A 56,192-nucleotide genomic window follows, 5' to 3' on the forward strand; every position below is an offset into this window, starting at 1 on the left:
GACCCCGAAGGATCCGACGTGCGCGATACTGGGATTGAACCAGTGACCCCTACCGTGTCAAGGTAGTGCTCTCCCGCTGAGCTAATCGCGCGGGGAGGTCTTCCGGTCGGAACCGGTCGAACCTCTCGGAGGTGGAGACGGGATTTGAACCCGTGTACACGGCTTTGCAGGCCGTTGCCTCGCCTCTCGGCCACTCCACCAGGCAACACACGAAGAACGATCTTACACTGTTCTCCATCGAGCGGACGACGAGATTCGAACTCGCGACCCTCACCTTGGCAAGGTGATGCTCTACCAACTGAGCCACGTCCGCCTGTCTCCCGGGACCTTCACCGCTTTTCTTCGGCTGCGCTCCCTGGCGACGTGTTGAACTCTAGCGGATTCCCGGGCCAGCTAAAAATCCGTTCCCGCAGCGTGCCGATGGGATGCCCACCGAGCGCCTCCCCGCCGACCCCTCGGCCCGGCCACCGGCCGCCACCTGCGGCGCTTCCGGACGATCATCCGCAGGCCACCCGGCGCACACCCGCGCGATGCCGAGCAGTGCTCACGCCCCCGCGTCACACCCCCGCGCCGGGCCCGCACCCCCGACCTACACTTCAGGCACCGCCGCCCAGCACCACCGCGCAGGAGAACCGTGTCCGGCCCCACCGAACCCAGCACCCCGCTCGCCCGCTTCGGCGGCCGCCTGGCCACCGGGCTGCGCGACGTCACCTCGGACCCGGCCGCCCTGGACTCCACCGGCTACTGGGCCGTCGCCTACGACTTCGAGGGCCGGCTGACCTGCGCCCGCTTCGACGACGTCCGCCCCGCCCCCGCGCCGCCCTCGGGCGCCGGCTGGCGCGGACCGGGGGCCGGCGACTGGCACAGCTCCCTGGACCGCTCCGCCTACACCGCGGGCGTACGCCGCATCCGTGAACACATAGCCGCCGGCGAGGTCTACCAGGCGAACCTCTGCCGCGTGCTGTCCGCACCGCTGCCCGACCCGGCCCGCAGCGACGTCGACGCCCTCACCGGCCTCCTCGCCCACGGCAACCCCGCCCCCTACGCCGGCACCATCCGCCTGCCCGCGCACGGTGTCGAGATCGCCACCGCCTCGCCCGAGCTGTACCTGCGCCGCGCCGGCCGCACCGTCTCCTCCGGCCCGATCAAGGGCACCGGCCGCACCGAGGACGACCTCCTCGACAAGGACCACGCCGAGAACGTGATGATCGTGGACCTGGTCCGCAACGACCTCGGGCAGGTCTGCGCGACCGGCAGCGTCACCGTCCCCGACCTGTGCGCCGTCGAGAAGCATCCCGGCCTGGTCCACCTGGTGTCCACCGTCGAGGGCACCCTGCGCGAGGGCGCCGGCTGGCCCGAGCTGCTCGCCGCCACCTTCCCGCCCGGCTCCGTCACCGGCGCCCCCAAGTCCAGCGCCCTGCGGATCATCGACGCCCTGGAGACCGCCCCGCGCGGCCCGTACTGCGGCGCCGTCGGCTGGGTCGACGCCGACCGCGGCGAGGGCGAACTCGCCGTCGGCATCCGCACCTTCTGGCTCGACCGGACCGACCCCGAGGCGCCCGTGCTGCGCTTCGGCACCGGCGCCGGCATCACCTGGGGCTCCGACCCCGACCGCGAGTGGGCGGAAACCGAACTGAAGGCCGCCCGCCTGGTCGCGATAGCGTCGGGCAGCGATATCGACCCGACGGGCGCATGAACCGCCCCGCCCCCACCTCGTCCTAGGAGCAGCCCTCGATGCAGAACCCGACCACGAGCTGGGTCAACGGGGCGCTCGTCGACTCCGCCGACGCCGCCGTCTCGGTCCTCGACCACGGACTCACCACCGGCGACGGGGTGTTCGAGACCATGAAGGCCACCGACGGCCGGGCCTTCGCGGTCACCCGGCACCTCGACCGGCTCACCCGCTCCGCCCGCGGCCTCGGCCTGCCCGACCCGGACCACGACCTGGTCCGCGAGGCCTGCGCCCAGGTCCTCGCCGCCAACCCGGCCCCGCTCGGCCGCCTGCGCGTCACCTACACCGGCGGCACCTCACCGCTCGGCTCCGAGCGCGGCACCGCAGGCCCCACCCTCGTCGTCGCCCTCGGCGCGATCAACCGCCGCCCCGACGAGACCGCCGCCGCCGTCGTCCCGTGGCGCCGCAACGAGCACAGCGCTGTCGCAGGCCTCAAGACCACCTCGTACGCCGAGAACGTCGTCGCCCTGGCCGCCGCCCACCGCGCCGGCGCCTCGGAGGCCCTGCTCGCCAACACCGCCGGCCTGCTCTGCGAGGGCACCGGCTCCAACGTCTTCGTCGTCCTCGGCGGTCGCCTGCTCACCCCCACCCTCGGCTCCGGCTGCCTGGCCGGCATCACCCGTCAGCTGGTCGTCGACTGGTGCGGTGCCGAGGAGACCGACCTGCCGCTCAGCGCCCTCCGGGACGCCGACGAGGTCTTCCTCACCTCCACCACCCGTGACGTCCAGGCCGTGACCCGGGTGGACGACCGCGAGCTGCCCGGCATCGGCCCCGTCACCGCCAAGGCCATGGCCGTCTTCGCCGAACGCAGCGGCGACGACCTCGACCCGTGATCCCCGAAGCGGCAACCAGGGCATAGGGGCCCGGGCGCGGGGAAGGGACCACCACATGACCACGACGCTGCGCCCCGAGGGCCCGGAGACACCCACCGACGCCGGCGGCCGCACCAGGCGCTGGCAGATCTGCGCCAACGGCCGCCAGGTCGGCGCGCTGCGCACCACCGCCATCCCGCACGGCAGCCAACTCTGGGGCGAGATATCGGAGTTGGAGGTCAGAGAAGGCCGCGGTCGGGGCCGCGGCACGTTCGGCGCGCTGGCCGCGGAGGAGGTGCTGCGCAACTGGGACTGCACCCGGGTGGACGCCAACATCCCCGAGACGGCGCGGATCGCCCGGGGGCTCGCCACCACCCTCGGCTACACCGAGCGGATGCGGAACCTGGCCAAGCGGCTGACCACCGCCCCCGCCCTGCCCGCCGGCATCACCGCCGACCGGATCGAGCCCCCGGAGTTCCAGGCCTGGCTCGACCGGGCCGCCCGGGGTTACCTCCGCTCGCTCGTGGAGTCCGGACTCAGCGAGGAGCAGGCCCGCGCCAGGTCCCACCTGGACCACCAGCGCCAGCTCCCGCAGGGCGCCGACAGCCCGGGCGTCGCTCTGCGCCGCCTGCGCGCGGACGGTGAAGCCGAGCCGCTCGGCTCGCTCTGGGTGGACTTCCACCGGCGCGACCTGCCGAACGGCGGGCCGCTCGCCTGGGTGATGACCGTCGAGGTGTCCCCGGCCCACCGGGGCCGGGGCCACGGCCGCACGCTGATGCTGCTCGCCGAGCGCGAGTGCCTGGCCGCCGGCGTGCGCGACCTCGGCCTCAACGTGTTCGCCGGGAACGAGGTCGCGATCCGCCTCTACGCCTCGCTCGGTTACCGGGTCACCAACCGCATCTACGGAAAGCCGCTGTGACCCGACATGACGTCAGGAAGCCGCCGCCGCCTCGATGGCGGCCACGATGCGGTCCCGCAGGCCGTCCTGGCTCTGCCCGCCGTCCAGCCGCTGACCGCCGATCACGTACGTCGGCGTACCGGTGACCCCGATCGCCCGGCCCTCGGCCTGGTCGGCGTCCACGGTGAGCATGTGCCGGCCGTCGATCAGCGCGGTGTCGACCTCCTCGACGTCCACCCCGACCGCCCGGGCCACCTCCAGCAGCACCTGCTGCCCGCGGGCGTCCAACTCCTCGACCCGGGCCAGCAGCGCCTCCACGAACGGCCAGCCCAGCCCCTGCGCGAACGCCTCCTCGGCGGCCTCCGCGGCCGCGTAGGCGTGCTTGTGCTTCTCCAACGGGAAGTGGCGGACCTCGACGGGCAGCGCGTCGCCGTACCGCGCGCGCAGCGCCCGTACGTCGTCCAGCGCGGTGCGGCAGTCCGGACACTGGAGGTCGCACCAGAACTCGAGCCGGGGGAGGGAACCATCGATCATTCCCCCAGTGTTTCACTAGTGGGCGCCCGCTCCGGCCGACGGTGCGCCCCTGCGAAGGCCGACAGGGAGGCAGTGATGACCAGGACGACCGGAAGCGAAGGAGTACTGCCGTGCTGACGGCGGCGACCAGCTTCGCGCTCACGGCGGGCGGGGTGGCCGTGGCCGGCCTGCGGGCCTACCGGCGGCGGTTCCTGTCCGCGACCCGCTGGTTCGCGGTGGCCCTGGTGCCCGCCGGGCTCTACCTGACCGGCCTGTTCCCGGTGGCCCGGACGATCGGCAGCGAGTTCGCCGACTGGGCGACGAGGCTGGTGTTCGACCCCCGGGTCTGGACCGGCATCGTGCTGCTCGGCCTCTCCGCGCTCCTGCTGGTGACGACGCGCTGGGTGGGCCGCCGGGGCGCCGTGGACGCCGCCCCGGACCGCCCGGCGGCCGCCGGTGCCGCGCCCGAGCGCCCGGCGGTGGCGGCCACCCCGCCGAAGAAGCCGGCGACGGGCAAACCCGCGGCGGGCAAGCGGGACGACGGCCTCGGCGACTTCTCCGACATCGAGGAGATCCTCCGCAAGCGCGGCATCTGAGCGGCATCCGAACGCGGCATCCGAACCCCCGCGGGGGTCGGCGTCAGGCGGAGGGCACGGCCTCCGCCGAGCGCTGCCGTGCTCGGTAGGCGGCGACGTGCAGCCGGTTGCCGCAGGTGCGGCTGTCGCAGTAGCGCCGGGAGCGGTTGCGGGAGAGGTCCACGAAAACCCGGGCACAGTCCGGTGCCTCGCACCGGCGCAACCGCTCCCGCTCGCCCGCCATCAGGATGAAGGCCAGCGCCATGCCCAGCTCGGCGGCGAGGTGGTCGCCGAGCGCGGCGTGCGGCGCGAAGTAGTGGATGTGCCAGTCGTGGTGGTCGTGGTTGGTCAGCCGCGGCGTCGTACCGGCGGCCGCGACGATCCGGTTGACCAGTTCGGCGGCCTCGGCGGTGGACTCCGTCCCGAACACCTCCCGCAGCCGGGTGCGCAGGTCGTGCACCTTGCGCAGGTCGTTCTCGGTGAGCGAGTCGATCTCGCTGATCTCCTGGCCGACCACGAAGGCGTCCAGTGCGGCCACGTCCGGCAGCCGCTCGGTGCCGCACACCTCGGGCGCGGTGTTGAGCAGCTCGACGAGGATGCTCAGCGCGCACTCGGTGTCATGGGTGATCAGCACGTTGGGGACTCCTCGCGCAGGGGGACTCCGGAACCCCGCGTCCACGGTTACCCCAGACCATACCGGGCCGTGCGGCGGAAGGGCGGCGGGTTCTTTCGAAGGCGTGTACGGATTCCGTCAGAGTGCCGTGAAGCGGACGGCGTCCGGGCGGCCGGGCCCGCGAAGGACCCCCCGAAATGCCGAGGGCGCCCGGCAGCGAGGCCGGCCACCCGTATGGATGGCCGGCCTCGTTGCCGGGCGCCTGCGGTGTCGCGGACCCGATCCGGTGGGATCGGGCCGTCCACCGGCCCCGAGGCCGCGTCGCGCGCGGCTGAGTTGCTGCCGTGCCCCCGAGTAGGACGGCAGCGGTGACGGCAGGAGGTACCACCCCGCCGATGGCGGGGCGTGACCGCCTCCGGGCGGGATCAGCTTTCGGCGAGGATGTGGGACAGCTCCCGGTCGAGGTCGAAGTGGCGGTGTTCGGTGCCGGGGGGCACCGCGGCGTCCGTCCGCTTGAGAAATGACTCAAGCGCCCGGGCCGGGGCTTCGAGCAGGGCTTCTCCTTCCGGAGAGCTCAGCGCGATGCAGACCACCCCTTGCCCGTGGCTGCGGGACGGCCAGACCCGGACGTCGCCGGTACCGGTCGGTCGGTGCAGCCCCTCCGCGAGGAGATCTCGGGCGAACACCCACTCCACGGTCTCGTCGGCGCCCGTGTGGAACGTGGCGTGCACGGCGTAGGGGTCGGCGGTGTCGTAGCGCAGGCCCGCGGGGACGGGCAGTGAGGACTCGCTGGACACGATGAGGCGCAGGTGCAGCTCGCAGCTGACCGTGGTGTTCATAAGCGCCATGGCCTTTCGCTCAGTGTGCGCTCGGGGAATCGCACGTCGGCGAACGGACCATCCCACCCCCAAGCCCGATGTAAACCCCTCTGTCCCGATTCGGGCGCGAGTCGTACCCCTTACGGCGCATTGCGGAATCATCCCGGAGTGGCCCGGTCGGGCATTACCGGGCCGCTTCTTGGTTAGTTTCCTGGCATGACTGTGCGAAACGACAAGACGGCCAAGAACACGGGATCGGGTGAACCGGTCACGGCGGATGACGCGGCCGGCTCCCGCGCCCCGGCGTTCGTCCGCCGCTCGCGGCCGCTGCACCTCACCTGGCAGGTGGCGATCTTCCTGGCCGGCCTCGCCGTGGTCGTCCTCGGCGTGATCATGCTGCCGCTGCCCGGCCCCGGCTGGGTGGTGATCTTCCTGGGCATGGGGGTCTGGGCCGCCGAGTTCGACTGGGCCCGGCTGGTGCTGCGGTGGAGCCGCCGCAAGGTCGCCGAGGCCGCCCACCGCGCCCTGGACCCGCGGGTGCGCCGCCGCAACCTCACCGTCACCGCCATCGGCCTCGCCGCGGTCGTCGGGATCGGCGGCTGGTACTTCACCCGCTACGGCCTGGCCGTCCCCTGGACGGCGGGCGAGAGCTGAGCGGCCCGGGGCCGGGGGCTGCCGTGACCAGGGTGTTCGGACCACCCTCCGGGATGCGGTAATGTTTTCCCTGCACCCGGGCGATTAGCTCAGCGGGAGAGCACTTCGTTCACACCGAAGGGGTCACTGGTTCGATCCCAGTATCGCCCACCGGAATGCATTGTGATACGTGAGGCCCAGCCGATTATCGGCTGGGCCTCACGTGTATTTCCGGAATCCATCCGAAGAACCATCCGGAATGCGACTGAGGCTCAGTCATCTTCCGCGTGGAGCGCGAGTTCTGCGGATGCGCCAGCAGTACCCGGAAGGGACGAGTTGTACGACGACCGCCAAATGGTGCTACAGTTCTTCTCGTTGCCCGGGCGATTAGCTCAGCGGGAGAGCACTTCGTTCACACCGAAGGGGTCACTGGTTCGATCCCAGTATCGCCCACCGGACAGCACGCAGGCCCTGACCAGGAAACCGGTCAGGGCCTGCGGCGCGTTCGGGACCGGCGCCTGCCGGCCGCCGCTACGCCGCCGCCTCGCAGCCGTGCTCGGGCTCCAGCCGGCGGCCGCAGCCGCACCGGGCCGGCCGCAGCGGCCAGGAGGGGTCCACCCGCTCCGGCGTCCCCGACCGGTCGAACCAGTTCTGCAGCCCCCGCGCCTGCGCCGCGTGCCAGACCGCCTGCCGCAGGTGTAGCTCCGCCGCCGTCAGTTCGCCCAGCGCCGCCGGGTAGCGGGCGCCTATCCGCCGGGTCAGCGCCAGCGCCGCCGTCGCGTCCGCCGCCGCGTCGTGCGCCCCGGCCAGCTCCACGCCGTAGTGCGCGCACAGGTCGGTCAGCGTTCGACGGCCCTTGCGGTAGCGGTCCACGTGCTTGTCCAGCACCCGCGGATCCAGCACCACCAGCCCGGCCGTGCCCACCCCGCCGGTCAGCGTCAGCCCGTGATGGCGGCGCAGCTCCCGGTCCAGCAGCGTCAGGTCGTACGGCGCGTTCATCACCACCACCGGGCGCCCGGCCCGCGCCTGGTCCGCCAGCGCGCGGGTGACCTCCGCCACCACCGCGCCGACCGGGCGGCCGTGCGTCCGGGCGTGCTCGTCGGTGATGCCGTGCACCGCCCGGGCGCCGTCCGGGATCGGGACGCCCGGATCGGCGAGCCAGGTGGTGGTCTGCACCGGCCGACCCGGGGCGAGTTGGACGACCAGGGCGGCCGAGACGATCCGATCGGACTCGACGTCCACGCCGGTGGTCTCGGTGTCGAAGGAGGCGAGTGGGCCGGTGTACCAGTGCTGCTGCATGACTGCCCCTCAGGCGAGCGTTCCGCGCGCCCGGTTGATACCCGGTTCTGACACCCGTTCAACCGTTTGGCGCAAGCCCGACCGGGGATCCTGCCCGTGGGCCCGCCGTTCCGATCCGGACGGGCCCGGAGCAGGGGGAGGCCACGGGGCGATGGCACTGACGCAGCCGCAGCCCGAGGAGGCGGCGGCCGTTCTACGGGGAAACCTGGCGGTCACCGCCTGCATGGAGACGCTGCAGGTCGGCTACCTGCACGCGGTCGCCGCCGCGGCCGGCTGCTCGCTCTCCCAGCCGTTCCCGGACAACGGGATCGACTGGCAGGTCAGCCACGGCTCCCGGGCGCACGAGGTGGACGACGAGGTCACCATCAAGATCCAGCTGAAGGCCACCCAGCAGATCGCGGCCGATCCGACCGGGCCGTTCTTCAGCTTCACCCTCGACAACGACCACCTGCGCAAGCTCGCCCGGGCGAGGGTCGCCGTGCCGCGCATCCTGGTCGTGATGCTGTTGCCGCGGCGGGTCGACCGCTGGCTGCACGCCCGCCCGGACGCGCTGGAACTGCGGCACTGCTGTTACTGGGTCAACCTGGCCGGCCACCCGGTCACCGGACAGCGGCGCACCAACGTGCGGGTCCCCACCGGCAAGGTCTTCGACGACCGCGCGCTCTGCGACATCATGGCCCGGGTCGGCGCGGGTGGCAGCCCGTGACCGCCCGCCCCGGTCCCGGCCCCCGGCAGCGAGGAGCAGCACCCATGACACCGCCGCACGCACCCGGCGAGCCGGTCCAGGCCCTGCCCGACCCCGCCGCCGTCGACCCGGCGGTGCTCGCCACCCTGCTCGCCCGGCACGGCTGGGTCCGGCGAGGCGGCCCCGCCGCCCGCTACGGCCGCTGGACGCCGCCCGACGACGAGTCCGGCACCAGCGTCCTCGTCCCCGCCGGGGACGGCTTCGACGACGCCGTCGACCTCCTCGCCGACGCCGTCACCGCGCTGTCCCGCTCCTCCACCCCGTCCGCCCGAGCCATCCTGCTCGCACTGGCCGTCCCCGGCGACGAACTGCGTTGGCACCGGGAACCGGCCGGCCCCGCCGAGGCCGCCACCTGGGACGACGCCGAGCGGCTCCAGCGGGCGGCCCGCGCGATGCTCGCCGCCGGGGCCAAGGCCGGCCGGGCCACGGCCGCCTACTTCGGCGCCCGGCTGGACGCCCACGCCGGGGACTTCCTGGACCGCGTCCTGGTCGTCGAGCAGGGCGCCGCCCTCACCGCCTACACCCCCGCGCCCGAGGGCCGGGCCGCCGTCACCACCCTGGTCCGCGCCCTGGAGGCACTGCGCGACGCCGTCGACTACCGCCGGGTCAGCGGGGGGCCCGAGGCCTTCGAGAACGCCGTCCAGGCCGGAGTCAGCCGGGAACTCGTCCAGTCCGTGGAGGACCTGGTCCGCGGCGCGACGGCGGCCCGGTTGACCGTCGCCTGGTCCGCCGCCGCGGGGACCCCGGGCGGCTTCGGGGACCGCCGGGTCGTCCTCGACTTCTCGCCCGGCGACCTGCCCGCCCTGACCGAGGCCGCCGAACTGCTCGAACGGATCGAGCCCGCCGTCGCCGTCACCGTCGTCGGCGTGGTCGTCCGGCTCAAGCGCGCCGACCCGGCCGGACCGGGCGCGGTACGGCTGCGCGTCCTCGGCGGCGCCGAAGTCCGCGAACTCAAGCTCCGCCTGCCCGACCCCGACTACCGGCTCGCCGCCGAGGCCCACCTCGCGGGCCTGCCGGTCCGGGTCGCCGGCCGGCTGGAGAGCCGCGGCGGCTTCCGTCGGCTCACCCGGCCGCAGGGCCTGGAACTGTGCGGCTGGGAGGACGCCGACCGCGAGCGGCTGCTGAAGTCCCTCGGCGAGGGACTCGGGGAAGAGGTCGGCGAAGAGCTCGACGGAGGCCTCGGGGAAGGGGGAGAGGGGGCGTAGGTGCGCGGCCGGGTCGGCGCGCTCGGTACCATCGTCACGCGCAGCGCAGTGTTGCGTCCTCTGAATCCAGCACGTCAGGAGAGACCGGTGACGGACGTCCGGGTAATCATCAACCGCGAACCCGATCGGGAAGAGCGCGTGGTGACCACGGGCACTACGGCCGCCGAGCTCTTCGCCGACGACCGCTCGATCATCGCCGCCCGCGTCGGCGGCCAGCTCAAGGACCTCGCGTACGCCGTCCAGGACGGCGACGAGGTCGAGCCGGTCGCGATCGGCAGCAAGGACGGCCTGGACATCCTGCGCCACTCCACCGCGCACGTCATGGCGCAGGCCGTGCAGCAGCTCTACCCCGAGGCCAAGCTCGGCATCGGCCCGCCGGTCAAGGACGGCTTCTACTACGACTTCGACGTCGAGAAGCCCTTCCACCCCGATGACCTCAAGGCCATCGAGAAGCGGATGCAGGAGATCATCAAGCGCGGGCAGAAGTTCTCCCGCCGCGTGGTCACCGACGAGTCCGCCCGCGAGGAGCTGGCCGCCGAGCCGTACAAGCTGGAGCTGATCGGCCTCAAGGGCTCCGCCGCCACCGCCGGCGAGGGCGCCGACGTCGAGGTCGGCGCCGGCGAGCTCACCATCTACGACAACCTGGACGCCAAGACCGGCGAGCACTGCTGGGGCGACCTCTGCCGCGGCCCGCACCTGCCCAGCACCCGGTACATCCCGGCGTTCAAGCTGATGCGCAACGCGGCCGCCTACTGGCGCGGCAGCGAGAAGAACCCGATGCTGCAGCGCATCTACGGGACCGCCTGGCCCACCAAGGACGAGCTCAAGGCCCACCTCGACTTCCTGGTCGAGGCCGAGAAGCGCGACCACCGCAAGCTCGGCAACGAGCTCGACCTCTTCTCCATCCCCGAGGAGATCGGCTCCGGCCTCGCCGTCTTCCACCCCAAGGGCGGCATCATCCGCCGGGCGATGGAGGACTACTCGCGCAAGCGGCACGAGGAGGAGGGCTACGAGTTCGTCTACACCCCGCACGCCACCAAGGGGAAGCTCTTCGAGAAGAGCGGCCACCTCGACTGGTACGCGGACGGTATGTACCCGCCCATGCAGCTCGACGAGGGCGTGGACTACTACCTCAAGCCGATGAACTGCCCGATGCACAACCTGATCTTCGACGCGCGCGGCCGCTCGTACCGTGAACTGCCGCTGCGCCTCTTCGAGTTCGGGACGGTGTACCGGTACGAGAAGTCCGGCGTGGTGCACGGCCTGACCCGCGCCCGCGGCTTCACGCAGGACGACGCGCACATCTACTGCACCCGCGAGCAGATGGCGGAGGAGCTCGACTCGACGCTGACCTTCGTGCTCAACCTGCTGCGCGACTACGGTCTGACCGACTTCTACCTGGAGCTGTCGACCAAGGACCCGGTCAAGTACGTCGGCTCGGACGAGACCTGGGAGGAGGCCACCGCCGTCCTCGCCAGCGTGGCCGAGAAGCAGGGGCTGCCGCTGGTGCCGGACCCGGGCGGCGCGGCCTTCTACGGCCCGAAGATCTCGGTCCAGGCGCGCGACGCGATCGGCCGGACCTGGCAGATGTCGACGATTCAGCTCGACTTCAACCTCCCCGAGCGTTTCGATCTCGAGTACACGGCGGCGGACGGCTCGCGCCAGCGGCCGGTCATGATCCACCGCGCGCTGTTCGGCAGCATCGAGCGGTTCTTCGCGGTGCTGCTGGAGCACTACGCCGGCGCCATGCCGCCGTGGCTGGCCCCGGTCACCGTGACGGGCATCCCGATCACCGACGAGCACGTGCCGTACCTGCTGGAGGTCGCGGCCGGGCTGAAGAAGCACGGGATCCGGGTCGAGGTGGACACCTCGGACGACCGCATGCAGAAGAAGATCAGGAACGCTCAGAAGAGCAAGGTTCCGTACATGCTGATCGCCGGCAACGACGACGTCGAGGCGGGCGCGGTGTCCTTCCGGTACCGCAACGGCGAGCAGAAGAACGGCGTGCCGGTGGCGGACGCCGTCGCCGAGATCGTGGACGCGGTGAGGAACCGCGTCCAGGTGTGACGCCTTCGGACCACCACGCGCGGGGCGGGCTCTCGATGAGTCCGCCCCGCGCGGCTTTGCAAGCAGCGTTGGGCGAATATGCTGATCAGCATGACGACTGAGCCGGAACTGCAGCGGGGCGTCGGGGAGCCGGACGGCTTCCGCCGCCTGTGGACCCCCCATCGGATGGCCTACATCCAGGGTGAGAACAAGCCCACTGGTCCGGCTCCGGACGACGGTTGTCCATTCTGCTCGATCCCCGCGCTGAGCGACGAGGACGGGCTGGTCATCGCCCGGGGCGCCGCCGTGTTCGCGGTGCTGAACCTGTACCCGTACAACGGCGGCCACTTGATGGTGGTCCCGTACCGGCACGTCGCGGACTACACCGACCTGGACGAGGCGGAGACGGCCGAGCTGGCCGACTTCACCAAGCGGGCGATGACCGCGCTGCGGGCGGCCTCGGGGGCGCACGGGTTCAACATCGGGATGAACCAGGGCGCGGCGGCCGGTGCCGGGATCGCGGCGCACCTGCACCAGCACGTGGTGCCGCGCTGGGGCGGGGACACCAACTTCATGCCGGTGGTCGGCCACACCAAGGTGCTGCCGCAACTGCTGGCGGACACCCGGAAGATGCTGGCCGAGGCCTGGCCGCAGGACTGATCGGGAACGCCGGAGGGGCCCGTCACCGCTGAGTCGGTGGCGGGCCCCTCCGGCGTGCGCGGGCCGTGGTCACTCGAACTGGTCGACCTTGTACGGGCGGGTGCCCTGGGCCTCGGACTTGATGATCGAGGCGCGGTTCTTGAAGCGGTCGGTGTCCAGGTCGTGCTCCTCCAGGAACTCCAGGGTGGCGGCGTGCACGGCGCCGAGGACCGGGACGGAGGCGTTGAGCGCGTTGTCGGTCATGAACCGGCTGCCCCACGGCGGGCTCGCCCAGGCGTGCCGGAAGCCGAACGGCTCGGGCAGGCCCAGGCCGCCGCCGAGCCAGGAGAGCAGCCCGGGGGCGCGGGTGAGCGGCGCGCGCAGGGCCTGGCGGACCACCTCGTCGTTGTCGATCAGGGGGAGCTTGACGGTGCGCTCCTCCCAGAACTTGCCGGTCTTCTGGACGGTCTTCTCCTTGGCCGAGGGCTTGTCGGAGAAGACGCCGTTGACCGGGCCGAGCGCGTAGCCGGCGACGGTGACGGTGAGGGTGTTGGCGAGCAGGGTGACGGTGACGGTGAAGGTGATGATCAGCTTGCCGTCGAAGGTGATGAACTGGGTGGCGAGGTAGTGCCGGGGGCCGCCGCCGGCGAAGGTCTGCTTGTCGGCGATGGTCTGGAGGGCGAAGTCGCGCATCCGGTCGCCGTCCATGTCGGCGTTGCCGGGGCGGGAGATCTCGTCGGCGTTCTCGCCGATTTCGAGGACCGCCCACTGCTTGACCGTGATGTTGGTCATCCCGCTGTTGGCGACCTCGCTGACGGCGAGCCCCTTGAGGTGCGAGGAGATCTTCCGGACGAGGTCCCAGGGGTGGAAGGCGCGGAAGTCGGAGTGGCCCGCGGCGGGGCGCATCACGTCGACCAGGCGCCATTCGCCCCAGCGCTTGCCGACGCCGAGGATGCCCTTGGGACCGGCGTAGTGCTGGACGTTGGTCTCCTGCTCGGCCTCCATGCGGGCGAGCTTGTCGCGCAGGTCGACGGCCTTCTTGTCGAGGTCGTCGCGGGGGACGGCCTTGGAGACGGTGGCGGCGACGGAGCTGCCCTCGGCGAGGGCGAGCCAGCGCTCGCGGAGCTCCTTGGTGGAGCGCAGCACGATGCGTCGGGCGAGGATCCCGCCGATGATGGGCGGGATCATGGCGACGCGCAGGTAGACGCCGAGCGGGCCGTGGGCGGGGGGCTTGACGAGGAACAGGACGGAGACCACGGCTGCGGCCAGGAGCGCGAGGGCGCCGTAGAGCTCGTCCTGGAGGGCCTTGCCCTTCATGAGGTAGATGCGCAGGTAGAACGCACCGATCCAGATCAGGGTGCCGGGCAGGGCGAGCAGGCCGAAGAGCACGGTGACCACGGTGAGCTTGCGGTCCCGCGCGGCCCGCAACTCCTGTGCGGCCAGGCAGTGTTCGACGATCTGGCGGGTGTCGGTGCCGAACGAGGGCACGATCGGCTTGCGCCCGGCACCGACGGTGCGGGAGATGACGGCGGCGCTGAACGCCTCGCCGAGGTTCGCCTCGAAGAGCTTGAACCGGGGCTTCTTGTGGGTCGCGGCGGTGACCTTGCCGACGAAGTCCTCGATCTTGCCGTCGCGGTACGCGACCGAGGAGAGCGCCGGGGTGACTCCGGTTTGCGGCCCGGCGTCGGTGCGGGGTATCTGCGCACCCGGAGTCATGTCGAGTGTGGTCACGGTGGCGTCCCCTCCTCCCCTTGTCAGCGGCAGGTTATCGTGCCGCGGTGTCGCCGCGCGCATGATCGTCTGAAGTGCCGTCACGATCGGGCCGCGCCTGGGCTTGAGAGGCATGATGCCCAGCTTCGGGCTGGTCGATACCCGGTCGGCGGCGGTCGTCGGGGTGGTGCAGGATGGCCGTGACGGCCAGGAAGGGAGCCCGGGCGATGGATCCGGTGTTGGTGTTCGACGGGGACTGTTCGTTCTGTTCGTCCTGCGTGCGGTGGGCGGAGCGCTATCTGCGGCAGACGCTGGCCTCGGGGGGCTGGGACGCGGTGCCGTTCCAGTTCGAGGACCTGGCGGCGCTGGACGCGCGCGCGGGCGGGCTGGGCGAGGTGACCGCGGAGCGGGCGGAGCGCGAGGTGCTGTGGGTGACGCCGGCGGGCCGGGTGTACGGGGGTGCGCAGGCGGTGGCGCGGCTGCTGATGCGTTCGGGCGGCGCGTGGGCGTACCTGGGGGCGGTGCTGGCGTCGGCGCCGGTGCGGCCGGTGGCGGGCCTGGCGTACCGCTGGGTGGCGCGCAACCGGCACCGGATGCCGGGGGGTACGGCGGCGTGCGCGCTGCCGCGGCGGTAGGGCGCTCAGCCGGTGTAGCGGGTGGCCAGGGCGGTCGGCATGGGTTCGTGGCGCAGGTAGGCGCGGGAGAACTCGGCGGTGCCGTGGGTGAGTGAGCGCAGGTCGACCGGGTAGCGGACGAGTTCGAGTTCGGGGACCTCGGCGCGCAGCAGGGTCAGGCCGGGGCCGCCGGTCTCGGTGCCGAGGACGCGGCCGCGGCGGGCGGAGAGGTCGCCGAGTACGGCGCCGAGGTAGTCGTCGGGCAGCAGGACGGCGACGGCGGCGACGGGTTCGAGCAGCCGGATGACGGCGTGTTCGGCGGCGTCGCGCAGGGCGAGGGCGGCGGCGGCCTGGAAGGACGCGTCGGAGGAGTCCACGGAGTGGGCCTTGCCGTCGGTGAGGGTGACCCGGACGTCGACGAGCGGGTGGCCGGTGGCGACGCCCTTGGCGAGCTGGGCGCGCAGGCCCTTCTCGACGGAGGGGATGAAGTGCTTGGGGACGGCGCCGCCGACGACGTGCTCCTGGAACTCGAAGCCGGAGCCGGCCGGGAGGGGTTCGACCTCCAGGTCGCAGATGGCGTACTGGCCGTGGCCGCCGGACTGCTTGACGAGCCGGCCGTGGCCGGCGGCGGCGGTGCCGAAGGTCTCGCGGAGGGCGACCTGGGGTTCGACGGTGTCGACGTGGACGCCGTGCCGGGTGCGCAGACGGTCGAGGACGACCTCGGCGTGGGCCTCGCCGGTGCACCAGAGGACGAGCTGGTGGGTGTCGGGGTTCTGTTCGAGGCGTAGGGCCGGGTCCTCGGCGGTGAGGCGGGTGAGGGCCTGGGAGAGCTTGTCGTCGTCGGCCTTGCTGTGGGCTTCGACGGCGATCGGGAGCAGGGGCTCGGGGAGGGCCCAGCCGGCGAGGTCGACGGGGTGGCCGGGGTCGTGGACGGTGTCGCCGGCGCGGGCGGTGGTGAGCTTGGCGATGCAGACGAGGTCGCCGGCGACGGCGTGCGGGACGGGCCGCTGGAGCTTGCCGAAGGGGCTGCTGAGGGCGGTGACGCGTTCGTCGCCGTTCTGGTCGGCGCTGTGGGCGGGGCCGGCGAGGTGGATGCGGGTGTCGGGACGCAGGGTGCCGGCGTACAGGCGCAGCAGGCTGATCCGGCCGACGTAGGTGTCGCCGGTGACGCGGACGACCTGGGCGGCGAGCGGGGCGTCGGGGTCGCAGTCGGGGGCGGGGCGGGAGCGTTCGCCGGGGTCGGGGAAGGTGTGGACGATCAGGTCGAGGAGTTCGGTGGCGCCGAGGCCGTTCTCGCTGGTGGGGACGGCGGGGTGGAGGGCGCAGCTGAGGACTTCGCGGCGCAGGCCGGCTTCGAGGGCGTCGGTGTCGAGGGTGTCGCCGGAGAGGTAGCGCTCCATGAGCGTGTCGTCCTGGCCGGAGATGGCCTCGACGAGGCTGTCGTGGGCCGGCCCGGTGTCGGGCAGCGGGGCGGCCCGGCCGTAGGTGTCGCCGGTGAGCAGGTCGACGCTGCCGTCGGGGCGGCCGTCGTGGAGGACGGGCAGGAAGAGCGGGCGGAGGGTGTCGGGGCCCAGGTCGAAGGCGTCGTGGCAGGCGGTGAGGATGTCGTCGAAGCCGGTGCGGGCGAGGTCGAGTTTGGCGACGGCGATGGCGCGCGGGATGCCTTCGGCGGCGCACTCGCGCCAGAGTGCGCGGGTGGGGGCGGTGACGGGGTCGGTGGCGGAGACGACGAAGACGGCGGCGTCGGCGGCGTGCAGGGCGGCGCGCAGGTCGGCGGTGAAGTCGGGGTGGCCGGGCGGGTCGATCAGGTTGATCTTGACGCCCTTCCATTCGAGCGGGAGCAGCGAGAGCTGGACGGAGCGCTGCTGGTGGTGCTCGATGTCCTCGTGGTCGGAGACGGTGGTGCCGTCGGTGACGCGACCGGCCCGGCCGGTGGCGCCGGCGGCGAGGGCGAGGGATTCGGCGAGCGTGGTCTTGCCCACACCGCTGGAGCCGATGAGGACGACGTTGCGCAGGTCCCGGGGGGCGGTGACGGCGGGTGCCTGGGCGGCTCGTGCCGTGCTGCGGTCGGGCATCGGGGTCTCCTCCCGTCGCGCCGGGGCTGTCCTTCGAAAGTGTAGGTGCGGGTGCTGCGGCGGCGCGTGTCGTACGGGTGGGCGGTGACCGTCCGTGTGTGGGACGTGGCCGGGGTGTCGTCGGGCGGTGCGTGCGACGGAGCGTGCCTCCGGCCTGGCTACGATGGGTGGGCCGGACGGGCTGATCCGTCCGGCCGTCTGCCGCGCGTGTTGCGCCAGGCGGGTACCAGGGAGATCGGAGCGGTCGGGAAGGCCATGCTCAACAAATACGCGCGTGCCTTCTTCACACGTGTTCTGACCCCGTTCGCCGCGTTCCTGATCCGGCTGGGCGTGAGCCCGGACGCCGTGACGCTGATCGGCACGGCCGGTTCGGTGGCCGGTGCGCTGGTGTTCTTCCCCCGCGGGGAGTTCTTCTGGGGCACCATCACGATCACGCTGTTCATCTTCTCGGACCTGGTGGACGGGAACATGGCCCGCCAGCTGGGCCGGAGCACCAGGTGGGGGGCGTTCCTGGACTCCACGCTGGACCGGGTCGCGGATGCGGCGATCTTCGGTGGTCTGGCGATGTGGTACGCGGGCAAGGGTGACGACAACCTGCTGTGCGCGGTGGCGATCTGCTGCCTGGCGAGCGGGCTGGTGGTGTCGTACACCAAGGCGCGGGCGCAGAGCCAGGGGCTGCCGTGCGACGTGTCGGGGCTGGTGGAGCGGGCCGAGCGGCTGGTGGCCAGCCTGGTGGCGGCCGGGGTCGCGGGTCTGCACAAGTTCGGGGTGCCGTACGTGGAGTGGCTGCTGCCGGTGGCGCTGTGGCTGGTGGCGGTGGGCAGTCTGGTGACGGTGTTCCAGCGCATGCTGACCGTGCGCCGGGAGGCGTTCGAGGCCGACCGAGCGGCGGCCGGGAGCTGATGGGGGGCGTCCTGCGGTGACGGACCGACTGGTGTACTGGGCGTACGCGCTGGGCTGGGCGGTGCTGAAGCACCTGCCGGAGCGGGTGGCGCGGGGCCTGTTCGACCGGCTGGCGGACCACGCCTGGCGCCGGCGGGGCAAGCGGGTGCTCCAGTTGGAGGCGAACCTGCGCCGGGTCCGTCCGGGACTGGACGAGGCGGGCCTGCGGGCGCTGTCCCGGGCCGGGATGCGTTCGTACCTGCGGTACTGGATGGAGTCGTTCCGGCTGCCGGTCTGGAGCAGGGAGCGGGTGGCCCGGGATGTCCGGTCGGAAGGCCTGGAGAACCTGCGCGCGCCGATCGAGGCCGGTCGGGGCGCGGTGATCGCGCTGCCGCACATGGGCAACTGGGACCTGGCGGGCACCTGGGTGGCGCAGCTGGGCTTCCCGTTCACCACGGTCGCGGAGCGGTTGAAGCCGGAGCGGCTGTTCGACCGGTTCGTGGAGTTCCGGGAGGGCCAGGGCATGGAGGTCCTGGCGTTGACCGGGGGCGGGATGAACGTGATCGGCACGCTGGCGCGACGGCTGCGCGAGGGCCGGCTGGTCTGCCTGGTGGGGGACCGGGACCTCTCGGAGGCGGGCGTGGAGGTGTCGTTCTTCGGGGAGGCGACCCGGATGCCGGCCGGTCCGGCGGCGCTGTGCCAGCGCACCGGGGCGGCGCTGCTGCCGGTGACGCTCTGGTACGACGGCCCGGTGATGCGGGCGCGGATCCACCCCGAGGTGCCGGTGCCGCAGGAGGGCGACCGCAAGGAGCGGACGCAGGTGATGACGCAGGCGCTGGCGCAGGTGTGGGAGGAGGCGATCCGCGAGCACCCCGAGGACTGGCACATGCTGCAGCGGTTCTGGCTGGCCGACCTCCCGGTCCGTGAGACGGTGGAGGAGGCGGCCGCGCCGCACTCCGAGGCGGCCCGGGCGGCCGCGCCGGAGCCGGCCGGCGAGCCGGCGGCCGAGGCCTCCGGGTCCTGATCCCGGCCAGCAGGAGTACCCGAAGGAGCATGAGGAACCCGTGAAGATCGGCATCGTCTGCCCGTACGACTGGGACGTCCCCGGTGGGGTGCAGTTCCACATCCGGGACCTGGCCGAGCACCTGATCGGTCTGGGCCACGAGGTCTCGGTGCTGTCGCCGGCCGAGGACGAGGAGGCGCTGCCGCCGTACGTGGTCGGCGCCGGGCGGGCGGTGGCGGTGCCGTACAACGGGTCGGTGGCGCGGCTGAGCTTCGGCGTCCTGTCGGCGGCGCGGACGCGGCGGTGGTTGCACGAGGGCCGGTTCGACATCCTGCACGTGCACGAGCCGGCCGCGCCGAGCGTGTCGATGCTGGCCGCCTGGTCGGCGTCCGGGCCGATGGTGGGGACGTTCCACACCTCCAACCCGCGCTCGCGGGCGATGATCGCGGCCTCGCCGATCCTGCAGCCCGGCCTGGAGAAGATGCGGGCCCGGATCGCGGTGTCGGAGTACGCCCGGCGGACGCTGGTGGAGCACCTGGGCGGCGACGCGGTGGTGATCCCGAACGGCGTGGACGTCGGCTTCTTCGCGGACGCCGAGCCGGATGAGCGCTGGTGCGGCGGTGCGGCGGCCGGGGAGCCGGGCACGATCGGCTTCGTCGGCCGCATCAACGAGCCGCGCAAGGGCCTGCCGACGCTGCTGGCGGCGCTGCCGAAGATCCTGGCCGAGCGGCCGGGCGTGCGGCTGCTGGTGGCGGGCAAGGGGGACGAGGAGGAGGCCGTCGCCGGCCTGGCGCCGGAGGTCCGCCGTCAGGTGGAGTTCCTCGGCATGGTGAGCGACCGCGACAAGGCCCGGCTGCTGCGCAGCGTGGACCTGTACGTGGCGCCGAACACCGGTGGCGAGAGCTTCGGGATCATCCTGGTCGAGGCGATGTCGGCGGGCGCCCCGGTGCTGGCCAGCGACCTGGACGCGTTCAAGCAGGTGCTGGACGGCGGGGACGCGGGCGAGCTGTTCCCGGTGGAGGACGCGGACGCGCTGGCCGCTGCGGCGCTGCGGCTGCTGGGCGATCCGGGGCGGCTGGGGGAGCTGAGCAAGGCCGCCTCGCGGTACGTGCGGCGGTTCGACTGGTCGACGGTCGGCGCGGACATCCTGGCGGTGTACGAGACGGTGGCGGCGGGGGCCGCGGCGGTGGTCGAGGAGGACGTGCGCGGCGGCCGGCGCGGCCGGTTCGGGCTGGCCCGGGACTGAGGCCGGCGGGCCCGGGACTTTTCCGGGGTGTCGGCGGCGTTAGGGTCGGTCGACCGTATTCGGGCACGACGCATGGGGGCACCGATGCCGCAGATCTCCGTCGACTACTCGCCGAGCCTGGCCGGCTCCTTCGACCGCCGGGCGCTGGGCGTGGCGATCAACCGGCTCGCGGTGGGGACGATCGACGCGAAGCCGGAGGCGTGCAAGACGCTGTTCCGGCAGAACGACGACTTCGTGGTGGGGGAGGGCGAGGGGGCCGCCGCGCAGGTGTACGTCGAGTTCCAGATCTTCCCGGGCCGTACGCCGGAGGCGAAGGCGGCGCTCAGCGAGGGCGTGCTGGCGCTGCTGGCGGAGCACGTCGCGCCGGCGCCGGGCACCCGGCTGCACACCGCGGTGAACGTCTCCGACATCGACCGCGGGTCCTACCGGAGCGCGAGCGCGGAGGGCTGAGCCGGTGACACCCGGTAGCGTTGCGCCCCGTGACTACCTGGATCTGGGCCGGCGTGGCCGTGGTGCTCTTCGGCATGTACCTGAGTTGGACGGCCGGTCGGTTGGACCGGCTGCACGCCAGGATCGACGCGGCGCGGGCCGCGTTGGACGCGCAGCTGGTCCGTCGGGCCTCGGTGGCGATGGAGCTGGCCACGTCCTCGCTGCTGGACCCGGCGGCCTCGCTGCTGCTGCTGGACGCGGCGCACGCGGCCCGGCAGGCCGAGGACGACCAGCGTGAGGTGGCGGAGAGCCAGCTGAGCCTGGCGCTGCGGGCGGTCTTCGCCGAGCCGGAGCAGGTGGCGGCGCTGGTGGCGGAGCCGGGCGGGGAGGACGCGGTGCGCGACCTGACGGCGGCGGTGCGCCGGGCGCCGATGGCGCGCCGGTTCCACAACGACGCGGTGCGGGCGGCGCGGGCGGTGCGCGAACACCGTCTGGTGCGGTACTTCCGGCTGGCGGGGAAGGCCCCGTTCCCGCTGGCGTTCGAGATGGACGATGCCCCGCCGCCCGCGCTCACGCCCGAAGGGGCACCCGCCTAGGCTGTGCTCGGATACGGCCCGTTTGTCGCATCCCGTCGTCCGGGCTGGACTTGGTGGCGCATGGTTGCGTCACCCGTTCCGCCTACCATAGGGCGATAGCACTGGTTCATCTTCGAGTGAGGTCTCACGTGTCCACCACCCCCACCACCGCAGACCAGCCGCAGATCGGTACCGCCCGGGTGAAGCGCGGCATGGCCGAGCAGCTCAAGGGCGGTGTGATCATGGACGTGGTCAACGCCGAGCAGGCCAAGATCGCCGAGGACGCCGGCGCGGTGGCCGTCATGGCGCTGGAGCGGGTTCCGGCCGACATCCGCAAGGACGGCGGCGTGGCCCGGATGTCCGACCCGAACATGATCGAGGAGATCATCGAGGCGGTCTCCATCCCGGTGATGGCCAAGTCGCGGATCGGTCACTTCGTCGAGGCCCAGGTCCTCCAGTCGCTCGGCGTCGACTACATCGACGAGTCCGAGGTGCTGACCCCGGCCGACGAGGTCAACCACTCCGACAAGTGGGCCTTCACCACCCCCTTCGTCTGTGGCGCCACCAACCTGGGCGAGGCCCTGCGCCGCATCGCCGAGGGCGCGGCCATGATCCGCTCGAAGGGCGAGGCCGGCACCGGCAACGTCGTCGAGGCCGTCCGCCACCTGCGCCAGATCAAGAACGAGATCGCCAAGCTGCGCGGCTTCGACAACAACGAGCTGTACGCCGCCGCCAAGGAGCTGCGCGCCCCGTACGAGCTCGTCAAGGAGGTCGCCGAGCTCGGCAAGCTGCCGGTCGTGCTGTTCTCCGCCGGTGGCGTGGCCACCCCGGCCGACGCCGCGCTGATGCGCCAGCTCGGCGCCGAGGGCGTCTTCGTCGGTTCGGGCATCTTCAAGTCGGGCGACCCGGCCAAGCGCGCCGCCGCCATCGTGAAGGCCACCACCTTCTTCGACGACCCGAAGATCATCGCGGACGCCTCCCGCAACCTCGGCGAGGCAATGGTCGGCATCAACTGCGACACCCTGCCGGAGACCGAGCGCTACGCCAACCGCGGCTGGTAGTCGCCCCTTGTGCCGGCCCGTCGCAGCGCCTCGGCGCGCGGCGGGCCGCGTCACGTACATCCGTAGAACGATCTAACGAGGTTGAAGACCGTGAGCACACCAGTCATCGGCGTCCTCGCCCTCCAGGGTGACGTCCGCGAGCACCTGGTCGCGCTGGCCGAGGCCGACGCGCTCGCCCGCCCGGTGCGCCGTGCCGAGGAGCTGGCCGAGGTCGACGCGCTGGTGATCCCCGGCGGGGAGTCCACCACCATGTCCAAGCTGGCGCTGCTGTTCGGCGTGATGGACCCGCTGCGCGAGCGGGTCGCCGCCGGGATGCCGGTGTACGGCACCTGCGCGGGAATGATCATGCTGGCCGACAAGATCCTGGACGGCCGGGACGACCAGGAGACCGTCGGCGGCATCGACATGACCGTGCGCCGCAACGCCTTCGGCCGCCAGAACGAGTCCTTCGAGTCCGGTGTCGCCTTCGAGGGCCTGGGCGACGCGCCGGTGCACGGCGTCTTCATCCGGGCCCCCTGGGTCGAGGGCGTCGGCGCGGGTGTCGAGGTGCTGGCCGAGCTGCCCGCCGCGGACGGTCCGGAGAGCCGGATCGTGGCCGTGCGCCAGGGCAACCTGCTGGCGACCTCCTTCCACCCGGAGCTCACCGGCGACCACCGCGTGCACGCCTACTTCGTCGCGATGGTCGAGGAGCACCTGGGGCGGCGCTGACCGTGTGCGCCTTTCCGGTGACGACACCGGTAAGATCTCATCTGTTTCATTTCCCTTTGGCGACGTAAAGGAGCTGGCGAATGTCCGGCCACTCTAAGTGGGCTACCACCAAGCACAAGAAGGCCGTGATCGACGCCAAGCGCGGCAAGCTCTTCGCCAAGATGATCAAGAACATCGAGGTGGCGGCGCGCACCGGCGGTCCCGACCCGGCCGGCAACCCGACCCTCTACGACGCCATCCAGAAGGCGAAGAAGAGCTCGGTCCCGATCGACAACATCAACCGCGCCGTCAAGCGCGGTGGCGGTCTGGAGGCCGGCGGCGCCGACTACCAGACCATCATGTACGAGGGCTACGGCCCGAACGGCGTCGCCGTCCTGATCGAGTGCCTCACCGACAACCGCAACCGCGCCGCCTCCGACGTGCGCGTCGCGATGACCCGCAACGGCGGCTCGATGGCCGACCCGGGCTCGGTGTCGTACCTGTTCACCCGCAAGGGCGTCGTGATCGTCCCCAAGGCTGACGGCGTGGACGAGGACAAGCTCTTCGAGGTCGTCCTCGACCAGGAGCCCGAGGAGATCAACGACCTCGGCGACTCGTTCGAGATCGTCTCCGAGGCCGCCAAGATGGTCGCCGTGCGCACCGCGCTGGTGGACGCCGGCGTCGACTACGACTCGGCCGAGGCCAACTTCCTCCCGAGCATGCAGGTCGAGCTGGACGTCGACGGCGCCCGCAAGATCCTCAAGCTGATCGACGTGCTGGAGGACAGCGACGACGTGCAGAACGTCTTCGCCAACTTCGACATCTCCGACGAGGTCGGTGCGCAGCTCGACGCCGAGTGATCGTTCTCACTCCCCGGCCCGGCGGTCTTCCGACCGCCGGGCCGGTGTCTTTGCGGGCGCTGTCGGACCCGGACGGTAGCCTTCGCAGGTCGCCCGCCGTGGGCCGGAGGGCGTGCCCGGGCCGGAGCGCCCGGAGGCGGGCGGCGACCAACGAGAGGCGGGGCTGTGGTACGGGTACTGGGCGTGGACCCGGGGCTGACCAGGTGCGGGATCGGCGTGGTCGAGGGTGCGCCGGGGCGGCCGCTGCGGATGGTCGGGGTCGGCGTGGTGCGCACCCCCGCCGAGGACGAGATCGGGCGGCGGCTGCTGCTGGTGGAGCAGGGCATGGAGGCCTGGCTCGACGAGCACGAGCCGGAGCTGGTCGCCGTCGAGCGGGTGTTCGCCCAGCACAACGTCCGGACGGTGATGGGCACCGCCCAGGCCAGCGCGGTCGCGATGCTCTGCGCCACCCGGCGCGGCATCCCGGTCACCCTGCACACCCCGAGCGAGGTCAAGGCCGCCGTCACCGGCTCCGGCCGGGCCGACAAGGCGCAGGTCACGGCCATGGTGCAGCGCCTGCTGCGGCTGGACGCCCCGCCCAAGCCCGCCGACGCCGCCGACGCGCTGGCGCTGGCCATCTGCCACATCTGGCGCGGCGGGGCGGTCAACCGCCTGGAGGCCGCGGTACGGGCGGCCCGCGCCACCCCCCTGAAAGGAAGCAGCCGGTGATCGCCTTCGTGCAAGGGCCCGTGGCGGCCATCTCCTCCGGACTCGCCGTGGTCGAGGTCGGCGGGGTCGGCATGGCCGTGCAGTGCACGCCGAACACGCTGGCCGGGCTCCGGCTGGGTGAGCCCGCCCGGCTCGCGACCTCGCTGGTGGTCCGGGAGGACTCGCTGACCCTGTTCGGCTTCGCGGACGACGACGAGCGCGCCGTCTTCGAGATCCTCCAGGCCGCGCCGGGCGTCGGCCCGAAGCTGGCGCAGGCGATCCTCGGGGTGCACAGCCCCGACGCGCTGCGGGCCGCGGTGGCCGGCGGCGACGAGAAGGCGCTGGTGGCCGTGCCCGGCATCGGGAAGGCGAAGGCCGCCAAGCTGCTGCTGGAGTACAAGGACAAGCTGGGAGCCCCGCACGGCGCGGTGCCGGCGCAGAAGCCGATCGCGAGCGGTCCGGCCCCCTGGAGCGAGCAGCTGCACTCGGCGCTGACCGGTCTCGGCTACGCTCCGCGCGAGGCGGACGAGGCGGTCGTGGCCGTCACCTCCGAGGCGGAGGCCCAGCAGACGCCGGACGTCGGCGCACTGCTCCGGCTCGCCCTGCGCGGCCTCAACCGATCCCGCTAAAGCCATCTGGCGATCTGTCCTCTTGTCGACTTTGGAGCATGTGCTGATGAGTCCGTACGACTCGGACCCGGGCGACCGGCTGGTGACGGCCGCCGCCGACGGGGAGGACCAGGCGGTCGAGGCGGCGCTGCGCCCCAAGGCGCTGGACGAGTTCATCGGTCAGGAGCGGGTGCGCGAGCAGCTGTCCCTGGTGCTCCAGGCGGCCCGCAAGCGCGGCAGCGCGCCCGACCACGTGCTGCTCAGCGGGCCGCCCGGGCTGGGCAAGACCACCCTGTCCATGATCATCGCCGCCGAGCTGGGCGCCCCGATCCGGATCACCTCCGGTCCGGCGATCCAGCACGCGGGGGACCTCGCGGCGATCCTCTCCTCGCTCGCCGAGGGCGAGGTGCTCTTCCTCGACGAGATCCATCGGATGTCCCGTCCGGCCGAGGAGATGCTCTACATGGCGATGGAGGACTTCCGGGTCGACGTGATCGTCGGCAAGGGCCCGGGCGCCACCGCCATCCCGCTGGAACTGCCGCCCTTCACCCTGGTCGGCGCCACCACCCGGGCCGGCCTGCTGCCGCCCCCGCTGCGCGACCGCTTCGGCTTCACCGGGCACATGGAGTTCTACGCCCCGGCCGAGCTCGAACGGGTGGTGCGCCGCTCGGCCACCCTGCTGGACGTGGAGATCGACCCGGCCGGCGCCGCCGAGATCGCCGGCCGCTCGCGGGGGACGCCGCGCATCGCCAACCGGCTGCTGCGCCGGGTCCGCGACTTCGCGCAGGTGCGGCACGACGGCCAGGTCACGGCGGAGATCGCCGCCCGGGCGCTGGACGTCTACGAGGTGGACGCCCGCGGTCTGGACCGGCTGGACCGCGCGGTGCTGACCGCGCTGCTGCGGCTGTTCGGCGGCGGGCCGGTCGGTTTGTCGACTCTCGCGGTCGCGGTGGGGGAGGAGTCCGAGACGGTCGAGGAGGTGGCGGAGCCCTTCCTGGTCCGCGAGGGCCTGCTCGCCCGGACCCCGCGCGGCCGGATCGCCACCGCGGCGGCCTGGCAGCACCTCGGGCTGACCCCGCCGGTCCAGGCCAACCGGGGCGCCGTGCCCGCGCAATCCGAACTCCTCCGGGCCGACGAGGGCTGAACGGGTGATCGCCGCCCGCCGGTTCCCGGGAGGCGTCCGATGCGCCACCCCGGTGAGTGGCCCGCGTGCGAGCCGGGGGCGAAGTCCGGGGAAACTGTGCAGGCGGAGGGTCGCCACTTTTGGCGGCAGGATGCGATGCTTGGCGTTGTCCGATCAGTTCGGGGTCGCCTAGACTCCGCCGGACCGCCCCGCTCACCTGACGGGCCGACCAATACCACACAGGCCGCCGGTCGGCGGCCCGTAAAGGACCCTGGCTGCAGTGAACTTCATCATCCTTCTCCTCCCGATCATCGCGATCGTGCTCATGTTCCGGTCGCAGAAGAAGCGCCAGTCGCAGATGCAGCAGATGCAGACCTCGCTGGAGCCAGGGGCGGGGGTGCGCACCATCGGCGGCCTGTACGCCCAGGTGAAGGCGGTCAACGAGGAGACCATCGAGCTGGAGATCGCGCCCGGCGTGGTCACCCACTTCACCAAGAGCGCGATCGCCGCTGTCCTGGACCCCCAGGAGTACGACGCGATCATCAACGGCCGCCCCGCCGATGACGAGCTGGCCGAGCCGGAGGCCGAGGACGCCGACGCCGAGCCGGTCGAGGACAAGCCGCTGACGCTCACCAAGGACGGCGGCGCCAAGGGCGACGTCGAGGGCGGGGCTCCCGCGAGCAAGTAGTACGGTCGGGCACCAGCCCGGCCGCGCGGCCCAGTGCCGCGAGCCCACAGGACCTCAGGGCCGCAGAACCGCCATGCCCCCGTCCCGCCACAAGCCGGACGGGGGTCCGGTTGGGGGAGTGGCATGGACAGGGAGAAACGAGCAAGGTGGCAACACCCAAGTCGCGCCCGCGCGACGGCTACCCAGGGCGGGCGCTGGCCCTCATCCTGGTCGTCACCGTCGGACTGGTCGCCCTCATGTTCGGGACGGGCCACACCAAGCCCCGGCTCGGAATCGACCTCGCCGGTGGCACCAGCATCACGCTGACCGCGAAGTCGACAGACCCCAAGGCGATCACCAAGTCCAACATGGACATCGCCACCGGGATCATCGAGCGCCGCGTCAACGGCATGGGTGTCTCCGAGGCGGAGGTGCAGACCCAGGGCGACAACACGATCATCGTGAACATCCCCAAGGGCGGCAACCAGCAGAACGCGGCGGACCAGGTGGGTACCACCGCCAAGCTGTTCTTCCGCCCGGTCCTGGCGGTGGCGCCCAGCGGCTTCACGCCGCCGGCGCCCACCGGCTCCCCCTCGGCCACCGGCACTCCGAGCGCGGCCCCGTCCGCCGGGTCCACCGCCTCGGCCGGCGCGAGCGCGTCCGGCACGCCCAGCGCGAGCGGCAGCAAGCAGGGCCGCCCGGCCGGTGAGGCGCTGGCCGCCGACGCCAGCCCGAGCGCCGCCGCGACGGGCGCGAGCACCGCCCCGAGCGCCGCCACCACGCCGTCCGCGCCCGCCACCCCGCCCAGCGCCGCGGACGTCAGCGCCGCGATGACCCAGGGCACCGTGCCGCCGGAGCTGGCCACGGCCTTCACCAACCTCGACTGCACCAAGCCGGAGGCCCGCGCGGCCCAGACCGGCCCCGAGGACAAGGCCGTCGTCGCCTGCTCGCAGAAGCCCGAGAACGGCTACTACGAGAAGCTCGTCCTCGGCCCCGTCGCCGTGAAGGGCTCGGACGTCTCCAAGGCCCAGCCGAGCCTCGACACCCAGACGGGTGCCGGCTGGCAGGTCCAGCTGCAGTTCAACGGCGCCGGCACCGACGCCTTCACCAAGGTCACCGGCCAGCTCGCCACCCAGGCCCCGCCGAACAACCAGTTCGCGATCGTGCTGGACAACCAGGTCGTCTCGCACCCCGAGGTCAAGAACGTGATCCCCGGCGGCAGTGCCGTGATCACCGGCCGCTTCAGCCAGGCCGAGGCGCAGGACCTGTCCAACGTGCTGGGCTACGGCGCCCTGCCGCTGGAATTCAGCAAGGGCGAGATCACCACCGTCTCCCCGGCGCTCGGCGGCGACCAGCTCATGGCCGGTCTGGTCGCAGGCGTGATCGGCATGCTGCTGGTGGTGCTCTACTCGCTGGTCTACTACCGCGGCCTCGGCCTGGTCTCGATCGCCGGTCTGCTCGTCTCGGCGGCCCTGACCTACTCGATCATGAGCCTGCTCGGCGCCGGGATCGGCTTCGCGCTGAACCTGCCCGCGGTCTGCGGTGCGATCGTCGCGATCGGCATCACCGCCGACTCCTTCATCGTCTACTTCGAGCGCATCCGCGACGAGGTCCGCGAGGGCGCCCCGCTGCGCCCGGCGGTCCAGCGGGCCTGGCCGCGCGCCCGGCGCACCATCCTGGTGTCGGACTTCGTGTCCTTCCTCTGTGCCGCCGTGCTCTACGTGGTCTCGGTCGGCAAGGTCCAGGGCTTCGCGTTCACCCTGGGGCTGACCACCGCGCTGGACGTCGTGGTGATCTTCCTCTTCACCAAGCCGGTGATCACGCTGCTGGCCCGGCGCAAGTTCTTCGCCAACGGTCACCCGTGGTCCGGCCTGGACCCGAAGCGGCTGGGCGCCCGCCCGCCGCTGCGCAGCAGCCGTCGCCGTAGCCCCTCCTCTGCCGCCGTGAAGGAGGCCTGACACCGTGTCACGCTTCTCCAATCTGGGACACCGGCTCTACCAGGGCGAGGTCAGCTTCGACTTCGTCGGGCGCCGTAAGCTCTGGTACTCCATCTCCGGCGTGATCGTGCTGATCGCGGCGATCGGTCTGGCGATGGGCCTGCACCTGGGCATCGAGTTCAAGGGCGGCTCGGTCTACACCGTGACCAAGCCGGGGCTGACCGTCTCGCAGGCGCAGGAGACGTCCGACAAGATCGTCTCCTCGCACCCGCTGGTGCAGTCGACCGACAACGGCAAGATCCGCATCCAGGTCAGCACCGAGGAGCCGAAGAGCTCGGACGAGATCCGCGCTCAGCTCTCCGAGAAGCTGGCCGTGCCGCTGGACACCGTCGAGGCCCAGGTGATCGGCCCCAGCTGGGGCAAGCAGATCTCCTCGAAGGCGCTCACCGGCCTGATCATCTTCATGGTCCTGGTGACGGTCTACCTGGCGATCGCCTTCGAGTGGCGGATGGCGGTGGCGGCCCTGGTCGCCCTCATCCACGACCTCCTGATCACCATCGGCGTGTACGCCCTGGTGGGCTTCGAGGTCACCCCCGGTACGGTGATCGGCTTCCTGACCATCCTCGGGTACTCGCTCTACGACACGGTCGTCGTCTTCGACACCGTGAAGGAGAACACCAAGGACCTCACCAAGCAGAACAAGCTCACCTACAGCGAGGCGGCCAACGCGGGCCTCAACCAGACCCTGGTGCGTTCGCTCAACACCACCGTGGTCGCCCTGCTCCCGGTCGCCGCGCTGCTGTTCATCGGCGGTGGCCTCCTGGGTGCCGGCACGCTGAACGACATCTCGCTGGCGCTGTTCATCGGCCTCGCGGCCGGTGCCTACTCGTCGATCTGCGTCGCCACTCCGCTGCTGGCGCAGCTCAAGGAGGAGCAGCCGGAGATGAAGGCGCTGCGCAAGCGGGTCCTGCAGCACCGGGCCGCGGCCGCTGCCAAGGCCGCCGGCGAGGTGCCGGCGGACGAGGAGATCGCGGACGAGGACCTGCCTGCGGGTATGGTCGGTCAGCGCGGCCGGGCGGCCGGCACCACGCGTGCCAAGGGCCGTCCGTCCACCAAGCGCTGAACCGACCCGATCGTAAGGACACGCCGTGACCACCGCCGACACCGCACTGGCCGATCTGTTGAACAGCCGGATCCGGGACGTCCCGGACTACCCGAAGCCGGGTGTGCTGTTCAAGGACATCGCGCCGCTGCTGGCCGACGCCGAGGCCTTCGGCGCCCTCACCAGGGCGCTGGCGGACCGGGCGCGGGAGCTCGGGGCGACCAAGGTGGTGGGCCTGGAGGCGCGCGGCTTCGTGCTGGCGGCTCCGGCGGCCTTCGCGGCCGGGCTCGGCTTCGTGCCGATCCGCAAGCAGGGCAAGCTGCCCGGTGAGGTGTTCCGGCGCTCGTACGAGCTGGAGTACGGCTCGGCGACGCTGGAGGTGCAGTGCGACGCCTTCGCGCCCGGTGAGCGGGTGCTGGTGGTGGACGACGTGCTGGCCACCGGTGGCACCATCGGCGCCTCGCTGGACCTGGTGAAGGAGGCCGGCGCCGAGCTGGTGGGCGTCGTGGTGCTGATGGAGCTGGGCTTCCTGGACGGCCGGGAACGGCTGTCCGGGCACCTGAACGGCGCCCCGCTGGAGACGCTGGTCACGGTCTGAGGGACCTGAACGAAGGGCGGCGGTCGGATCATCCGACCGCCGCCCTTCCGTTTCCGGCCCGGGTGGATGAACGCCGGGGCGCCCGGCTCGGTACCATGAAGATTCACCCCCTCCCGGTTGCGTCCGACCGTACGGGCCGCGGCAGGGGTCGGCCCCGGTGCCCCGAGGAGAGTCCTTGCCCGACGAGGTTGTGCCCACGGCCGAAGCGGCCGCCCCCGACAACCGTCCCACGCCCTCGGGGGCCACCCCGGCACGCCCGGCGCCGACCTCCTCGCGACCGACCGGCCCCACCGGGCGAGGCTCCTCCTCGGGTGGCATGCGTGCCCGCTTGGCCCGCCTCGGCGGCCAGCGCTCCAGCGTGCTCAACCCCGTGCTGGAGCCGCTGTTCCGGTCGATCCGGGCGAACGACCCGAAGGCCGACCCGGCGCTGCTGCGGGACATCGAGCGGGCCTACGCCGTCGCCGAGAAGTGGCACCGCGGGCAGAAGCGCAAGAGCGGCGACCCGTACATCACCCACCCGCTGGCGGTGGCCACCATCCTGGCCGAGCTGGGGATGGACGCCCCGACCCTGATGGCCGGGCTGCTGCACGACACCGTCGAGGACACCGACTACGGCCTGGAGACCCTGCGCAAGGACTTCGGCGACTCGGTGGCGCTGCTGGTGGACGGCGTCACCAAGCTGGACCGGGTCAAGTTCGGCGAAGCCGCGCAGGCCGAGACCGTCCGCAAGATGGTCGTCGCGATGGCCAAGGACCCGCGGGTCCTGGTGATCAAGCTGGCCGACCGCCTGCACAACATGCGCACGATGCGCTACCTCAAGCGGGAGAAGCAGGAGAAGAAGGCCCGCGAGACGCTGGAGATCTACGCCCCGCTGGCGCACCGGCTGGGCATGAACACCATCAAGTGGGAGCTGGAGGACCTCGCCTTCGCGATCCTCTACCCCAAGATGTACGACGAGATCGTCCGGCTGGTCGCCGAGCGCGCCCCCAAGCGGGACGAGTACCTGGCGACCGTCATCGACCAGGTCCAGGGGGACCTGCGCGGCGCCCGGATCACCGCCTCCGTCACCGGCCGGCCGAAGCACTACTACTCGGTCTACCAGAAGATGATCGTCCGGGGCCGGGACTTCGCCGAGATCTACGACCTGGTGGGCATCCGGGTCCTGGTCGACACCGTCCGCGACTGCTACGCGGCGCTGGGCACCATCCACGCGCGGTGGAACCCGGTGCCGGGGCGGTTCAAGGACTACATCGCGATGCCCAAGTTCAACATGTACCAGTCGCTGCACACGACGGTGATCGGCCCCGGCGGCAAGCCCGTCGAACTCCAGATCCGCACCTTCGACATGCACCGCCGGGCCGAGTACGGCATCGCCGCGCACTGGAAGTACAAGCAGCGCGCCGTGGCCGGCGCGTCCAAGGTCCGCACCGACACCCCGACCCAGGTCCGCAAGGACGACAAGGCCGGCGCCGTCAACGAGATGGCCTGGCTGCGGCAGCTGCTGGACTGGCAGAAGGAGACCGCCGACCCGGGCGAGTTCCTGGAGTCGCTGCGCTTCGACCTGGCCAGCAACGAGGTCTTCGTCTTCACGCCCAAGGGCGACGTGATAGCCCTGCCGGCCGGCGCGACCCCGGTCGACTTCGCCTTCGCGGTGCACACCGAGGTGGGCTACCGGACGATAGGGGCCCGGGTCAACGGGCGGCTGGTGCCGCTGGAGTCGACGCTGGAGAACGGCGACGCCGTCGAGGTGTTCACCTCCAAGGCGGAGAACGCCGGACCGTCCCGGGACTGGCTGGGCTTCGTCAAGTCGCCGCGCGCCCGCAACAAGATCCGCGCCTGGTTCTCCAAGGAGCGCCGCGAGGAGGCGATCGAGCACGGCAAGGAGGCGATCGTCCGGGCGATGCGCAAGCAGGGCCTGCCGATCCAGCGGATCCTGACCGGCGACTCGCTGGTCACCCTGGCCCACGAGATGCGCTACCCCGACATCTCCTCGCTCTACGCCGCGATCGGCGAGGGCCACGTCACCGCGCAGAACATCGTGCAGAAGCTGGTCCAGGCGCTCGGCGGCGAGGAGGGCGCCACCGAGGACCTCGCCGAGACCGCGACCCCGACGCACGACAACCGCCGGGCGGCGCGCCGCCGGGCCAAGGGCGACCCGGGCGTGATCGTCAAGGGCGTCGAGGACGTCTGGGTCAAGCTGTCCCGCTGCTGCACCCCGGTGCCGGGCGACCCGATCGTCGGCTTCGTGACCCGCGGCAACGGCGTCTCGGTGCACCGCGCCGACTGCGTCAACGTCGAGTCGCTGAGCCAGCAGCCCGAGCGGATGATCGACGTCGAGTGGGCCGCCACCCAGTCCTCGGTGTTCCTGGTGGCCATCCAGGTCGAGGCGCTGGACCGCTCCCGGCTGCTCTCGGACGTCACCCGGGTGCTCTCAGACCAGCACGTCAACATCCTGTCGGCGGCGGTGCAGACCTCCCGCGACCGGGTCGCGATGAGCCGCTTCACCTTCGAGATGGGCGACCCGAAGCACCTCGGCCACGTGCTCAAGGCCGTGCGCGGTGTCGAGGGCGTCTACGACGTCTACCGCGTCACCTCGGCCCGCAAGTAGCGCCCCGAGCGCGAGAGAGGGCCCCGGGAGATCCCGGGGCCCTCTCTCGCGCGTTCGGCGGATCAGCCGCTGAACTCCTCCTGGCTGCGGTGCGCCTGCTCCAGCAGGGTCTGCACGCCGGCCAGCTCGTTCTCCAGCTTGGCGATCCGGCCGGCGTTGCCAGCGGCGCGGGCCTTGTCCAGATCGGCCCGGATCTTGTCGGCCTTCGCCTCGAACAGGCCGACCATGCCGGCGGCGCGCGCCTTGGCCTCCGGGTTGGAGCGCCTCCACTCGGCGTCCTCGGCCTCGCGGATGGCCCGCTCGACCGTGTTCAGCCGGCCGTCCAGCTTCGGACGGGCGTCGCGCGGCACGTGCCCGATCGCCTCCCAGCGCTCGTTGACCTCGCGCAGCGCCGCCTTGGCGGCCTTCAGGTCGGTGATCGGCAGGATCGCCTCGGCCTCGGTGGCCAGTGCCTCCTTGAGCTTCTGGTTGGCCACCTGCTCGGCGTCCCGCTCGCTGAACACCGCGGAACGGGCCTGGAAGAAGACGTCCTGCGCGCCGCGGAACCGCGCCCACAGCTCGTCCTCGATGTCCCGCTGGGCCCGGCCGGCGGACTTCCAGCGCGCCATCAGGTCGCGGTAGGCGGCCGCGGTGTCGCCCCACTCGGTGGACGAGGACAGCGCCTCGGCCTCGGCGACCAGCGCCTCCTTGGTCTGCCGGGCCTGCTCGCGCTCGGCGTCCAGGGTCGCGAAGTGCGCCTTGCGGTGCTTGGAGAAGACCGAGCGGGCGTGCGAGAAGCGGTGCCACAGCTCGTCGTCGCTCTTGCGGTCCAGCCGGGGCAGGCCCTTCCAGGTGTCCACCAGGGCGCGCAGCCGGTCCCCGGCCTCCCGCCACTGGGTGGACTCGGCGAGCTGCTCGGCCTCGGAGACCAGCGCCTCCTTGGCGGCGCGGGTCTCGTCCTGGGCCTTGGCGCGGGCGGCCTTGCGCTCCTCGCGCCGGCTCTCGATCTCGCCGGCGAGCGTGTCCAGCCGCTTGGCCAGGGCGGCCAGGTCGCCGACCGCGTGCCCCTCGGTCACCTGGGCGCGCAGGTGGTCCAGCGCGGCCTGGGCGTCCTTGGCGGCCAGGTCGGTGGTGCGCACCCGCTTCTCCAGCAGGCCGATCTCCACCTCGATGCCCTGGTACTTGCGCTCGAAGTAGGCGAGGGCCTCCTCGGGCGAGCCGGCCTGCCAGGAACCCACGACGTGTTCGCCGTCGGCCGTCCTGACGTAGACCGTGCCCTGCTCGTCGACACGGCCCCACGGGTCGCTGCTCATAGCGCGTCCTCCACATGACGTCGCGCCCGCGCCGGGGCGGCGCGCGTCCGTCGTCCACAGTTGATGTGCGGCGGACCGATGAGTCCGCCGTCCCCGTCCGCCGTGACTTGCTGCCGAGGGTGACGGCCAGGCGGGTGCGGGCACCCTGATACAACGCCAACATAGGCGACCAGCCCCGGTGCTGTCCGCATCCGGGCCGGGCGATTTCGGGCCGGGGCCGCGCCGAGGCGCTTCGGGCGCCCCTTGCGGGCGGCCCCGGGAGATGTCAACTCTTCGCGGTGGTCACCGAGTTGAAGGTGACGTCGGCCATCGGGTGGCCGTCCGGGGCACCCTCCAGGGTGCCCGCGGCGGCGATCTTCTGCACCGCGTCCAGGCCCCCGGTGATCTTGCCGAAGGGGGTGTAGTTCGGGGGCAGCTGGGTGTCCTTGTAGACCAGGAAGAACTGGCTCCCGTTCGTGCCGGGGCCGGAGTTGGCCATCGCCACGGTGCCCGCCGGGTAGGTCGCGCCGGTCAGGTTCTCGTCCGCGAACTTGTAACCGGGGCCGCCGGTGCCGCCCGGGACGGTCGCGCTGGCGGTCGGGTCGCCGCACTGGAGCACGAAGATGCCGTCGGTGGTGAGGCGGTGGCACTTGGTGTGGTCGAAGTACTTCTCCCCGGCCAGGAAGACGAAGGAGTTCACCGTGTGCGGGGCCTTGGCCGCGTCGAGCGCGAGCGTCACCTTGCCGCAGTTGGTGTCCAGCGTCGCGGTGTACGAGCCGCCCGCGTCGATCGCCATGGCCGGCTCGGCCTGCCACTGCTTGCCGTTCGGCGCGCCCGGCGCCGGATCGGCGCAGCCCTCGACCGGCTTGCGGGTCGGGGTGGTCGGCTCGGCGCTCTGGCTCGGCGCGGCCTGGGCGGAGGAGGCGGCCGAAGCCGACTTGTCCTTGTCCGAGCCGAACGCGCCGGTGCCGACCAGCGCACCGCCGCCGGCCAGCACCACGACGGCGAGCGCGGCGCCCAGGATCGTGTTGCGGCGCCTGCGCGCGGACCGCGCGGCGACCCGCCGCTCCATCTGGCGCTCGTACTTCTCTCGGGCGAGCTGCCGCCGCCGCTGTTCGCTGCTGACCACCGGCCGTGTCTCCTACGGATGTGCTGGGAAAGTGGATGGGTACCGAAGCGGATCATCGCATCCATCGGCGGCCAAGTGTAGGGACCGGGCCTGTAAGAACGCGGTGAACCTGTCAGTGCGAACCGCGCGCGCCACCCCTATCTGGTTCGCAACCGCACCCGCACCGCCGGTAGGCTGCCTTTACCTCACTGGTTTGCTGCATGACTGGTGGCTGCATCCGACCCGGCCGCCGCGACCGTAGCCGCCACTGCCGACCGCATCACGAAGGACGCGCGTGTTCATCGCCGGATTCCCCGCTGGAGCCTGGGGCACCAACTGCTACCTGGTCGCCCCGGCGGCGGGCGAGGAGTGCGTCATCGTCGATCCCGGCCACCAGGCGGCGCGCGGTGTCGAGGAGATGGTCCGCGAGCACGGGCTCAAGCCCGTCGCCGTGGTGCTCACGCACGGCCACATCGACCACGTGGCCTCGGTGGTCCCGGTCTGCGGCGCCCGCGGCGTCCCGGCCTGGATCCACCCCGAGGACCGGTACATGATGTCCGACCCGGAGAAGGCCCTCGGCCGCGCCCTGGGCACCCAGCTGATGGGCGAGCTCACCGTCGGCGAGCCCGACGACGTGCGCGAGCTCACCGACGGCGCCGTGCTGGAGCTCGCCGGCCTGCAGCTCACCGTGGACCACGCCCCGGGCCATACCGGGGGGTCGGTGACCTTCCGGACGCCCGGTGCCGAGGACCTCCCCCCGGTGCTGTTCTCGGGCGACCTGCTGTTCGCCGGCTCCATCGGGCGTACCGACCTCCCGGGCGGGGACAGCGAGGCGATCATGCGGTCGCTGGCCCGGGTGTGCCTGCCCCTCGACGACACCACCGTGGTCCTCTCCGGCCACGGCGGACAGACCACCATCGGCCACGAGCGCGCCACCAACCCCTACCTCCGACAGGCAGCAGGGGCGGCCGGCGCCCAGGCTTTCCCGCGACGAGGAATGTGACGGAAGAGAAGTTGAGCACCTTCACCGCCCCCAAGGGCACCTACGACCTGCTGCCCCCCAGCTCCGCGACCTTCCTGGCGATCCGCGAGCGCATCGCCGCGCCCGCCCGCCGGGCCGGCTACGGCTACATCGAGACCCCGGTCTTCGAGGACGTGAAGCTCTTCTCCCGCGGCGTCGGCGAGTCCACCGACATCGTCAGCAAGGAGATGTACAACCTCACCACCCGCGGCGGCGACGAGCTCGCGCTGCGCCCGGAGGGCACCGCCTCGGTGCTGCGCGCCGCCCTCCAGGCCAACCTGCACAAGCAGGGCAACCTGCCGGTCAAGCTCTGGTACTCCGGCTCGTACTACCGCTACGAGCGCGCCCAGAAGGGCCGCTACCGCCAGTTCTCCCAGGTCGGCGCCGAGGCGATCGGGGCCGAGGACCCGGCCCTGGACGCCGAGCTGATCATCCTCGCCGACGACGCCTTCCGCTCGCTGGGCGTGCGCGACTACTCGCTGCTGCTCAACAGCCTCGGCGACAAGCAGTGCCGCCCGGTCTACCGCGCCGCCCTGGTCGAGTTCCTCGCCGGCCTGGACCTGGACGAGGACACCCGCCGCCGCGCCGACATCAACCCGCTGCGCGTCCTGGACGACAAGCGCGAGTCGGTGCAGGCCCAGCTGGTCGACGCGCCCAAGCTGCGCGACTACCTGTGCGAGGAGTGCAAGGCGTACGACGAGAAGGTCCGCGAGCTGCTCACCGCGAACGGCGTGGCCTTCGTCGACGACCCGAAGCTGGTCCGCGGCCTGGACTACTACACCCGCACCACCTTCGAGTTCGTGCACAACGGCCTCGGCGCCCAGTCCGCGATCGGCGGCGGCGGCCGCTACGACGGCCTGTCCGAGATGATCGGCGGCCCGGCGCTGCCGTCCGTCGGCTGGGCCCTCGGCGTGGACCGCACCTTCCTGGCGATGGAGGCCGAGGGCATCGTCCTCGACCTGCCCGCCGCGACCTCCGTGTACGCCGTCGCGCTCGGCGAGGAGGCCAAGAACGTCCTGTTCGCCAAGGTGGTCGAGCTGCGCCGGGCCGGCGTCGCCACCGACCTCGCCTTCGGCGTCAAGAGCATCAAGAACGCCATGAAGTCCGCCGACCGGTCCGGCGCCCGCTTCGCCCTCGTGGCCGGGGACCGGGACCTCGCCGACGGCGTCGTCCAGCTCAAGGACCTGACCACCGGCGAGCAGAACCCCGTCGCCCTCGACGCACTCGTCACCACCCTGAAGGAGAAGCAGCTGTGATCCGCACGCACGACGCGGGCACGCTCCGCCCGGAGCACGCAGGCACCACCGTCACCCTGGCCGGCTGGGTCGCCCGCCGCCGCGACCACGGCGGTGTCGCCTTCATCGATCTGCGCGACGCCTCCGGCACCGTGCAGATCGTGGTCCGCGACCTCGACTCGGTGCACGGCCTTCGCGCCGAGTACTGCGTCAAGGTCGTCGGCGACGTCCGGGTGCGCCCCGACGGCAACGAGAACCCGGACATCCCGACCGGCGCGGTCGAGGTCGTCGTCAGCGAGATCGAGGTCCTCTCCGAGGCCGCCCCGCTGCCCTTCCCGGTCGCCGAGTACGAGCCGGGCACGGTCAACGAGGAGGTCCGGCTGCGCTACCGCTACCTGGACCTGCGCCGCGAGGGCCCGGCCAAGGGCCTGCGGCTGCGCTCGAAGGTCAACAACATCATCCGCCGGGTGATGGAGGAGAACGACTACCTCGACATCGAGACGCCGTACCTCACCCGCTCCACCCCTGAGGGCGCCCGCGACTTCCTCGTCCCGGTCCGCCTGCAGCCCGGCCACTGGTACGCGCTGCCGCAGTCGCCCCAGCTGTTCAAGCAGCTGCTGATGGTGGCCGGCATGGAGCGCTACTACCAGATCGCCCGCTGCTTCCGCGACGAGGACTTCCGCGCCGACCGGCAGCCGGAGTTCACCCAGCTCGACATCGAGGCCTCGTTCGTCGACCAGGAGGACATCCTGGCCCTCGGCGAGAAGATCGTCGGCTCGATCTGGCGCGAGGTGCACGGCTACGAGCTCCCCAACCCGCTGCCCCGGATGACCTACGCGGACGCCATGGCCCGCTACGGCTCCGACAAGCCGGACGTCCGCTTCGGACAGGAACTCACCGACCTCACCGAGTACTTCAAGGGCACCGAGTTCCGCGTCTTCCAGGCCCCGTACGTCGGCGCCGTGGTGATGCCCGGCGGCGCCTCGCAGCCCCGCAAGGCGCTCGACGCCTGGCAGGACTGGGCCAAGGCGCGCGGCGCCCGCGGCCTGGCCTACGTCGTCATCGACGCCGAGACCGGCGAGCTGCGCGGCCCGGTCGCCAAGAACCTGTCCGAGGAGCACCTGGCCGGCCTGGCCGCCGCCGCGGGTGCCAGGAACGGCGACGCGATCTTCTTCGCGGCCGGCAAGCAGCGCCCCTCGCAGGAGCTGCTGGGCGCCGCCCGTCTGGAGATCGGCCGCCGCTGCGAGCTGATCGACGCGTCGCAGTGGGCCTTCCTCTGGGTCGTCGACTTCCCGATGTTCGAGCCGATCGAGGACGACAAGGGCGAGTTCCAGGGCTGGCACGCGGTGCACCACCCGTTCACCGCCCCGACCGCCGAGTCGCTCGCCACCTTCGACACCGACCCGGGCTCGGCCCTGTCCAACGCCTACGACCTGGTCCTCAACGGCTCGGAGCTGGGCGGCGGTTCGATCCGTATCCACCAGCGCGACGTGCAGAAGCGGGCGTTCGACGCGATCGGCCTCTCCGAGGAGGAGGCGGCCTCGCAGTTCGGCTTCCTGCTGGACGCCTTCAACTACGGCCCGCCGCCGCACGGTGGCGTCGCCTTCGGCCTCGACCGCATCGTCACCCTGCTCGGCGGGTACGACACCATCCGCGACGTCATCGCCTTCCCGAAGACGTCCACCGGCGGTGACCCGCTGACCGGCGCCCCGACCCCGATCACCCCGGCCCAGCGCCGGGAGGCCGGCGTGGACGCCAAGCCGAAGCTGCGCGAGGACGCCGCGAAGTCCGAGGCCTGACACCGGATCCGCTAACCTTCAACGGCCCCGGACGGTCCACCCACCGTCCGGGGCCGGTCCACAATGACGTGTGACACAAGGAGGGTTGACTCATGCAGGTGATCACAAGGGTCGAGTGTCCGGATGACGCCCCGGCGACCAGACGCGTCCACATGGCCGCGTTCCCCGGCCCCGACGAGGCGGACCTGGTCGACGCGCTGCGCCGCGATCCGGCCTGGCTGCCCGGGCTGTCGCTGGTCGCGGTCGACGAGACCGGGCTGGTGATCGGGCACGCGCTGCTGACCCGGCTGCGGGTCGGCGAGGACGGCGCGGGCCTCGCGCTCGCGCCGGTCGCCGTCGCGCCCGAGTGGCAGCGCAAGGGCGTCGGCGAACTCGTCGTCCGGGCCGCGCTGTCGGCGGCCGAGGAGGCGGGGGAGAAGCTCGTGGTCGTCCTCGGCGACCCGGAGTACTACGGGCGGTTCGGCTTCAGCGCGGCCGGTCGGCACGAGGTCAGCGGGCCGTTCGAGGTGCCGGACGCCTACTTCCAGGCGCTGCCGCTGCCCGCGTACGACGGCGCTCCGCGCGGGCTCTGCCGCTACCCCGAGGCCTTCGTGGTGGTGTAGACCGTCAGGTCGGCTCCACCGACCGCGTTCCCACCCGGGGCTCCGTCCCACCCGACGTTCCCACCCGGGGCTCCGTCCCACCCGACGATCCCAGCCGGCCGAAGGGGACCGTGACCCGGCAGCTGCGCACGAACGCGGCCATCGCCGGCGTGAGTTCGCGGTCCTTCGGCCAGTACAGCCCGACCAGGCTCGGGCTGAGCCCCCGCACCGGCCGGTACGCGACGTCATCCCGTACGGCCAGCCGGCTCATCGTCTCCGGTGCGAAGCCGACGCCCTGACCGCACACCACCGCGGCCAGCCACTCGTCGGTGTTGTGCGCCACCGCGCCGATCCGCACCGGACGCCCGCCCCGCTCCCGGCCCGCCAGCCAGTACTCGCGCCAGTGCCCGGCCTCGTGCGGTATCGCCACGAACGGCTCGTCCAGCAGGTCCTCGACGGACAGCTCGGTCCGGTCCGCCAGCCGGTGCCCGGTCGGCAGCGCCACGACCCGCGCCTCCTCGCCGAGCACGGCGACGTTGTAGTGCTCGACCAGCCACGCCGGGCCGTGCCAGAGCGTCAGGTCGATCTCGCCGGTGGCCAGGCCCGAGGTCGGGTCGAACCAGTTGTTCTGCCGCAGCTCCACCTGCCAGCCGGGCATCCGCCGGGCGAAGTCGGCGACGGTGCTGCGGGTCATCAGGTTGATGATGCCGCCCTCGAACCCCACGCGCAGCACCGAGCCCTGCTCGGCGGCGGCCGCCCGGGTGGCACGCAGCGCGTCCTCCCAGCCGGCCAGCATCGCCCCGGCGTAGTCCGCCAGCGCCCGCCCGGCCGGGGTGGGCGCCATGCCGCGCCGCGAGCGCTCGAACAGCGCGACCCCGAGCAGCGATTCCAGCTGGCGGATCTGCTTGGTGAGCGTCGGCTGGGAGACGAACAGCCGGGCCGCGGCGGCGGTCAGCTGACCCTCCTCGCAGACCGCGGCGAAGCTGCGCAGCAGGCGGGTGTCGACATCCATGCCCCAAGGTTATGGAACCGGATATTGGACCCGTCCGGCAGGTGTGGGTCAAGGTTGGTCGTTCGGCGTTCACGCCGACCGGACGGGGGAGCGCGGCAGCGGCGGTTCAGGGGGCCGCCGCTGCCGCCCACCCGTCCGCCGACCTGCGGGGGCGGCCTCCAGCGCCTACGGTGAGTGCTCATCAGCAGCAGCCGGACGGAGGACCCCAGGTGGCCGAGGAGCAGCGGACCGCGAAGCCGGAACGACTCGCGAGGAAGCCGTACGAGCGGGAACTGCTGCGGCTCCAGCAGGAACTGGTGAAGCTCCAGGAGTGGGTGCGGGTCGAGGGCGCCCGGCTGGTGGTGGTCTTCGAGGGGCGCGACGCCGCCGGCAAGGGCGGCGCGATCAAGCGGGTGACGGAGTACCTGAACCCGCGCATCGCCCGGGTCGTGGCGCTGCCGACCCCGACCGAGCGGCAGAAGACCCAGTGGTACTTCCAGCGGTACGTCGAGCAGCTGCCGGCCGCGGGGGAGATCGTGCTGTTCGACCGCAGCTGGTACAACCGGGCCGGCGTCGAGCGGGTCATGGGCTTCTGCACGGACGAGCAGTACTGGCAGTTCCTGCACCAGTGCCCGACCTTCGAGCGGATGCTGATCGAGGAGGGCGTCCTGCTGCGCAAGTACTGGTTCTCGGTGAGCGACACCGAGCAGGAACGGCGCTTCCGGGACCGGCTGGAGGATCCGATGAAGCGCTGGAAGCTCTCCCCGATGGACGTCGAGTCGATCACCCGTTGGGAGGACTACTCGCGGGCCAAGGACGAGATGTTCGTCTACACCGACACCCCGGACTCGCCCTGGCACGTGGTGGAGAGCGACGACAAACGGCGGGCCCGGATCAACATGATCGCCCACCTGCTCTCCACCGTGCCGTACCGCGAGATCACCGCCCCGCAGATCGACCTGCCGCCCCGCCCGGCCCCGCGCGGCTACCAGCGGCCCCCGCGCGACCTGCAGAAGTACGTCCCGGACCACGCGGCCCGCCTCGATCGGCGGGCGGCCCGGGCGCGATGAGGCCGGCTCGCTCCGGCGGGTGTGTCGGCGGCCTCGCATAGGCTTCCGGTGTGGACGAACCGGACCTCTTCACCGCCGCCGCCGAGGAACGCCAGAGCAGGGAGCCCGGCCGGGCGCCGCTGGCCGTACGGATGCGTCCGCGCACCCTGGACGAGGTGGCCGGGCAGCGGCAGCTGCTGAAGCCCGGGTCGCCGCTGCGGCGGCTGGTCTCGGGCTCGCGCGGGCCGGCGGCGACCAGCTCGGTGATCCTCTGGGGCCCGCCCGGCACCGGCAAGACCACCCTCGCGCACGTGATCAGCCAGGCCGTGGAGGGCCGCTTCGTCGAGCTGTCCGCGATCACCGCCGGGGTCAAGGAGGTCCGGGCGGTGATCGACGGCGCCCGGCGGGCGGTCGGCATGTCCGGCCGGGAGACGGTGCTGTTCCTGGACGAGATCCACCGCTTCTCCAAGGCCCAGCAGGACTCGCTGCTGCCGGCCGTGGAGAACCGCTGGGTCACCCTGATCGCGGCGACCACGGAGAACCCGTACTTCTCGGTGATCTCCCCGCTGCTGTCCCGCTCGCTGCTGCTCACCCTGGAGTCGCTGACCGACGAGGACGTCCGCGCCCTGCTGCGCCGCGCGGTGGCCGACGAACGCGGCCTGGGGGGCGCGTTGGACCTGACGGCGGAGGCCGAGGACCACCTGGTGCGCCTCGCCGGGGGTGACGCCCGGCGGGCGCTCACCACGCTGGAGGCCGCGGCCGGGGCGGCGCTGGAGAAGGGCGAGGCGAGCATCACGCTGGCCACCACGGAGACGGCCGTCAACCAGGCGGCGGTGCGCTACGACAAGGACGGCGACCAGCACTACGACGTGGCGAGCGCGCTGATCAAGTCGATCCGGGGCAGCGACGTGGACGCCACCCTGCACTACCTGGCCCGGATGATCGAGGCGGGGGAGGACCCGCGGTTCATCGCCCGCCGGCTGATGATCTCGGCCAGCGAGGACGTCGGCCTGGCCGACCCGACGGCGCTCCAGACGGCGGTCGCGGCGGCCCAGGCGGTGGCCCTGATCGGCTTCCCGGAGGCGCGGATCATCCTCTCCCAGGCGGCGATCGCGCTGGCCCTGGCGCCCAAGTCCAACGCGGCCTACCTGGCGATCGACGCGGCGCTGGCGGACGTCCGGCAGGGGCTCGCGGGCGCGGTGCCGCCGCACCTGCGGGACGCGCACTACGGCGGCGCGGGCAAGCTCGGCCACGGCCGGGGCTACCAGTACCCGCACGACCTGCCGGAGGGCATCGCGGCCCAGCAGTACGCGCCGGACGCGGTGCACGGCAAGGACTACTACCAGCCGACCCGGCGCGGCGGCGAGGCCCGCTACGCGGACGTCGTGGAGTGGACGCGGGGCCGGCTCAGGGGCGAGTGAGAAGGGGCGGTCGAGCACCCGGTACAATCGGTCGGAGTGCCACGTCCCGGGACGGCGGCGGGGGAGACCCCACCGACCGGCCACACCAGCGGGGCATCGGCCGTAGGCCTCCTCCGGGAGGCCCGCACCAGGAGCGTCGCGCACCGTTTCGGTGTCGCGGACGGCCCGGGTTTCCGGGCTGTTCCGTGTGACCAGCACTTTTGTGCCCGGCTCCGGAGAGCGGCTGACCGCATCGCCTCGGCGATGGGTTGTCTCCGGGTCGCGAGATGCGACCTCCGTCAACACCTGGTGAAGCCGTATTCGTAAGCAAGGAAGGTTTGGTTCATGGCGAACCAGAAGCGTCCCAAGGTCAAGATCGCGCGTGCGCTCGGCGTGCCGCTGACCCCGAAGTCCGTCAAGTACTTCGAGGCCCGCCCGTACCCGCCCGGCCAGCACGGCCGTGGTCGCAAGCAGAACTCGGACTACAAGGTCCGTCTGCTCGAGAAGCAGCGTCTGCGCGCCCAGTACGACCTGAGCGAGAAGCAGATGGCGCGCGCGTTCGACCGCGCGAAGAAGGCCGAGGGCAAGACCGGTGAGGCGCTCGTCGCCGAGCTGGAGACCCGTCTGGACTCGCTGGTGCTGCGTTCGGGCATTGCCCGCACCATCTACCAGGCCCGCCAGATGGTCGTCCACGGCCACATCGAGGTCAACGGTGGCAAGGTCAACAAGCCGTCGTACCAGATGAAGCCGGGCTTCGTGGTGACCGTCCGCGAGCGCAGCAAGGAGAAGGTCCCGTTCCAGGTCGCCCGTGAGGGTGGCTACGCGGGCGAGGGCCAGACCCCGAAGTACCTCGAGGTCAACCTGAAGGCCCTGGCCTTCCGCCTGGACCGTGCGCCGCAGCGCAAGGAGGTCCCGGTGATCTGTGACGAGCAGCTGGTGGTCGAGTACTACTCGCGCTGACCCGCGGCGGTTCCGCATCTGCGGTACCTCAGCGAGCCCCCGTCGCCTTTCGAGGCGGCGGGGGCTCGCCCCTTTTCCGGTGGCAGCTCCTGGTGCCGGCCGGACAGGACCTAGCGGTTCTCGCCGGTCATCGCCGCGGCCAGCCGCAGGTGCGGGCGGGCCTCCTCGGCGCGGCCCTGGCGCTCCAGGGTGCGGCCGAGCATCAGCCGGGCGTAGTCCTCGGCCGGGTCGGTGTCCAGGATCCGGAGCAACTCGGCTTCGGCGCGCCCGAGTTGGGCGGAGTGGTAGTAGCTGCGGGCCAGCAGCAGCCGGACCGAGAGGTTGGCCGGTTCCTCGGCCAGCACGCCCTCCAGCATGCGGGCGGCGTCGGCGTAGGCCTTGGACTCGAAGTGGAACGTCGCGAGGCGGTACTCGTCGGCGGCGGTGGTCACGGCCACGGGGTGCTCCTTCCGGGTGGTTCCTTGCCTCCTCAAGCAATCGGCAAGTTTCAGCTATTCCTGGCCGGTGCGGGCGTCGGTGCGGACGGCACCGAGCAGGGCCCGGACCCGGGCTCCGGGCCGCCCGCCGGCCCGCTGCCGCCCAGCGCCCGGGAGACCGCCGCGTCCAGGTCGAGCCGGGCCCCGGCCTGGTAGCACCGCTCGTACTCCTGCGCGGTCAGCCCCGCCCGGGCCCGCTCCGCGCACTCCTGGTGCGGGCCGAAGAAGGACCGCGAGCCCAGGAAGGGCAGGCCGACCGCGCCCCAGATCCGGTGCGCGGCGCCCTGCAGCACCCGGGCCCCGCCCAGGTCGCCCGGCGCGCCCGGGCCGCCCGGCTCGGTCTCCAGCAGCGCCAGCAGGTCGATCGCCAGCGCGATGCCCAGCAGGTCGTGGAACAGGTGGTTCAGCCGCAGGCCCTCCCGGGCCAGGGCGCGGGCCGCCCGGACTGCGCCGTCCATCCAGTGCGCGTACGCCATCGCGTACAGCACGTACGCGTACGCCCACTGCTCGCCGTGCTCCTCGCACAGCTCGCGGGCCTGGCCGAACCAGAGCTCCCCGCTCTCCGGATCCCCCTGGAAGAGGTACGCGAGGCCCAGCTCGACCATGGCCAGCACGACGTTGCTGTTGAGCTCGCCGATCGTCCGGTAGTGCCAGAGCGCCTCCTCGAACAGCTCGGCGGCGCGGTCCGGCTCGTCGCCGATCAGGGCCGCGCTGCCCTGCCGGTGGACGGCGTAGGCCAGCGCCCGGTCGTCGCCGGTGTCCAGGGCCTGGCGGCGGCACTCCTCCAGTGCCGGGCGGGCCGTCTCCAGGTCGCCTTGCAGGGTGGCCAGGTGGCCGGTCACCCAGAGGGCCTTGGCGCGGGCCTCGGTCGGCTCGCGGTCCAGGGCGAGCGCGCGGTCCAGCCAGTGCCGCCCCTCGCCGAGGTGGCCGCAGCCGACCCAGTAGAACCACAGCGTGCCCGCCAGCAGCAGGGCGATCTGCTCCTCGCCGGGCTCGGCGAGGCAGAACTCCAGCGCCGCGCGGAGGTTGGGGTGGGCGAGTTCGGTGCGCTCGGCGGTCTCGGCCTGCCGGGGCCCGAACCACTCGACCTCGCCCCAGGTGGCCACGCCCAGGTACCAGTCGCGGTGGCGGCGCAGCAGCCGCTGCTCCTGGCCGGCGGCCCGCAGCCACTGGCCGCCGTAGTCGCGCAGGGTGTCCAGCAGCCGGAAGCGGACGCCGAAGGCGCTGTCCTCGCCCAGCACCACGGACTTGCCGACCAGTTCGTCGAGCAGGTCGAGCACGTCCTCGGCCTCCAGGCCGTCACCGGCGCAGACGTACTCGGCGGCCTCCAGGTCGAAACTGCCGGCGAAGACCGACAGGCGGGCCCAGAGTAAACGTTCCTGCACGGTGCAGAGCTCATGGCTCCAACCGATCGTGGTGCGCAGCGCCCGGTGCCGCGGCAGGGCCGTCCGGGAGCCGCCGGTGAGCAGCCGGAACCGGTCGTCCAGCCGGGCGGTGATCTGCTCCACCGACAGCGCGCGCAGCCGCCCGGCCGCCAGCTCCACCGCCAGAGGGAGGCCGTCCAGACGGCGGCAGAGCAGGCTCACCGCCTCGGCGTCGGCCTCGGTCAGCGCGAAGGAGGGCAGCACCGCCCGGGCCCGCTCGGCGAACAGCCGCACCGCGTCCGGCAGTCCGCCCGGATCGCTCGGACCGCCCGGATTGCTCGGACCGCTCGGCCGCGGGTCGACCGGCAGCGGGGCCAGGGTGAGCAGGTGCTCGCCCGAGGCCCGCAGCGCGGCGCGGCTGGTGGTCAGCACCCGGAGGCTGGGCAGCGCCCGCAGCAGCGCGTCCGCCAGTTCGGCGCAGGCCTGCACCAGGTGCTCGCAGCCGTCCAGCACCAGCAGCGTGCACCGGCCGGACAGCCGCTCGGTGAGCAGGTCGAGCGGCGGGCGGGCGGTGCCGTCGGTCAGCCGCAGCGCCTCCAGCACCGCGCGGCCGAGCAGCAGCGGGTCCTGCACCGGGGCCAGCTCGACCAGCCAGGTGCCGTCCGGGAAGGCGCCGGCCGCCCGGGCGGCGGCGCGCAGGGCCAGTCGGCTCTTGCCCACCCCGCCCGGCCCGGTCACCGTCACCAGCCGGGCGCCGGCCAGCAGGCCCGCCAGCTCGGCCAGCTCCCGCTGCCGCCCGACGAAGCCCGTCACCTCGGCCGGCAGCCGACCGGGCTCCGGCTCGCGCGGCCGCGCCGCGGGTTCCCCGGACTGTGCTCTCCAGTCGCCGGCCAAGCGCTGCTCCCCGTGTTCCTGGCCCGGACCGTCGGGGCCCGGACGTTCGTCGGGCCGTACGGGCGACGGCCCGCCTGGCAGAACGAGGTGACCGGCCGGTAGGTTACGCGCGCGGTTCGCACATCCGACCGGTTCGGCCGGTGGCCGACGCGACGGCGGACCCCGGGGCCCGGCGACAACCCGGTCCGGAAACCGGGCGTGGGCGCGATAGGGTTCCGTTTGGAGAACAGCAAGGCGAGGGAGCGCGCAAAGGTGTCCGTGGGAGAGCTGGCCGGGTTGCTCGTCGCCGTGTTCTGGGCGGTCCTGGTCACCCTGCTCGCCGTGGTGCTGGTCCGCCTCTCGCGAGTGCTGAAGGAGGCCACTGTCCTCGTCTCCGCCGTCACCGAGCAGGCCGTCCCGCTGCTGAGCGACGCGGGCGCCGCCGTGCGCAGTGCCAACCAGCAGCTGGAGCGGGTGGACGAGATCACCGCCAACGTGCAGGACGCCGCCGCCAACGCCAACGCGCTCTCCTCCACCGTCGCCGCCACCCTGGGCGGGCCGCTGGTGAAGGTCGCGGCCTTCAGTTACGGCGTCCGCAAGGCCGTCGCCAAGCAGCAGGGCGGCCAGCCGTCCGTGCCGTCGCAGAGCGGCGAGCGCGAGGAGCTGGCCCGGCTGATCCGGGCCGAGGTGCGCGCCGCGACCGCGCCCAGGAACGGCCTGTTCTCCCGGGTCCGGCGCGCGGTGAGGGGCTGACGGTATGGTGCGACGCGTCTTCTGGATGGCGGTCGGCGCCGGTGCGACCGTGTGGGCCATGAACAAGGCCAACGAGGCCGTGCACCGGCTCACCCCGGACAGCCTCTCCGGCACCGCCACGCGCGGTGCGCTGCACCTGGGCGACCTGGCCAAGCAGTTCGCCCAGGACGTGCGGGCCGGCATGGCCGAGCGCGAGGAGCAGCTGAAGGACGACCTCGGACTGCACGGCACCGCCGTCGTCGAGCCCGGGAGCACCCGCCGGGTCCTGCGCGGCGAGCCGCAGTACCGAGCTATCTCGGCGGCGCCCGGCAGCCCGGCCGCCGCCCTGCCCCCGTCCGGCCCCCGCCCCGTATCCCGTGGGGCCCGCACCACCACCCGAGCCATTGAAGAAACGCCCCGCCGCGCCCTGCCGCAGCGGGGCGGCACCCCGAACCGGAAGGACCAATAATGGAGTCGGCTGAGATCCGCCGCCGCTGGCTGCGCTTCTTCGAGGAGCGCGGCCACACCGTCGTTCCGTCGGCGTCCCTGGTCGCCGACGACCCCACCCTGCTGCTGGTCAACGCCGGCATGGTGCCGTTCAAGCCCTACTTCCTGGGCGAGGTCAAGCCGCAGTTCTCGCGCGCCACCAGCGTCCAGAAGTGCGTGCGCACCCTGGACATCGAGGAGGTCGGGAAGACCACCCGGCACGGCTCCTTCTTCCAGATGTGCGGCAACTTCTCCTTCGGCGACTACTTCAAGGAAGGCGCCATCAAGTTCGCGTGGGAGCTGCTCACCAGCTCCGTCGCGGACGGTGGCTACGGCCTGGAGAAGGAGAAGCTCTGGATCACCGTCTACCAGGACGACGACGAGGCCGAGCTGATCTGGCGTGACGTCATCGGCGTCCCGTCCGAGCGCATCCAGCGCCTCGGCATGAAGGACAACTTCTGGTCGATGGGCGTCCCCGGCCCCTGCGGCCCGTGCTCGGAGATCAACTACGACCGCGGCCCCGCGTACGGCGAGGAGGGCGGCCCGGCCGTCAACGGCGAGCGCTACCTGGAGATCTGGAACCTGGTCTTCATGCAGTACGAGCGCGGCCACGGCGACGGCAAGGACGGCTTCGAGATCCTCGGCGACCTGCCGAGCAAGAACATCGACACCGGCCTCGGCCTGGAGCGCCTCGCCGCCATCCTCCAGGGCGTCGACAACCTCTTCGAGATCGACACCAGCCGGATGATCCTCGACCGCGCCGCCGAGCTCACCGGCCACACCTACGGTGCCGACCTCAAGTCGGACGTCTCGCTGCGCGTGGTCACCGACCACATCCGCACCGCGCTGATGCTGATCGGCGACGGCGTCACCCCCGGCAACGAGGGCCGCGGCTACGTGCTGCGCCGCATCCTGCGCCGCGCCATCCGCAACATGCGCCTGCTGGGCGCCACCGGCGTGGTGGCCAAGGACCTCACCGACATCGCCATCAAGGCGATGGCTCCGCAGTACCCGGAGCTGGAGAGCGACCGCAAGCGCATCGAGACGGTCGTCGTCGGCGAGGAGGCGGCCTTCCTGCAGACCCTCAAGGCCGGCACCAGCCTGCTGGACGCCGCGGTCACCGAGACCAAGCAGGCCGGTGGCGCGGTCCTCTCCGGGGACCAGGCCTTCAAGCTGCACGACACCTACGGCTTCCCGATCGACCTCACCCTGGAGATGGCCGAGGAGCAGGGCCTCCAGGTGGACGAGGCCGGCTTCCGCCGTCTGATGCAGGAGCAGCGCAACCGCGCCAAGGCGGACGCCAAGGCCAAGAAGATGGGCCACGCCGACGTCGCCGCGTACCGCGAGGTCGCCGACAAGTCCGGCGCGAGCGTCTTCACCGGCTACAACCTCACCGAGGGCGAGGCCAGCGTCGTCGGCCTGCTGGTGGACGGCGTCCCGGCGCCGGCCGCCTCCGAGGGCGACGAGGTCGAGATCATCCTCGACCGCACCCCGTTCTACGCCGAGGGCGGCGGCCAGCTCGCCGACCACGGCCGGATCCGGCTGGAGTCCGGCGCGGTGGTGGAGATCCGCGACGTGCAGCAGCCCGTCCCGGGTGTCATCGTGCACTCCGGCGGGGTGCTGTTCGGCGAGGTCGTGCTCGGCGCCTCGGCGTACGCCACGATCGACACCGAGCGCCGCCGGGCGATCGCCCGCGCCCACTCGGCCACCCACCTGACCCACCAGGCGCTGCGTGACGCGCTCGGCCCGACGGCCGCCCAGGCCGGTTCCGAGAACGCCCCCGGCCGCTTCCGCTTCGACTTCGGCTCGCCCGCCGCCGTCCCGGGCACCGTGCTGGTCGACGTCGAGCAGAAGATCAACGACGTGCTGGGCCGCGAACTCGACGTCACCGCCGAGGTCATGACGATGGATCAGGCCCGCAAGGCCGGCGCCATCGCGATGTTCGGCGAGAAGTACGGCGACGAGGTCCGGGTCGTCACCATCGGTGACTTCTCCAAGGAGCTGTGCGGTGGCACGCACGTCGGCAACACCGCCCAGCTGGGCCTGGTCAAGCTGCTCGGCGAGTCCTCGATCGGCTCCGGCGTGCGTCGCGTCGAGGCGCTGGTCGGCGTCGACGCGTACAAGTTCCTGGCCCGCGAGCACACCGTGGTCTCCCAGCTGACCGAGCTGGTCAAGGGGCGCCCGGAGGAGCTGCCGGAGAAGATCTCGGGCATGCTCGCCAAGCTCAAGGACGCCGAGAAGGAGATCGAGCGCTTCCGCGCCGAGAAGGTGCTGGCCGCCGCGGCGGGTCTGGCCGACTCGGCCGAGGACGTGCACGGCATCTCGGTGGTCGCCGCGCAGGTCGCCGACGGCGTGGGCGCGGACGAGCTGCGCAAGCTGGTGCTGGACGTGCGAGGCCGCCTCGGCTCGCGCCCGGCCGTGGTCGCCGCCTTCACCGTGGCGAACGACCGCCCGCTGACCGTGATCGCCACCAACGAGGACGCCCGCGCCCGCGGCATCAAGGCCGGCGAGCTGGTCCGGGTCGCCGCCAAGACCCTCGGCGGCGGCGGTGGCGGCAAGGACGACGTCGCCCAGGGCGGCGGCTCCAACCCGGCCGCGGTCGGCGAGGCCGTCGCCGCGGTGCGCGGCCTGGTCGCGGAGCGCGCCAGCTGATGGTCGAGGAGCCTCAGGTGGAGCGGCCCTTCCGACGGGGGCGGCGGATCGCCGTCGACGTCGGTGACGCCCGGATCGGGGTCGCGTCCTGCGACCCCGACGGGGTGCTCGCCACGCCCGTGGAGACCGTTCCGGCCGGGGTGAAGTCGCAGGCCAGGATCGCCGCCATCGTCGAGGAGTACGACGCGGTGGAGGTGATCGTCGGGCTGCCCCGCTCGCTGAGCGGCAAGGAGGGCCCGGCGGCGGAGAAGGTCCGCGCCTACGCGACGCGGCTGGCCAACCGGCTGTACCCGGTGCCGGTCCGGCTGGTCGACGAGCGGATGTCGACCGTCACCGCCACCCACGGGCTGCGCGCCTCGGGCGTCAAGGCGAAGAAGGGCCGCTCGGTGGTCGACCAGGCCGCCGCGGTGGTGATCCTGCAGACCGCCCTTGAGTCCGAACGGGTGAGCGGGAACCCGCCTGGTGAGAGCGTCGAGGCGGTCGGCTGACCGGCCTGATCTAACGTCCCGTCGAGGGGTCCGTGCGGACGCGTCCGCACGGACCCCTTCGAACGTTTCGGCACTGCCGAGGGGACGCGAGCCATGACCGACCAGGACTTCCACCCGGGGCTCACGCCCGGGCACCTGGGTGCGCCGGTGCTGGAGCCGGAGGGCCGGCCGCCGGGCGCGCCCCGCATGCGCCCCGATGCACCCGATCCGCACCGACGGCGTAACGGACTGGCCTGCGCGCTCACCGCGCTCGCCCTGGTCGCGGTGTTCGGCGGGGCGGGCCTCGCCGGGTACACCTGGTTCCAGGGACAGCGCACACCCCCGGCCGCCGCCGACTACGCGGGGCAGGGCACCGGCAGCGTCCAGGTCTCGGTGCCGGAGGGCGCGGGCCTGTCCCAGATCGCGTCCGCCCTGGTCCGCAACGGGGTGGTGGCCAGCTCGCTCGCCTTCACCCGGGCGGCCAAGGGCAGCGCCGCGGCTGCCGGGCGGATCCAGCCCGGCACCTACACCCTGAAGCAGCGGATGTCGGCCGCGGCCGCGCTGACCGTGCTGATCGACCCGGCCAACGCCAACGGCCTGACCATCCCCGAGGGCTGGCGCGGCTACCAGATCTACGTGGCCATCGACCACAAGCTGCGCCTGCCGGAGGGCACCACCCAGCGCACCGCCCAGGAGCAGGGCGCCGAACTGGGTCTGCCGGACTTCGCCAAGGGCAGCCCCGAGGGCTACCTCTTCCCCGCGACGTACAGCGTCACCGACGGGACCACCGCGATCGACCTGCTGAAACAGATGGTGGAGCGGGCCGGCAAGGAGTTCAGCCGGGACGACGCGAACGTCGTCGCGCAGAACCTCGGGCAGAGCCTGTACGGGCTGGTCACCGTGGCCAGCATGGTCCAGGGCGAGGCCGACAACAACGAGGACATGGGCAAGGTGGCGCGGGTCATCTACAACCGGCTCGCCAAGGGCATGCCGCTGCAGCTCGACTCCACGATCAACTACGCGCTCGGCCGGTCGACCCTGAACACCACCGTCACCGACACCCGGCTGGACTCCCCGTACAACACCTACCTGCACCCCGGGCTGCCGCCCACGCCGATCTCCAACCCGGGGCGGCAGGCGATCATGGCGGCGCTGGACCCGGCGCAGGGGGACTGGCTCTACTTCGTCACCGTGAAACCGGGGGACACCCGCTTCACCGACAGCTTCGACGTGCAGCAGCGCAACGTCGCCGAGTTCAACGCCAACCGGGCGTCGGCGAAGCCGAGTGCCTCGGCCCTGCCGTCGGCTTCGGCCGGCGCGTCCGCCCCCGCCTCCGGGCCGCCGGCGCCGGCGCCCGAGCCGAGCACGGGCGGGTGAGGTCGGACACTGACGGCACGTCCGCCCTGCCGGGGGCACGTGTGCGGTACGGTAACGTCTCCTCCCAGGCGCTGCGCTAGCACGCCGGTTCGAGAATCAGCCGGGACCGCGTCCCGGACGGCCGGTCCGATCCTCCGGCCGTCTTCGTCGGTTAAGGGGATCAATGACCGATCTGGGTCGGGGCTACGGCCCCCAGGGCTCTGAGCCGTGGCACCCCGGTGACCCCGGGTACGGCGGCCAGCAGCCGGTCCCCGGCCAGCAGGACGGCCAGTGGCAGCAGTATCCCCAGCAGGGCGAGCCGGTCCAGCAGTATCCCCAGCAGCAGGGCGAGCCGGTCCAGCAGCCGTACGGAGACATGCAGCAGCAGGGGTATCCGCAGCAGCAGATGCAGCAGATGCCGCAGCAGGGGTACCCGCAGGGGTATCAGCAGCAGGGGTTCCCGGGCGGACAGCAGCAGTACCCGCAGCAGCAGGTGCCCCAGCAGCAGGTGCCCCAGCAGCAGATGCAGCAGCAGGGCTACCCGCAGCAGGGGTACCCGCAGCAACAGCAGCAGATGCAGCAGATGCCGCAGCAGGGGTACCCGCAGGGGTATCAGCAGCAGGGGTTCCCGGACGGTCAGCAGCAGCCGGGTATGGCGCAGCAGCCGGGGATGGCCCCGCAGCAGCCCCAACAGCTTCAGCAGCCCGGTGCGCAGCAGCAGCCGGGCATCCCGCAGCAGGGCGCGCAGCCCGGGCGGCGGCGTCGCGCGGCGCCGGAGCCCGAGCCGGTCGCGCCCGTCAGCGGCCCCGGCCCGGACGGCATCGACTGGGAGGCCGAGGCCGCCGCGCTGGAGGCCGGCGCCGACCCGGTCGGCGGGCACGCGCCCGAGACCGACGAGTGGGACGGCCACCCGGACGGCTTCCAGGAGGACGGCCACCACGAGGACGCCGAGCACCGCGACGAGGACGGCCACGCCGAGCAGGATGGCTTCCTCGGCGAGGAGGACTCCTCCCGCGACGCGCAGAAGAAGCGCAAGGAGAAGGGCAAGAAGTCCGGCCGCCGCAACGGCGGGGCCTGCTTGCTGGTCGCGCTGGTGCTGGTCGGCGCCCTGGGCGGGGCCGGCTGGTGGGGCTACGGCTTCTACCAGGACCACTTCGGCCCGCCGCCGGACTTCACGGGCGAGGGCGGCAGCCCCGTCCAGGTCGAGGTCAAGTCGGGTGCGGTCGGCGGTCAGATCGGCCTGGCGCTGAAGAACGCCGGCGTGGTCAAGAGCGTCGACGCCTTCGGCAAGGTCTGTTCCGCCGAGCCGAAGTGCACGACCATCCAGCCGGGCTTCTACTCGCTGAAGAAGGAGCTGCCGGCCGCCACCGCGCTGAGCGAGCTGCTCAACGGGGCCGGCGGTGCGGCGCTGGTCATCCCCGAGGGCAAGACCGCCGCGGACATCTACACCCTGATCGACGGGAAGCTGAAGCTGCCGCAGGGCACCACGGCGGGTGTCGCCAAGGCCCAGGTCGGCAGTCTCGGCCTGCCGGCGTACGCGAACGGCAACGTCGAGGGCTTCCTCTGGCCGACCCGGTACAACATCGCCGACGGCATGAAGCCCGAGGACCTGCTCAAGCAGATGGTGAAGAACGCCACCGACAAGTACGCGACGCTGGACGCCGACGCGTCCAAGGCGGGCCTCAAGAACGCGTACGAGGTGGTCATCGAGGCGAGCATCCTGCAGCGCGAGGGCAACAACGTCGAGGACTTCGGCAAGATGGCCAGGACCATCCAGAACCGGCTGGCGAGCGATGCCGTGCGCCACACGCTCGGCATGGACACCACGCTGCAGTACTCGCTGGGCCGCAAGGACCTGGACAAGAAGGACATCAACGACGGGTCCAACAAGTACAACACCTACATCAACCCGGGTCTGCCGCCGACGCCGATCTCCAACCCCGGCGACGACGCGCTCAAGGCGGTGCTCAACCCGGCGGACGGCAAGTGGCTGTACTTCATCGCGATGTCCCCGATCAAGACCCTCTTCGCCGAGACGGACAAGGAGCACGCGGCCAACGTCGAGGCGTACTGCCGGGCGGCGGGCCAGGGCTTCGACAAGGTCGGTCTCCACTGCACCACCAAGTAGCCGCCACCGCACCGCCGTTCACGGAGGAGCAGCGTTGACCAGCAAGCACCGGGCCGCCGTCCTCGGCTCGCCGATCGCCCACTCGCTCTCGCCGGACCTGCACCGGGCCGCCTTCGCGGCGCTCGGGCTGGACGGCTGGCGCTACGACCGCTTCGAGGTCGACGAGGCCGGCCTGCCCGGCTTCCTCGCCGGGCTGGACGAGGCCGAGTGGGCCGGGTTGTCGCTGACCATGCCGCTGAAGCGGGCGATCATCCCGCTGCTGGACGAGGTCAGCGCGACGGCCCGCGCGGTGGACGCGGTGAACACCGTGGTGTTCACCGCCGACGGGCGGCGCACCGGGGACAACACCGACGTCCCCGGGCTGGTGAACGCGCTGCGCGAGCGGGGCATCACCGAGGTGCCGGCCGCGGCCGTGCTGGGTGCCGGGGCCACCGCCTCCTCGGCGCTGGCGGCGCTGGCCCAGGTCTGCACCGGCGAGGTGACCGTCTACGTGCGCAGCGCGGAGCGGGCCCGGGAGATGGCCGAGCTGGGCGAGCGGCTGGGCGTCAACGTGCGCACCGCCGACTGGGAGCGCGGCGCGGAGGCGCTGGCGCGGCCGCTGACCGTCTCGACCACGCCGGTCGGTGCGACCGACGCCTTCGCCGGGGCACTGCCCGCCGCGCCAGGGGCGCTGTTCGACGTGCTGTACCACCCGTGGCCGACGGCGCTGGCCGAGGCCTGCGCCGCGCGCGGGGCGACCGTCCTGGGCGGGCTGGACCTGCTGGTGCACCAGGCGGTGCTGCAGAGCGAGGCCTTCACCGGGCGGGCGCCGGGGCCGCTGGCGGCGATGCGCGAGGCGGGCGAGAAGGCCCTCGCCGGGCGCTGAGGCCGGGCCGGTGGCCGGATCGCGCCGACCACCGCCCGGCCGGGTGGCCGGAATCGTGCCGACCACCGTCCCGCCGACTGACCGGTTGCCGTCCGTCACGCGGACTGGGCCTCCGGGTGCCGCCGGGACGTGAAAGGATTCAGGGGAAAAGGCACGCCCGGGCGGGCCCCGGCAGGTGCCGAGGCCGGTCCGCTGATGAAGGAGCTCCGTTGGGTACGTTGCGCTGGCTGACGGCGGGGGAGTCGCACGGCCCCGCACTCGTCGCGACGCTGGAAGGCCTGCCCGCCGGTGTACCGGTCACCACCGCGGTGGTGGCCGACGCGCTGGCGCGCCGCCGGCTCGGTTACGGTCGCGGCGCACGGATGAAGTTCGAGCAGG

At 72.4% G+C, this 56,192-nt stretch carries 53 protein-coding genes and 5 tRNA genes (1 of these 58 only partly in view); 43 read left to right on the forward strand and 15 right to left on the reverse strand.

Going from position 1 to position 56,192, the window contains the following annotated elements:
• Positions 1-19: 19 nt before the first annotated feature.
• The 3 genes from ACIOGZ_RS17390 to ACIOGZ_RS17400 form a co-directional block, all read right to left on the reverse strand.
• Positions 20-91, reverse strand: a tRNA-Val gene (locus ACIOGZ_RS17390).
• A gap of 38 nt (positions 92-129) precedes the next feature.
• Positions 130-200: transfer RNA gene (locus ACIOGZ_RS17395), tRNA-Cys, on the reverse strand.
• Positions 201-240: 40 nt separating this feature from the next.
• Positions 241-313: transfer RNA gene (locus ACIOGZ_RS17400), tRNA-Gly, on the reverse strand.
• Between the two features lie 321 nt (positions 314-634).
• On the opposite strand from ACIOGZ_RS17400, the gene ACIOGZ_RS17405 reads away from it, so the two are divergent.
• Genes ACIOGZ_RS17405 through ACIOGZ_RS17415 form a run of 3 tightly spaced genes read left to right on the forward strand, consistent with a single transcriptional unit; the run spans position 635 to position 3,463 of the window.
• Positions 635-1,696 carry a chorismate-binding protein gene (locus ACIOGZ_RS17405; RefSeq protein WP_363627463.1) on the forward strand — a complete coding sequence of 354 codons (1,062 nt, stop codon included), beginning with the start codon at positions 635-637 and terminating at the stop codon, positions 1,694-1,696.
• Between the two features lie 38 nt (positions 1,697-1,734).
• Positions 1,735-2,565, forward strand: coding sequence for an aminotransferase class IV (locus tag ACIOGZ_RS17410; protein ID WP_400803641.1), 831 nt, complete (start codon positions 1,735-1,737; stop codon positions 2,563-2,565).
• Between the two features lie 55 nt (positions 2,566-2,620).
• Positions 2,621-3,463: a GNAT family N-acetyltransferase gene (locus ACIOGZ_RS17415; protein ID WP_400986357.1), complete on the forward strand. Its 843-nt coding sequence runs from the start codon at positions 2,621-2,623 to the stop codon at positions 3,461-3,463.
• 12 nt (positions 3,464-3,475) lie between these two features.
• Here ACIOGZ_RS17415 and ACIOGZ_RS17420 read toward each other — a convergent pair whose 3' ends face one another.
• The gene (locus tag ACIOGZ_RS17420) at positions 3,476-3,976 is read right to left on the reverse strand and encodes a DsbA family protein (protein WP_363583038.1); all 501 of its coding nucleotides are present in this window, start codon (positions 3,974-3,976) and stop codon (positions 3,476-3,478) included.
• Between the two features lie 110 nt (positions 3,977-4,086).
• On the opposite strand from ACIOGZ_RS17420, the gene ACIOGZ_RS17425 reads away from it, so the two are divergent.
• A complete protein-coding gene (locus tag ACIOGZ_RS17425; protein ID WP_363583040.1) occupies positions 4,087-4,551 on the forward strand; it encodes a hypothetical protein in 465 nt (154 codons plus the stop codon).
• Positions 4,552-4,594: 43 nt separating this feature from the next.
• Here the strand turns inward: ACIOGZ_RS17425 and ACIOGZ_RS17430 are convergent, their stop codons facing one another.
• Positions 4,595-5,164, reverse strand: coding sequence for a CGNR zinc finger domain-containing protein (locus ACIOGZ_RS17430; RefSeq protein ID WP_363627464.1), 570 nt, complete (start codon positions 5,162-5,164; stop codon positions 4,595-4,597).
• 404 nt (positions 5,165-5,568) lie between these two features.
• Complete coding sequence (locus tag ACIOGZ_RS17435; RefSeq protein ID WP_030056266.1) at positions 5,569-5,982, reverse strand: SsgA family sporulation/cell division regulator; 414 nt, start codon at positions 5,980-5,982, stop codon at positions 5,569-5,571.
• 195 nt (positions 5,983-6,177) lie between these two features.
• On the opposite strand from ACIOGZ_RS17435, the gene ACIOGZ_RS17440 reads away from it, so the two are divergent.
• From ACIOGZ_RS17440 to ACIOGZ_RS17450, 3 genes are all read left to right on the forward strand, one after another.
• Complete coding sequence (locus ACIOGZ_RS17440) at positions 6,178-6,615, forward strand: TIGR02611 family protein (protein WP_400986359.1); 438 nt, start codon at positions 6,178-6,180, stop codon at positions 6,613-6,615.
• A gap of 78 nt (positions 6,616-6,693) precedes the next feature.
• Positions 6,694-6,765 (forward strand) — tRNA-Val (locus ACIOGZ_RS17445).
• 210 nt (positions 6,766-6,975) lie between these two features.
• A tRNA-Val gene (locus tag ACIOGZ_RS17450) sits at positions 6,976-7,047 on the forward strand.
• Between the two features lie 78 nt (positions 7,048-7,125).
• Here ACIOGZ_RS17450 and ACIOGZ_RS17455 read toward each other — a convergent pair.
• Positions 7,126-7,893: an exonuclease domain-containing protein gene (locus tag ACIOGZ_RS17455; protein ID WP_363583044.1), complete on the reverse strand. Its 768-nt coding sequence runs from the start codon at positions 7,891-7,893 to the stop codon at positions 7,126-7,128.
• Positions 7,894-8,044: 151 nt separating this feature from the next.
• Between ACIOGZ_RS17455 and ACIOGZ_RS17460 the strand changes: the two genes are divergently transcribed.
• From ACIOGZ_RS17460 to ACIOGZ_RS17475, 4 genes are all read left to right on the forward strand, one after another.
• Positions 8,045-8,599, forward strand: coding sequence for a DUF4365 domain-containing protein (locus ACIOGZ_RS17460; RefSeq protein ID WP_363583046.1), 555 nt, complete (start codon positions 8,045-8,047; stop codon positions 8,597-8,599).
• A gap of 44 nt (positions 8,600-8,643) precedes the next feature.
• Positions 8,644-9,843, forward strand: a complete 1,200-nt coding sequence (locus ACIOGZ_RS17465) for a hypothetical protein (RefSeq protein ID WP_400986361.1) — start codon at positions 8,644-8,646, stop codon at positions 9,841-9,843.
• A gap of 87 nt (positions 9,844-9,930) precedes the next feature.
• Positions 9,931-11,910, forward strand: a complete 1,980-nt coding sequence (gene thrS / locus ACIOGZ_RS17470) for a threonine--tRNA ligase (protein WP_400986363.1) — start codon at positions 9,931-9,933, stop codon at positions 11,908-11,910.
• Positions 11,911-11,988: 78 nt separating this feature from the next.
• Positions 11,989-12,549, forward strand: coding sequence for an HIT domain-containing protein (locus ACIOGZ_RS17475; RefSeq protein ID WP_371516227.1), 561 nt, complete (start codon positions 11,989-11,991; stop codon positions 12,547-12,549).
• Between the two features lie 69 nt (positions 12,550-12,618).
• Here ACIOGZ_RS17475 and ACIOGZ_RS17480 read toward each other — a convergent pair whose 3' ends face one another.
• Positions 12,619-14,259 (reverse strand): hypothetical protein, encoded by a 1,641-nt coding sequence (locus tag ACIOGZ_RS17480; RefSeq protein WP_363583054.1) that lies wholly within the window; start codon positions 14,257-14,259, stop codon positions 12,619-12,621.
• Positions 14,260-14,465: 206 nt separating this feature from the next.
• Between ACIOGZ_RS17480 and ACIOGZ_RS17485 the strand changes: the two genes are divergently transcribed.
• On the forward strand, positions 14,466-14,873 hold the full coding sequence (locus tag ACIOGZ_RS17485; RefSeq protein ID WP_400803631.1) for a thiol-disulfide oxidoreductase DCC family protein: 408 nt from the start codon (positions 14,466-14,468) through the stop codon (positions 14,871-14,873).
• Positions 14,874-14,878: 5 nt separating this feature from the next.
• On the opposite strand, the gene ACIOGZ_RS17490 is transcribed toward ACIOGZ_RS17485, so the two are convergent.
• Positions 14,879-16,927 (reverse strand): elongation factor G-like protein EF-G2, encoded by a 2,049-nt coding sequence (locus ACIOGZ_RS17490; RefSeq protein ID WP_400986365.1) that lies wholly within the window; start codon positions 16,925-16,927, stop codon positions 14,879-14,881.
• Between the two features lie 255 nt (positions 16,928-17,182).
• Here ACIOGZ_RS17490 and pgsA point away from each other — a divergent pair, with 255 nt between their 5' ends.
• From pgsA to ACIOGZ_RS17570, 16 genes are all read left to right on the forward strand, one after another.
• Positions 17,183-17,830 (forward strand): phosphatidylinositol phosphate synthase, encoded by a 648-nt coding sequence (gene pgsA / locus ACIOGZ_RS17495; RefSeq protein WP_363583060.1) that lies wholly within the window; start codon positions 17,183-17,185, stop codon positions 17,828-17,830.
• A gap of 16 nt (positions 17,831-17,846) precedes the next feature.
• Positions 17,847-18,833: a phosphatidylinositol mannoside acyltransferase gene (locus tag ACIOGZ_RS17500; RefSeq protein ID WP_363583062.1), complete on the forward strand. Its 987-nt coding sequence runs from the start codon at positions 17,847-17,849 to the stop codon at positions 18,831-18,833.
• A 40-nt stretch (positions 18,834-18,873) separates the two neighbouring features.
• The gene (locus tag ACIOGZ_RS17505; RefSeq protein ID WP_363583064.1) at positions 18,874-20,058 is read left to right on the forward strand and encodes a glycosyltransferase family 4 protein; all 1,185 of its coding nucleotides are present in this window, start codon (positions 18,874-18,876) and stop codon (positions 20,056-20,058) included.
• Between the two features lie 84 nt (positions 20,059-20,142).
• Positions 20,143-20,508: an isomerase gene (locus ACIOGZ_RS17510; protein ID WP_363583066.1), complete on the forward strand. Its 366-nt coding sequence runs from the start codon at positions 20,143-20,145 to the stop codon at positions 20,506-20,508.
• Between the two features lie 74 nt (positions 20,509-20,582).
• Positions 20,583-21,083 carry a hypothetical protein gene (locus ACIOGZ_RS17515; protein ID WP_063350972.1) on the forward strand — a complete coding sequence of 167 codons (501 nt, stop codon included), beginning with the start codon at positions 20,583-20,585 and terminating at the stop codon, positions 21,081-21,083.
• 128 nt (positions 21,084-21,211) lie between these two features.
• The gene (gene pdxS / locus ACIOGZ_RS17520; protein WP_063346811.1) at positions 21,212-22,123 is read left to right on the forward strand and encodes a pyridoxal 5'-phosphate synthase lyase subunit PdxS; all 912 of its coding nucleotides are present in this window, start codon (positions 21,212-21,214) and stop codon (positions 22,121-22,123) included.
• A 90-nt stretch (positions 22,124-22,213) separates the two neighbouring features.
• Positions 22,214-22,831: a pyridoxal 5'-phosphate synthase glutaminase subunit PdxT gene (pdxT, locus tag ACIOGZ_RS17525; protein ID WP_063350971.1), complete on the forward strand. Its 618-nt coding sequence runs from the start codon at positions 22,214-22,216 to the stop codon at positions 22,829-22,831.
• An 80-nt stretch (positions 22,832-22,911) separates the two neighbouring features.
• Positions 22,912-23,670, forward strand: a complete 759-nt coding sequence (locus tag ACIOGZ_RS17530) for a YebC/PmpR family DNA-binding transcriptional regulator (RefSeq protein ID WP_363583070.1) — start codon at positions 22,912-22,914, stop codon at positions 23,668-23,670.
• Between the two features lie 165 nt (positions 23,671-23,835).
• Entirely contained in the window at positions 23,836-24,378 is a 543-nt protein-coding gene (gene ruvC / locus ACIOGZ_RS17535) for a crossover junction endodeoxyribonuclease RuvC (RefSeq protein WP_363618240.1), read from the forward strand.
• A complete protein-coding gene (gene ruvA, locus ACIOGZ_RS17540; RefSeq protein ID WP_363627471.1) occupies positions 24,375-24,986 on the forward strand; it encodes a Holliday junction branch migration protein RuvA in 612 nt (203 codons plus the stop codon). The genes ruvC and ruvA overlap by 4 nt, the downstream gene beginning before the upstream one ends.
• A 46-nt stretch (positions 24,987-25,032) precedes the next feature.
• Complete coding sequence (gene ruvB, locus ACIOGZ_RS17545; RefSeq protein WP_363627472.1) at positions 25,033-26,109, forward strand: Holliday junction branch migration DNA helicase RuvB; 1,077 nt, start codon at positions 25,033-25,035, stop codon at positions 26,107-26,109.
• 259 nt (positions 26,110-26,368) lie between these two features.
• On the forward strand, positions 26,369-26,776 hold the full coding sequence (yajC, locus tag ACIOGZ_RS17550) for a preprotein translocase subunit YajC (protein ID WP_363583076.1): 408 nt from the start codon (positions 26,369-26,371) through the stop codon (positions 26,774-26,776).
• 146 nt (positions 26,777-26,922) lie between these two features.
• Positions 26,923-28,713 carry a protein translocase subunit SecD gene (gene secD, locus ACIOGZ_RS17555; RefSeq protein ID WP_400803616.1) on the forward strand — a complete coding sequence of 597 codons (1,791 nt, stop codon included), beginning with the start codon at positions 26,923-26,925 and terminating at the stop codon, positions 28,711-28,713.
• Between the two features lie 4 nt (positions 28,714-28,717).
• Complete coding sequence (secF, locus tag ACIOGZ_RS17560; RefSeq protein ID WP_363583078.1) at positions 28,718-29,815, forward strand: protein translocase subunit SecF; 1,098 nt, start codon at positions 28,718-28,720, stop codon at positions 29,813-29,815.
• A 25-nt stretch (positions 29,816-29,840) separates the two neighbouring features.
• Entirely contained in the window at positions 29,841-30,392 is a 552-nt protein-coding gene (locus ACIOGZ_RS17565; RefSeq protein ID WP_363583080.1) for an adenine phosphoribosyltransferase, read from the forward strand.
• Between the two features lie 190 nt (positions 30,393-30,582).
• Positions 30,583-33,000, forward strand: a complete 2,418-nt coding sequence (locus tag ACIOGZ_RS17570) for a RelA/SpoT family protein (protein ID WP_400330135.1) — start codon at positions 30,583-30,585, stop codon at positions 32,998-33,000.
• Between the two features lie 62 nt (positions 33,001-33,062).
• On the opposite strand, the gene ACIOGZ_RS17575 is transcribed toward ACIOGZ_RS17570, so the two are convergent.
• Together ACIOGZ_RS17575 and ACIOGZ_RS17580 are read right to left on the reverse strand one after the other, a co-directional pair.
• The gene (locus ACIOGZ_RS17575) at positions 33,063-34,292 is read right to left on the reverse strand and encodes a DUF349 domain-containing protein (protein WP_400986367.1); all 1,230 of its coding nucleotides are present in this window, start codon (positions 34,290-34,292) and stop codon (positions 33,063-33,065) included.
• Between the two features lie 265 nt (positions 34,293-34,557).
• Positions 34,558-35,400: a peptidylprolyl isomerase gene (locus ACIOGZ_RS17580; RefSeq protein ID WP_363583084.1), complete on the reverse strand. Its 843-nt coding sequence runs from the start codon at positions 35,398-35,400 to the stop codon at positions 34,558-34,560.
• A 274-nt stretch (positions 35,401-35,674) separates the two neighbouring features.
• Between ACIOGZ_RS17580 and ACIOGZ_RS17585 the strand changes: the two genes are divergently transcribed.
• The 4 genes from ACIOGZ_RS17585 to ACIOGZ_RS17600 all read left to right on the forward strand — a co-directional run bounded on the left by ACIOGZ_RS17585 (position 35,675) and on the right by ACIOGZ_RS17600 (position 40,036).
• Positions 35,675-36,382 carry an MBL fold metallo-hydrolase gene (locus tag ACIOGZ_RS17585; protein ID WP_063346799.1) on the forward strand — a complete coding sequence of 236 codons (708 nt, stop codon included), beginning with the start codon at positions 35,675-35,677 and terminating at the stop codon, positions 36,380-36,382.
• Positions 36,383-36,393: 11 nt separating this feature from the next.
• The gene (gene hisS, locus ACIOGZ_RS17590) at positions 36,394-37,656 is read left to right on the forward strand and encodes a histidine--tRNA ligase (RefSeq protein WP_350877873.1); all 1,263 of its coding nucleotides are present in this window, start codon (positions 36,394-36,396) and stop codon (positions 37,654-37,656) included.
• A complete protein-coding gene (gene aspS / locus ACIOGZ_RS17595) occupies positions 37,653-39,434 on the forward strand; it encodes an aspartate--tRNA ligase (RefSeq protein WP_363583088.1) in 1,782 nt (593 codons plus the stop codon). The genes hisS and aspS overlap by 4 nt, the downstream gene beginning before the upstream one ends.
• 92 nt (positions 39,435-39,526) lie before the next feature.
• Positions 39,527-40,036: a GNAT family N-acetyltransferase gene (locus ACIOGZ_RS17600; RefSeq protein WP_400986369.1), complete on the forward strand. Its 510-nt coding sequence runs from the start codon at positions 39,527-39,529 to the stop codon at positions 40,034-40,036.
• Between the two features lie 4 nt (positions 40,037-40,040).
• Here ACIOGZ_RS17600 and ACIOGZ_RS17605 read toward each other — a convergent pair whose 3' ends face one another.
• Positions 40,041-41,027 carry a LysR family transcriptional regulator gene (locus ACIOGZ_RS17605; protein ID WP_400986371.1) on the reverse strand — a complete coding sequence of 329 codons (987 nt, stop codon included), beginning with the start codon at positions 41,025-41,027 and terminating at the stop codon, positions 40,041-40,043.
• A 209-nt stretch (positions 41,028-41,236) separates the two neighbouring features.
• Here ACIOGZ_RS17605 and ppk2 point away from each other — a divergent pair, with 209 nt between their 5' ends.
• The 3 genes from ppk2 (at position 41,237) to rpsD (ending at position 44,415) form a co-directional block, all read left to right on the forward strand.
• Positions 41,237-42,076 carry a polyphosphate kinase 2 gene (gene ppk2, locus ACIOGZ_RS17610; protein ID WP_363583094.1) on the forward strand — a complete coding sequence of 280 codons (840 nt, stop codon included), beginning with the start codon at positions 41,237-41,239 and terminating at the stop codon, positions 42,074-42,076.
• 50 nt (positions 42,077-42,126) lie between these two features.
• The gene (locus ACIOGZ_RS17615; protein WP_363583096.1) at positions 42,127-43,476 is read left to right on the forward strand and encodes a replication-associated recombination protein A; all 1,350 of its coding nucleotides are present in this window, start codon (positions 42,127-42,129) and stop codon (positions 43,474-43,476) included.
• Between the two features lie 324 nt (positions 43,477-43,800).
• Complete coding sequence (rpsD, locus tag ACIOGZ_RS17620) at positions 43,801-44,415, forward strand: 30S ribosomal protein S4 (protein ID WP_063346792.1); 615 nt, start codon at positions 43,801-43,803, stop codon at positions 44,413-44,415.
• Positions 44,416-44,525: 110 nt separating this feature from the next.
• Here the strand turns inward: rpsD and ACIOGZ_RS17625 are convergent, their stop codons facing one another.
• Together ACIOGZ_RS17625 and ACIOGZ_RS17630 are read right to left on the reverse strand one after the other, a co-directional pair.
• Positions 44,526-44,846 carry a tetratricopeptide repeat protein gene (locus ACIOGZ_RS17625; RefSeq protein WP_380377234.1) on the reverse strand — a complete coding sequence of 107 codons (321 nt, stop codon included), beginning with the start codon at positions 44,844-44,846 and terminating at the stop codon, positions 44,526-44,528.
• A gap of 56 nt (positions 44,847-44,902) precedes the next feature.
• Positions 44,903-47,149 (reverse strand): ATP-binding protein, encoded by a 2,247-nt coding sequence (locus ACIOGZ_RS17630; protein WP_400986373.1) that lies wholly within the window; start codon positions 47,147-47,149, stop codon positions 44,903-44,905.
• A gap of 252 nt (positions 47,150-47,401) precedes the next feature.
• Here ACIOGZ_RS17630 and ACIOGZ_RS17635 point away from each other — a divergent pair, with 252 nt between their 5' ends.
• From ACIOGZ_RS17635 to mltG (ACIOGZ_RS17655), 5 genes are all read left to right on the forward strand, one after another.
• The gene (locus ACIOGZ_RS17635; protein WP_363583100.1) at positions 47,402-47,881 is read left to right on the forward strand and encodes a DUF948 domain-containing protein; all 480 of its coding nucleotides are present in this window, start codon (positions 47,402-47,404) and stop codon (positions 47,879-47,881) included.
• A 4-nt stretch (positions 47,882-47,885) separates the two neighbouring features.
• On the forward strand, positions 47,886-48,329 hold the full coding sequence (locus tag ACIOGZ_RS17640) for a DUF6167 family protein (protein ID WP_363583102.1): 444 nt from the start codon (positions 47,886-47,888) through the stop codon (positions 48,327-48,329).
• Positions 48,329-50,998 carry an alanine--tRNA ligase gene (alaS, locus tag ACIOGZ_RS17645; protein ID WP_400844147.1) on the forward strand — a complete coding sequence of 890 codons (2,670 nt, stop codon included), beginning with the start codon at positions 48,329-48,331 and terminating at the stop codon, positions 50,996-50,998. Before ACIOGZ_RS17640 ends, alaS begins: the two co-directional genes overlap by 1 nt.
• 17 nt (positions 50,999-51,015) lie before the next feature.
• Entirely contained in the window at positions 51,016-51,486 is a 471-nt protein-coding gene (gene ruvX / locus ACIOGZ_RS17650; RefSeq protein WP_244293307.1) for a Holliday junction resolvase RuvX, read from the forward strand.
• Between the two features lie 93 nt (positions 51,487-51,579).
• A complete protein-coding gene (mltG, locus tag ACIOGZ_RS17655) occupies positions 51,580-52,842 on the forward strand; it encodes an endolytic transglycosylase MltG (RefSeq protein WP_400986375.1) in 1,263 nt (420 codons plus the stop codon).
• A 160-nt stretch (positions 52,843-53,002) separates the two neighbouring features.
• Here mltG (ACIOGZ_RS17655) and ACIOGZ_RS17660 read toward each other — a convergent pair whose 3' ends face one another.
• Positions 53,003-53,512 (reverse strand): hypothetical protein, encoded by a 510-nt coding sequence (locus ACIOGZ_RS17660; protein WP_400986377.1) that lies wholly within the window; start codon positions 53,510-53,512, stop codon positions 53,003-53,005.
• On the opposite strand from ACIOGZ_RS17660, the gene mltG (ACIOGZ_RS17665) reads away from it, so the two are divergent.
• The 3 genes from mltG (ACIOGZ_RS17665) to aroC form a co-directional block, all read left to right on the forward strand.
• Positions 53,474-54,949, forward strand: a complete 1,476-nt coding sequence (gene mltG / locus ACIOGZ_RS17665) for an endolytic transglycosylase MltG (RefSeq protein ID WP_400986379.1) — start codon at positions 53,474-53,476, stop codon at positions 54,947-54,949. The genes ACIOGZ_RS17660 and mltG (ACIOGZ_RS17665) overlap by 39 nt on opposite strands.
• 34 nt (positions 54,950-54,983) lie before the next feature.
• Positions 54,984-55,814 carry a shikimate dehydrogenase gene (locus ACIOGZ_RS17670; protein WP_400986381.1) on the forward strand — a complete coding sequence of 277 codons (831 nt, stop codon included), beginning with the start codon at positions 54,984-54,986 and terminating at the stop codon, positions 55,812-55,814.
• Between the two features lie 209 nt (positions 55,815-56,023).
• Positions 56,024-56,192: the beginning of a chorismate synthase gene (aroC, locus tag ACIOGZ_RS17675; RefSeq protein WP_350877858.1), read on the forward strand. It continues 1,016 nt past the right edge of the window; only the first 169 of its 1,185 coding nucleotides appear in the window; it begins with the start codon at positions 56,024-56,026; its stop codon lies beyond the right edge, outside the window.

Source organism: Kitasatospora sp. NPDC088160 (genome assembly GCF_044741445.1).
Classification (GTDB): Bacteria; Actinomycetota; Actinomycetes; order Streptomycetales; family Streptomycetaceae; genus Kitasatospora.

Coding starts and splice junctions, on each gene's coding strand:
- ACIOGZ_RS17410 (WP_400803641.1), top strand. CDS start 1,735: ATGCAGAACCCGACCACGAGCTGGGTCAACGGGGCGCTCGTCGACTCC.
- ACIOGZ_RS17415 (WP_400986357.1), top strand. CDS start 2,621: ATGACCACGACGCTGCGCCCCGAGGGCCCGGAGACACCCACCGACGCC.
- ACIOGZ_RS17420 (WP_363583038.1), bottom strand. CDS start 3,976: ATGATCGATGGTTCCCTCCCCCGGCTCGAGTTCTGGTGCGACCTCCAG.
- ACIOGZ_RS17435 (WP_030056266.1), bottom strand. CDS start 5,982: ATGAACACCACGGTCAGCTGCGAGCTGCACCTGCGCCTCATCGTGTCC.
- ACIOGZ_RS17440 (WP_400986359.1), top strand. CDS start 6,178: ATGACTGTGCGAAACGACAAGACGGCCAAGAACACGGGATCGGGTGAA.
- ACIOGZ_RS17455 (WP_363583044.1), bottom strand. CDS start 7,893: ATGCAGCAGCACTGGTACACCGGCCCACTCGCCTCCTTCGACACCGAG.
- ACIOGZ_RS17460 (WP_363583046.1), top strand. CDS start 8,045: ATGGCACTGACGCAGCCGCAGCCCGAGGAGGCGGCGGCCGTTCTACGG.
- ACIOGZ_RS17465 (WP_400986361.1), top strand. CDS start 8,644: ATGACACCGCCGCACGCACCCGGCGAGCCGGTCCAGGCCCTGCCCGAC.
- ACIOGZ_RS17475 (WP_371516227.1), top strand. CDS start 11,989: ATGCTGATCAGCATGACGACTGAGCCGGAACTGCAGCGGGGCGTCGGG.
- ACIOGZ_RS17485 (WP_400803631.1), top strand. CDS start 14,466: ATGGATCCGGTGTTGGTGTTCGACGGGGACTGTTCGTTCTGTTCGTCC.
- ACIOGZ_RS17490 (WP_400986365.1), bottom strand. CDS start 16,927: ATGCCCGACCGCAGCACGGCACGAGCCGCCCAGGCACCCGCCGTCACC.
- pgsA (WP_363583060.1), top strand. CDS start 17,183: ATGCTCAACAAATACGCGCGTGCCTTCTTCACACGTGTTCTGACCCCG.
- ACIOGZ_RS17510 (WP_363583066.1), top strand. CDS start 20,143: ATGCCGCAGATCTCCGTCGACTACTCGCCGAGCCTGGCCGGCTCCTTC.
- ACIOGZ_RS17515 (WP_063350972.1), top strand. CDS start 20,583: ATGTACCTGAGTTGGACGGCCGGTCGGTTGGACCGGCTGCACGCCAGG.
- ACIOGZ_RS17530 (WP_363583070.1), top strand. CDS start 22,912: ATGTCCGGCCACTCTAAGTGGGCTACCACCAAGCACAAGAAGGCCGTG.
- ruvB (WP_363627472.1), top strand. CDS start 25,033: ATGAGTCCGTACGACTCGGACCCGGGCGACCGGCTGGTGACGGCCGCC.
- ACIOGZ_RS17575 (WP_400986367.1), bottom strand. CDS start 34,292: ATGAGCAGCGACCCGTGGGGCCGTGTCGACGAGCAGGGCACGGTCTAC.
- ACIOGZ_RS17600 (WP_400986369.1), top strand. CDS start 39,527: ATGCAGGTGATCACAAGGGTCGAGTGTCCGGATGACGCCCCGGCGACC.
- ACIOGZ_RS17605 (WP_400986371.1), bottom strand. CDS start 41,027: ATGGATGTCGACACCCGCCTGCTGCGCAGCTTCGCCGCGGTCTGCGAG.
- rpsD (WP_063346792.1), top strand. CDS start 43,801: ATGGCGAACCAGAAGCGTCCCAAGGTCAAGATCGCGCGTGCGCTCGGC.
- ACIOGZ_RS17640 (WP_363583102.1), top strand. CDS start 47,886: ATGGTGCGACGCGTCTTCTGGATGGCGGTCGGCGCCGGTGCGACCGTG.
- alaS (WP_400844147.1), top strand. CDS start 48,329: ATGGAGTCGGCTGAGATCCGCCGCCGCTGGCTGCGCTTCTTCGAGGAG.
- mltG (WP_400986375.1), top strand. CDS start 51,580: ATGACCGACCAGGACTTCCACCCGGGGCTCACGCCCGGGCACCTGGGT.
- mltG (WP_400986379.1), top strand. CDS start 53,474: ATGGCGCAGCAGCCGGGGATGGCCCCGCAGCAGCCCCAACAGCTTCAG.